Here is a 57,671-nt window from a genome sequence, read left to right as displayed (position 1 = left end):
AGGATTTAGAAAATGTTAAAGGATTAAAGCGTATACGTATTTCTTCCATTGAGGCTAGTCAATTAACGGACGAAGTTATAAGTGTAATTAATAAATCAGAAAAGGTTGTTCGTCATCTTCATATTCCGATTCAATCAGGTTCAAATTCTGTTTTGAAGCGGATGCGACGAAAATATACGATGGAATTTTTTGCAGATAGACTTGAACGTCTAAAGGAAGCGTTGCCTGGGTTAGCTGTGACATCTGACGTAATTGTCGGTTTTCCTGGCGAAACTGCAGATGAGTTTCAAGAGACCTATGACTTTATCGCAAAGCATAAGTTTAGTGAACTACATGTTTTTCCATACTCGAAACGAACAGGTACACCAGCTGCACGAATGGATGACCAAGTTGCAGAAGAGGTGAAAAACGAACGTGTCCATCGATTAATTGAGCTCTCGAATCAATTAGCAAAGGAATATGCATCTAACTTTGAAGGTGAAGTTCTTGAAATGATTCCTGAGGAAAAGGATAAAGAGCAGCCAAAAAACGGTTTATATATCGGATACACAGACAATTATTTAAAAGTAAAGGTCCCTGCATCTGAAGAGATGGTCGGCAAGCTTATCAAAGTAAAAATTATAAAAGCTGGTTATCCTTATAATGAAGGTGAATTTGTTCGAGTGTTAGAAGATGTCGAACAGAAGGAAACTATTCTTGGATAAGTGGAAGGGTCTGAATCGCACTAAAACGAATCAGACCCTATTTTTTTAGCGAATATTACTTTTCATATGTTACAAAGAAAAGATTTGAATGTTGCTTTTCTTTGTAAATAATAAATTGTAAAATATGTATACTAACTTACAGAAGGAAAGGGATGTTGGAATTGAACCAAGCTATTGCATCATATATTGATCATACAGCATTAAAACCTGAAACAACAAAGGAGCAAATTATAACATTATGTAAAGAAGCGAAGGAATATCAATTTGCTTCAGTTTGTGTTAATCCAACCTGGGTGAAGCTAGCAGCGGAACTGTTAAGCGACCAGGAAGCTGTTAAAGTTTGTACTGTTATCGGCTTTCCGCTAGGTGCCTCATCCTCAGAAGTAAAGGCGTTCGAAACAAAGCATGCTATTGATGAAGGGGCAACTGAAGTTGATATGGTTATTAATATCGGGGCTTTAAAGGACCAAAATTTTGAGTTAGTAGAACAAGATATTCGTGCGGTTGTGGAGGCCGCAAAAGGGAAGGCTTTAACGAAGGTCATCATTGAAACAAGTCTTTTAACAGATAATGAAAAGAAACATGCTTGTGAATTGGCTGTAAAAGCCGGTGCTGATTTTGTAAAAACGTCAACAGGCTTCTCAACAGGTGGGGCAACGGTAGAGGATATTAGGTTAATGAGAAAAGTAGTAGGGCCAGAATTGGGTGTGAAAGCATCAGGAGGAGTTCGGGACTTAAAGGGAGCAAAAGAAATGATTGAAGCAGGAGCTACACGAATTGGTGCAAGTGCAGGTGTTTCGATCGTAAAAGGAGAACAATCAAATACAGAGTATTGATTAGGATGTTTTATTTAAGAAAGAAGGTCCTTTAAAATGAAGGCAATATTAATTGGGATTATCGCCTCAATGTTTTTTTCCTTTACCTTTATTCTAAATCGGTCAATGGAACTTGAAGGTGGAAGCTGGTACTGGAGTTCATCGTTGCGTTTTATTTTTATGGTACCATTACTATTTTTTATTGTATGGATGCGTAGAGGGGTATTTACGTTATATATCCATATGAAAGAGAATCCACGTTATTGGGTGAAGTGGAGCTTTGTTGGGTTTGTCTTATTTTATGCTCCAATTACATTTGTAGCATCATTTGGACCAGGCTGGCTTGTGGCTGGTACGTGGCAAATCACCATTGTAGCTGGATTATTGTTGACACCATTTTTTTTCGAGTATCTTAAGACGGACAGTGGAACAATTAAACAAAGACAAACGATTCCTTTAAGGTCTCTTTGGCCTTCTCTTATTATCTTAAGTGGAGTTGCGGTAATTCAATTTCAGCAAAGTGACAATATTAGTCTAATGATGATTATAATCAGTGTTGTGCCAATTATTATTGCGGCATTTGCATACCCACTAGGGAATCGCAAAATGCTCGTAATGTACGGAGGGAAAATCGATACATTCCAACGTGTACTCGGAATGACCTTAGCGAGTTTGCCTTTTTGGTTTGTTATTGCAGCATTTGGCTTGGTCTTTTCAGGTATACCTAGTCCTACCCAAGTTCTCCAATCCTTTTTAGTAGCATTATTTTCAGGTGTCATTGCTACCGTTTTGTTTTTTTGGGCAACAGATATGGTTAGAGAATCACCGCAGAAGCTAGCAGCTGTTGAAGCAACTCAGTCCGGTGCAGTGATGTTTGCATTACTAGGGGAACTCGTTTTACTATCAGGGTCATTACCATCTTCCTGGTCAATATTCGGACTAGTGTGCATTGTGATTGGAATGGTTATCCATAGTTTTCTTTCGCGAAAGAAAAGGTCAAGTTCTTCAATCGCGTTAAAACAAAATCGTTTCATTAACAAGTCCAGCTAATTACTTAGCTGGACTTGTTGTGTGAATCCATTTAACAAACCGCTCAAAGTGGGAAACGAACGGAAGCATGAGTAGTGAACAAGTAATGTTAAATATCATGCTTGCATGTGCCAGTTGCATCATAGGTATCGGTGTTAACGAGATCGCTACGGCACTTAGCCATTGGATAAGCGGTAAGAACAAGACTGCTCCAAGTAAATTTAACCAACCGTGTGCAAAGGCGACAAGCTTCGAGGCTGCTCCAGAGCCAATACTTGCTAAATATGCTGTAATGCAAGTACCAATATTCGCTCCAAGCATAATCGCGATTCCAGCAGAAAGTTCTAACACATGATCATTCATAAACCCCATCGCAATAGCTGTCGTTGCAGTGCTTGATTGGATGATGGCAGTTAATATTGTCCCGATTCCTAATCCAAGGAGTTCATTGTTATTTGTAAGCTCGAAAAAAGAATGAATCGTCGGTAACGATGCAAGTGGGTAAGCGAGTGTTTCTAAACCATCCATCGCAATAAAAATGCATGCTAGCCCAAAAGAAATACATCCGATACAATAACAGACTACTGTTGGTAGAAGGAGCATGATAAGTCCAATGGCTAACATTGGAAAGATAAAAGTTGACAAATCGAATGCAATTAGTTCAGTTGTTACCGTAGTTCCAATGTTTGTCCCTAATATAATTCCAATAGACTGTCTGAAACTTAAGTAGCCTGCAGCAACAAGGCCTACAGTCATAACCATAATTGCGGAGCTGCTTTGCAAAAGTGCCGTTGCTAGAGCACCGACAAGAAGACCTTTCCAAGGTGAACTTGTTAATTTGTAAAGCTTCTCCTTCATTTTTTTTTGTCCTAGCTCTAAAAGCCCTACTCTCATAACGACCATACCAAATAAGAAAAGGGCTATAAACACAACAAATAATGAAAACAATTCTTTAAACATGGCGACCCACCTCTGTACCAATGTATGGACAAGAGTGGGCAAGCATGACAGAAAAAAATAGTGCTTGATAATTTATTTTAAAAAAGCTAAATAATGTCGATTTTCAGTTGATTAATCTAGTGAGATATATTATAATCTAAAAAGACGTGCACGAAACTGATTGTGCGTCGTGAGTTGGTTGTTTCGGAGGGAGGGAAATATAATGGCAGAAACTCGTGTTCGCAAAAACGAATCGATTGATGCTGCACTTCGTCGCTTCAAGAGATCACTCTCTAAAGAAGGAACGTTGGCTGAGGTTAAAAAGCGTAAGCACTACGAAAAGCCTAGTGTAAAGCGTAAGAAGAAATCTGAAGCAGCAAGAAAACGTAAGTTCTAATTGAGAGGGTGGATTCATTGAGTCTTCTTGAACGGTTGAACCAAGATATGAAGAATGCGATGAAGAACAAGGATAAACAAAAGCTCTCTGTCATCCGTATGGTAAAGTCGTCGTTGCAAAACGAGCAGATTAAGCTCGGACGTGATTTAACAGACGATGAAAGCCTTACGGTGCTTAATCGCGAACTGAAACAACGCAAGGATTCCCTCCATGAGTTTGAACAAGCAAACCGTGAAGATTTAGCTTCCAAGCTACGTGATGAAATTACAGTACTTGAAGACTATATGCCAGAGCAGCTTTCTGAAGAAGAGGTTACTGAAATTGTAAAAGAAACGATTTCTGAAGTAGGTGCCTCAACCAAAGCAGACATGGGTAAGGTCATGGGAGCAATCATGCCTAAGGTTAAAGGAAAAGCTGATGGTGGTCTTGTGAATCGTCTCGTGCAACAACACTTATCATAAATGACACAAACGTCTTACTTTCTAAATTATTTAGAAGGTAAGACGTTTTTTAATAGGAGCCTCAGAGTTGGTTTTATCATGTAAAGCTGGCTAAATGGTAGGTACTTATGTTAAGATCCGAAGAAACTCGGTTAAAAAAGTTGAAACCTACTGACTTAATCATCCGTATAGTAAATAAACTATGAAGGAAGGAGGAGAAATCATGAATCGTCGATCGTTCAGTAGGAAGCTTTCTTTTATGTTTATAGTTCTTGCTTTTTTTCTTATACCGATTCAAATGTATGTACATAGTAATGAACAAGCTAAAGGGCCGCTTATTTATTATATCCCTGTTGAACAGACTATTGAGAGGGGTTTAGCTGCCTTTATGGAGCGTTCATTCGATGCAGCGTTAGCTGAAGGTGCTGAGCATATTGTTCTAGAGATTCATACTCCAGGTGGAGCGGTCGATGCAGCTGGTGAGATTGCCAAGCTCATGCAACGTGTTGAAATCCCGATTACAGCATTTATCAATACAGATGCGATTTCTGCAGGTGCTTATATTGCGCTAAATGCAGATCAAATAGTCATGGTGCCTAATGCAAGCATGGGTGCTGCAGGTGTTATTGATGGGGCTGGAAATGCTGCGGAGGAAAAGGCACAATCTTATTGGCTTAGTCGAATGAAAACAGCAGCTGAACTAAACGATCGTGACCCAAAATATGCTTTAGCTATGGCTGACAAAACGATTGAAATCCCGGAATTCGGTTTGACTAGTGATGAGTTTCTTACCCTAACAGCAAGTGAAGCATTAGAGGTTGGCTATGCTGAAGCAATTGCTGGAAATAGGGCAGAGTTAGTGGAATTCCTCGGACTAGAGAATGTGATTGAGCGGGATATGGAGGTAAGCTTTTCTGAACAGGTTGCTCGATTTGTTACGCACCCTGTAGTGATTCCGATTTTATTATCTATAGGAAGCCTTGGTCTTGTTCTTGAACTGTACTCACCGGGCTTTGGAATCCCAGGAATTATGGGGTTATCAGCTTTATTGCTCTTTTTCTTCGGGCACTTATTTGCTGGGTTTGCTGGATGGGAATCCTTGATTCTATTTGTTGTTGGATTTGTTCTTATATTAATTGAAATTTTCATACCTGGATTTGGGATATTTGGATTACTAGGGGTTGGGGCAATTATTGGTGGGATGCTATTAGCTTCATTTTCAACCGCATCAATGCTTATGTCCATCGTAATAGCTGTTATTGTAACTACAATCGTAATGATATATGTCTTTCGCTATTTTGGTCACCGAGGACCATGGAAGAAAATGATTTTAACAGATTCAACTAGTACTGAAAAGGGCTATATTTCAAATGCTACAAGAAATGAGTTAATAGGGCTAGTTGGTGAGACACTTACACCTTTACGTCCTTCGGGCTCAGCTGTTTTTGGTGAGGAGCGTCTTGACGTTGTAACTGAAGGAGGATATATTGAACGAGGAAGGAAAATCCAGATTGTCCATACATCTGGTTCGCGGACGGTTGTGCGTGAAATAAAAGAAGATAAATAAAGGGAGGATTTTTAATATGCCAATAGATCCAGGAAGTCTTAGTTTATTAATTGGCCTTGGGCTCATCATTGTTCTTTTAGCAGTACTTTTCACTTTTGTACCAGTTATGCTGTGGATTTCAGCACTAGCAGCGGGGGTTCGAATCGGAATATTTGAGTTAGTCGGTATGAGACTACGTCGAGTTATTCCTGCTCGTGTTGTAAATCCATTAATTAAAGCAGTTAAAGCTGGTCTAGACCTGAGTACTTCTAAGCTAGAAGGGCATTATCTTGCAGGGGGTAATGTTGATCGTGTTGTAAATGCACTTATTGCAGCGCAACGTGCAAATATCGATTTAAGCTTTGAGCGTGCAGCAGCTATTGATTTAGCTGGTCGTGACGTACTTGAAGCTGTTCAAATGAGTGTAAATCCTAAAGTAATCGAAACCCCTTTTATTGCCGGTGTTGCGATGGACGGGATTGAAGTAAAAGCGAAAGCGAGAATCACGGTTCGTGCAAATATTGACCGACTCGTTGGGGGGGCCGGAGAAGATACGGTTATCGCTCGTGTTGGTGAAGGGATTGTTTCAACAATTGGTTCCGCGAATAATCATAAAAAAGTTCTTGAGAATCCAGATATGATTTCTCAAACCGTTCTTTCCAAAGGATTAGATGCAGGAACAGCATTTGAAATCCTTTCCATTGATATTGCAGATATTGATATCGGTAAAAACATTGGTGCTGAGCTACAAACAGATCAAGCTGAAGCGGATAAGAAGATTGCCCAAGCAAAGGCTGAGGAGCGTCGTGCAATGGCTGTTGCGAAGGAGCAAGAGATGAAAGCTAAAGTTGAGGAAATGCGTGCGAAGGTTGTTGAAGCAGAAGCAGAAGTTCCTATGGCCCTTTCAGATGCATTGCGTAAAGGACATATGGGGGTTATGGATTACATGAACTATCAAAATGTCATGGCCGATACAGATATGCGTGGTTCAATTAGTAAAGCAACAGGCGAAGATCAAGACGAGAAGCATGATTAATAATGAATCCTTCTACAAAGGAAGGAGGAGAAAACAATGTCGTTAGAACAAATTTTTGAGTTTATTATGTCAAATCTCTTTTTGGTTGTTTTAATCGTGGGAGGGTTACTTAGTTTTTTTAAGAGAGCCGCACAAGGTGGAGAAGCACAACAAGGAAAGCAAATGGGCTGGCCTGGTCGTGAAGAACAGCAATCTGAGGTTGATTGGAAAGAAATATTTAAACAAGAAGAACCGATAGAACAAAAGCGTCAAGAACCTGAAATTGTTCGTTTTGAACCCGTTGAAACACCCGAGGTTCAAACGGAAAATGAAAAGTTGTATGAGCAACTTCAGGAAATGCGAAAACGTCGTGAACAGGTTGAAGACAACGTGGAAGGTTCTAAGCCTAGTAAACGAGTAAATGAACAAAAACGTGAGCGACTAGATTTACATTTAAACCGATTATCGAATAAAGAGGCTATGAAAGCAGTGGTTTGGGCTGAAGTTCTTGGAAAGCCTCGTTCAAGACAACCACATCAAAGCTTTAATCAAAGAACAAAAATTCGTTAATGAATGAAGATGGAGTCTGTCTCAAAAGCTAAAAGCGTGCACAGCAATAGCTCCGGTCGTTATATCGTAGGCTTGTAAAAGATGTAGCGACTACACTCATTGTAGGCTGTGTCAAAAGGTTAAAAAACAACCTTTTGGCACAGCCTCTTCTTTTTGAAATCTACATTTCAAAAAGTACAGATATGTCCCTTTTCTAAATCTCCCTACAATAGTTGTGATATGAAAGAGAACTCCTACATAAAAATGAAGTAGAGGGGGTATCACAGCATGAAAAAAATCAGACAACAAATGAAATCATGGATGACAAAGCAGATGCAGCTTCCTGCTGATGTAATGATGGATTTACCCCGGATAACTATGATAGGTCAACTTCACATTTATATAGAAAATCATCGTGGAGTTTTACGTTTTTCTAATCAAGAATTACGTCTTCTTTTAAAACAGGGTCAGCTGCTTATTAAGGGGGACCATTTTGTTATTAAAACGATTCTTCCAGAAGAAATTCTGTTAGAAGGACGAATCGACTATGTTCAATACATCAACGAATAACATACATAAAACAAGTTTTTTCAAAAAGGTGCTTACCTTTTTGAAAAAACTTTATAAGGGACTGAAGTAGGGGGATAGAAAATGAAAAATAATTGGATGCCTGCGATTCGGGGATATGTTCGATTGCGCATCGAAGGGAAGTACCCGGAGCGTTTTCTTAATCGGTGTATTGAAAGTGGAGTTGAGATCTGGAATATAAAGCGTGTGGGTGACGAACGAATTGTTTGTTTTATGGAGCTTGAGGATGTTCATCGTATTCGTCCTTTGCTTAGGGTTACGAACTGTAAAGTGACATTTACTGCTCGGCGGGGATTGCCATTCTTTATGAAGAAAGTGATAAAACGTTCTGGCTTTGTAACAGGTATCACCGGTTTTTTTATTGTTATGTTTATTTTATCAAATATGGTTTGGAATATTGAGATAAAAGGAGCGTCACCTCAGGTAGAACTTGAGCTTCGACAAGTTGTAGAAGAAATGGGAATTAAACGTGGAAGATTTCAGTTTTCTCTTCCAAGTGTTGAATTGATTCAACGGAATGTAACAGAACAGGTATCTGGTGCAACTTGGGTAGGTGTGCGTCAAAAAGGGACGACCTATGAGTTTGAAGTCGTAGAACAAAAACTTCCAGAGGAAGCAGAAAAACATAGTCCAAGGCATCTTATTGCGAAAAAAAAGGCGATTATCCATGATATTTATGTTGAACATGGTCAAGCTCAGGTGAAGCCAAATGACTTTGTACAAAAAGGGGATATGCTTGTATCAGGTTTTATTGGCAAAGAAGGAAAGACAGAAATTGTTCCTGCCGAAGCAAAGGTTCTAGGGGAAATTTGGTACAAGTCAAATGTTACCGTGCCTTTGGAAAGTGTCTTTACTACATTGACTGGTGAAAAGAAAACGAAGCATTATATAACTTTTGGTCATATTGCTATACCAATTTGGGGCTTTGGCAAAAATAAGTTTTCAGAATACGAAGCTTTTGAACAAAAAAAAGCATTTCAACTTTTAAAGTGGTCACTTCCTGTCCATTATAAACGTATAGAGATTCAAGAAACTTCAAACTATAATCGAACGTATAAAAAAGAGGAAGCCATTGAAGCAGCCAAGGAAATGGCTCGTCATGAGTTAAAGGGAAGAGTTCCATTGGATGCAGAGATAATTGGTGAAAAAGTTTTGCATGAAGCTGTGGAGAATGGTAAAGTAAAATTACAGATTCACTACCAAGTAATAGAAGATATTACATCGGAGCAGCCGATTATTCAAGGAGATTGAGTCTATTGTCGGAAATGAAGTTGATTCAGCTAGAAGTCAGAGATTCCAATGAAACACAAGCTTTAATCGGACCTCATGATCGTCATCTGAAGCGAATTGAAGAATTATTAAATGTTTCTCTTGTAACAAGGGGAGGAGCCATATCAGTAAGTGGAGCACAGGAAAGTATTGAACAAGCAGAGCAAGTGATTCATGCCCTAGTTCAATTAATAAGAAAAGGTATTTCAATATCTGAACGTGATGTTGTATATTCCGTTCAATTGGCTGAACGGAATCAGCTAGATGAATTATATGAGCTGTATGATCAAAAAGTTGCAACAAGTGTTAAAGGAAAGCCGATTATTGCAAAAACATTAGGGCAAAGACATTATGTCACTGCTATTCGGAAAAGAGACATGGTGTTTGGAATTGGACCAGCTGGTACGGGTAAAACGTATCTAGCTGTGGTTATGGCCGTTACGGCATTAAAAGAAGGGTATGTTAAACGAATCGTCTTAACACGACCTGCTGTTGAGGCCGGCGAAAGTTTAGGCTTCCTGCCCGGTGATTTAAAAGAAAAGGTAGACCCTTACTTGCGTCCTCTTTACGATGCTCTTCATGACGTGTTAGGGACTGAGCAAACAGCACGTTTAATGGAGCGCGGAACGATAGAGGTTGCTCCTCTCGCCTATATGCGTGGGCGAACACTTGACGATGCTTTCGTGATTTTAGACGAAGCTCAAAATACGACACAAGAGCAAATGAAAATGTTTATTACACGTCTTGGGTTCGGTTCTAAAATGGTGATAAATGGGGATTTAACGCAAATTGATTTACCACGTGGAAAAAAGTCAGGGCTAAAGGTAGCCATTGATATTTTAAAGAATGTGAAAGACATCGGTTTTATTTATCTTCAGCAATCTGATGTCGTTCGTCATACTCTTGTTCAACAAATTTTAAGTGCATATGAATCGTCGGAAAAGGACGAGGAGTAAGCAAATTCTTTACAACCACGGGAAATATGCAGATAAGACCCTCCTAAGATGAGGGTCTTATCTATTCAAATAAGCCTTAAAATGAGGTGACAAGCTTGAGAAAACGCTCACCAATTGATCAAATGAAGTGGTGGAAGAGAATTAGTGACCACCAATATATTCGAGGTGTATTGTTTTTTTGTCTAGGTATTTTTATTTATCTTTTAATGCTAGATAATATTCTTCCTGAAACGTTAGATATACGTTTATCCCAAATCGCCGAACAGGACATTCGCTCACCGATTACAATTGAAAATAAAGTTGCAACGGAAGAAAAAAGAACCGAGGCTGTTAATGCAATTGGTCCTGTGTATGAACAAAAGCAAGAATACTCTCAAGCACAGGTAGCAAAAGTGAATGATATTTTTGAACTAATTGATAGTGTGAACCAGCTTGAGGCGGAAGAACGGGAAGAGCAGAGTAAGGATAAGCTATTAGAAGAACAACTTGCCTATGTTCAAGAAGTTTTATCTTCGGGGACAAGCAATGATCTGTCTGAAGAAACGATTGTAACGTTGCTCGAGGCATCACCAGCACAACTTAAAATTGCAAAAGAAGCAACAACAAATGCAGTTCATGAAGTGATGAGTGAAACAATTACGATTCGAAATTTAACAGAAGCAAAGGATTCCGTAAAGGATCAGTTTGCGATATCAACAGTAAGTAACCGTTTATCAGATGCTATGGTTGAAATTGCTCAATTCGCAATCATTCCTAACTATATATACGATGCTGAATCAACTGAAAGGCTTCGTCAGGAAGCTGCTGAAACAGTTGAACCAGTAATCATACGTGAGGGACAGTTAATTGTGAAGGAAGGCGATATGGTCAATCATGAAATCTATGAGCAACTAAGACTTGTCGGATTGCTTGATGATTCGTTTAACATCTATCCCTACATAGGTTTAGCTATTCTTGTACTATTAATAATTGGAATGCTCGCGTATTTTGTTAATGAATCGAAGACGTCCGTTCAAAAAAACAATAGTCATTTATTAATGTTTACTTTAATTTTTATTGTAACGGTTGTGATTATAAAAATTTCAAGTTTACTTGAAGGCATGGGGATTATCGGTTTAGGTTATGTTGTTCCTGTGTCAATTGGTGCTATGCTTCTTACTTTATTAATTCATACGAGGGTAGCAATTTTAACAAGTATTGTTTTTGCCTTAATTGGAAGTGTCTTTTATAGTAATGATTCTGTAGGGTTTTTTAATTTTTCTTATGGATTCTATCTTCTTTTTAGTTCAGTCTCTGGTGCGTACTTTCTAAGTGAATCAAATCGTATTTCTCGTATTCTTAGAGCTGGAATTTTTGTCTGCGGTGTTAATATCTTAGCTGTGGTATCACTTTTGTTTATTAAATCAGTCCAAAGCACATGGATTGAAATTGGGATGCACGTTGGCTTTGCGGTACTATCTGGTTTTATTGCTGCAGTAATTACGATTGGTCTATTACCTTTTCTAGAAGCGGGATTTGGAATTTTATCAACTTCAAAGCTAATTGAATTGTCAAATCCAAATCATCCTCTGTTACGGAAAATATTAACAGAAGCTCCTGGTACGTATCATCATAGCGTTGTTGTCGGAAACCTAGCGGAGGCTGCTTGTGAGACAGTTGGAGAAAACGGCTTACTAGCTAGGGTTGGTGCATATTATCATGATTTAGGTAAGACAAGAAGACCGCACTTCTTTATTGAAAATCAGATGAAAATGGATAATCCTCATGATAAAATTTCGCCGCAATTAAGTAAAACAATCATTATTGCTCATCCTTATGATGGTGCGGAATTGTTGCGAGAATATAAAATGCCAAAGGAAATTGTTGATATTGCTGAGCAGCACCACGGTACGACCTTGTTAAAATATTTTTATCATAAGGCGAATCAAGAGGCAGAAAAGCCTGTTCCAGAATCACAATTCCGTTATCCGGGTCCGAAGGCGCAAACAAAGGTAGCGGCAATTGTAGGGATAGCTGATAGTGTTGAAGCAGCTGTCAGGTCAATGCAAAAGCCAACACCGGATAAAATTGAGAACCTTATTAGAAAAATTATCAATGATAAGCTAGAAGATGGGCAATTTGATGAATCAGATTTGACGCTCCGTGAGCTTGATCAAATTGCTGTATCGATTTGTGAAACTTTAAAGGGAACATTCCACCAAAGAATCGAGTATCCAGAGGATGAGAAAGGAAAGGAAGAGCAGTAATGATAAATTTAACTGTGGATTTAGTTGATGAAACGGATACTTTAAGTGAAGACCATCAACAACTAGTAAATCAAATCGTTGAAAAAGCGTCGCAAATGGAAGGCTTACGAGGTGAAGTTGAACTTTCCGTAACATTTGTTGATGATAACAGGATCCAAGAAATCAATAAAGAATATCGGGATAAAGATCAACCAACAGATGTCATTTCGTTTGCCCTAAATGAACAAGGTGAAGATGAATTAGATATATTATCAGATGAATTGCCGAATATGCTTGGTGATATTATCATTTCCGTTCCGCGTATCCACGAACAAGCAGAAGAATATGGTCATTCGTTTGAGCGGGAGCTTGCTTTTTTAACAATTCATGGTTTTTTGCACTTGCTAGGCTATGACCATATAACTGAAGATGGAGAAAAGGAGATGTTCGCTAGACAAGAGGACATCTTAACCGAGTATGGGATTACAAGATAGAAATCGGCGGGGGTTTAAGCGCCTCTTGCGGTCGTTTGGATACGCGTATTCTGGGCTAAAATATGTATGTAAGTATGAACAAAATATGCAAGTACATTTGATTACCGCTATTTTGGTTATAGCACTGGCGGCAATTATACAAATTCCGCTTGCACACTGGTTAATATTATTGCTCGTAATTGCAGGAATGTTTTCATTAGAAATAATGAACACTGCTATTGAGCGTACGGTAGACATGGTAACAAGGGAGTATCACCCGCTAGCAAAAAGAGCCAAAGATATAGCGGCGGCGGCGGTTTTCATCTATTGTTTCTTTGCTGTTATTATTGGAAGCATTATTTTTGTCCCACCTCTAATCCGTATGTTTTCTTAGTTTATTGTAGAGGGAGTTTGTATGAGAGGAGAACCTCTTCGTTATGTGGAAAAGAATTCAAAAAAATATCATTGCAGGTATAATCTTTCTACTACCAGCAATTATAACTATTTATGTCATTCAATTTTTATTTACGTTGATTGATGCTTTTCTTGGTTCTTTTATAACGAATGTGTTAAAGGGCATGAATGTCATTACATTTGATGATGGTAGAATGTTCTTTCTTGGTGTCTATACTCCTTTTTCAGAACGTTTATTAGGAATCGGATTTGTGTTAACAATCCTTTTAGTAACTTGGGTAGGTGCCATGAGGATTCAAGGGAAGGGCGAGCGTGTTTTTAATTCTATCGACCGGGCCTTCCGACGTGTTCCTATTGCAAATTCAATTTATACATCAGTTGAACAGGTTATTCATGCGTTTGCACAGGAACGAACTTCATTTAAAAATGTTGTTTTAGTTGAATATCCAAGAAAAGGTTTATATACAGTAGGATTTCAAACAGGTGAATCGAAAGGGGAGGTTCAACGAGTCACCTCCAAAGATTGTATTAATGTTTTTCTTCCTACAACACCTAATCCAACGTCAGGATGGCTTGTGTTAGTTCCGAGAGACGAAGTAATTATTTTAAATATGTCGGTAGAACAAGGATTGAAATTTATTATATCGGGTGGGGTGGTTGTGCCTCCAGACCGGAAAAGTAAACTTGAGCATTCAGAAGTAGAAATTGATGAATCTAATCTAATTGTACATGTCCGTTCAAAAAGAAAGGAAGATCTGGATGAATGACCAAGGATTGATAAAGGAAGCATTATTGGCAAGGGAGAAAGCATATGTACCTTATTCAAAGTTTAAAGTGGGCGCTGCCTTATTAATGGAAGATGGATCAATCTTTCGAGGAGCTAATATTGAAAATGCGTCATATGGATTAACAAATTGCGCAGAACGTACGGCTTTATTTAAAGCCTATTCAGAAGGAAGTCATCAAGTTAAAGCAATTGCGGTCGTGGCTGATACAGACCGTCCAGTTCCACCATGCGGGGCTTGTCGTCAGGTAATGGTAGAGCTTTGTCGACCGGAAACAATGGTTATTTTATCAAATTTAAAAGGCGATATTCAAAGAACGACAGTTGCGGAAATTTTGCCTGGAGCATTTACAGCGGAGGATATGGATGAATAATATTAAGTTTAAATCAGGTTTTGTTTCAATTATTGGAAGACCAAATGTCGGAAAATCAACATTGTTAAATCATGTAATTGGTCAAAAAATTGCGATTATGTCTGACAAACCACAAACGACGAGAAATAAAATTCAAGGTGTTTACACGTCAAATGAAACTCAAATCGTATTTATTGATACACCAGGTATTCATAAGCCTAAGCATAAGCTAGGCGATTTTATGATGAAGGTTGCACAAAATACGTTACGTGAAGTTGATTTAGTTCTTTATGTTGTAGACGCAGGTGAGGCCTTTGGCTCCGGTGAAGAGTTTATTATTGAGCGTTTAAAGGAAACATCGACACCAGTATTCCTTGTTATTAATAAAATTGATAAGGTTCATCCTGATGATTTACTAGGCATTATCGAGACATATCGTACAAAGCATGAATTTAAAGAAGTAATCCCTATTTCTGCATTGAATGGAAACAATGTCCCGACATTAATGGAACAGATTGTAGAGTATTTGGATGAAGGTCCGCAATATTATCCAGCCGATCAAGTAACGGATCACCCTGAACGTTTTGTCGTCGCCGAATTAATACGGGAAAAAGTTTTACATTTAACAAGAGAAGAAATCCCTCATTCGGTAGCAGTGGTCATTGAGCAAATGAAGCATCGTGAACGGAATGATACGGTATATATTGGGGCAACTATTATTGTTGAACGGACATCACAAAAAGGGATTGTTATTGGAAAACAAGGTAGTATGTTAAAGGAAGTAGGTAAGCTAGCGAGGGTAGATATTGAATCCTTACTTGGCTCAAAAGTATTTTTAGAGCTTTGGGTGAAAGTACAGAAGGATTGGCGAAATAAGCCAGCTCATTTACGTGATTATGGCTTTAGGGAAGACGAATATTAATTTGTTATAAAAATGAAAGATACCGTTAACAGAGACTTAACAATGGCTAGGCGTATAGCCATTGTTTTTTATTTATCAAACGTATATGATAATAATAGAACTGTAAACGCTTTTTATATCGAAGTATCCAATAACTAAACCTATTGACTAAAGGTATGTAGTCATTAATTTTCTTTTTTTTAAATGTCAAGCACTGTAAATTAACAATATTTCCTTAACATGAAACGTGCAAACAAGGTCATGATATTAGTATGGAACGTTGAAGTCTTGATAGAAAGGTGGATTCTGATATGCTCGATTTATCCTGGAAAGTCTTTTCAAAAACCGGTAATGTAGATACGTATTTATTAATTAAGGAGCTTGAGCGCGAGTCAGATGAGCAATTCGGACAAGAAGACGTTGAAATGAGTGAAAATCAAGACGCGGCGACTCATTAGCATGTTTGCACCTTGCAAATCGAAGGTGTGGTGAAAAGTATGTTACAAAGAGTAGAAGGGATAGTAATCCGTACAACAGATTATGGAGAGTCGAATAAGATTGTGACGATTTACTCTAAAGAATTAGGAAAAGTAGGCGTCATGGCACGAGGTTCAAAAAAACCGAAAAGTCGACTAACGGCTATCTCTCAGTTGTTTATTTACGGAACATTCCTTTATCAAAAAAGCACTGGACTTGGAACATTAAACCAAGGAGAGATTATTGATTCTTTTCGTGAGGTTCGGAATGATTTATTCCGAGCCTCTTATGCAACATATGTCGTAGAATTAACAGATAAGTTAACAGAAGAGAGGCAAAGACACCCTAAAATATTTGAATGGTTAAAAAACACTTTACACTATTTGAATGAGGGAATGGATCCAGATGTTCTACTTAGAATTTTTGAAATGAAGATGATGTCAGTAGCAGGAATATCGCCTCAATTAGACGCTTGTATTAGCTGTGGAACAACAGACTTACCGGTAGCTTTTTCTATCCGCCATGCGGGGTTTTTATGTAATCATTGTGTTCATAGAGATGAGCGCGCGTTAAAGATTAGCGCACATACTGCTCGATTATTACGATTATTTTATTACATAGATCTCGAAAGACTTGGTCAAATTTCGTTAAAACAGGAAACAAAGCTTGAACTAAAATCGGTGATTTCCTCCTATTATGATGAATATTCTGGCGTGACATTAAAATCAAAACGATTTTTGGAACAGCTAGAACGTATGAACCTTAACTTGGATCCGAATTCAAGTTGACAGCAGATTTAACTATTTAGTATGATGCAAGTAATAAAATATGGTGCAGTGAGAGAGAGGAGTACACACCCCCTCTAAGAAAGCGAGTCTAGGATGGTGGGAGCTAGGTATTAGATGGTGTGGAAGGGCGCTCTTGAGCACGGTCGTGAAAGTGATTCAAGATGTTATGGACTATTATCTTGAATAAATAGGGTGGAACCGCGGGATAACTCTCGTCCCTATGCTAGTAAGCATAGAGACGAGAGTTTTTTCTAGTTTAATGACTGTACCGTAAAAGAATATGAAGGAGGATTATAGAACATGAACGTTCAAACAATGATTTTAACGTTACAAGAGTTTTGGGCAAAACAAAACTGTATGATTATGCAAGCGTACGATACTGAAAAAGGGGCAGGGACGATGAGTCCGTTTACGTTATTACGAACAATTGGTCCTGAGCCTTGGAATGTCGCTTATGTTGAACCATCAAGAAGACCAGCTGACGGACGTTATGGTGAAAACCCAAATCGTTTGTACCAGCATCATCAATTTCAAGTCATTATGAAGCCTTCCCCAACAAATATTCAGGACCTATATCTAGATAGTTTAAGAGCGCTTGGGATTAATCCGCTAGAACATGATATTCGTTTTGTTGAAGATAACTGGGAAAATCCGACTCTAGGTTGTGCAGGTCTTGGATGGGAAGTTTGGTTAGACGGAATGGAGATAACTCAATTTACTTATTTTCAACTAGTCGGTGGAATGGAGGCTAACCCTGTTTCAGCTGAGATTACCTACGGATTGGAACGTTTGGCTTCTTATATCCAAGATAAAGAAAATGTATTTGATCTCGAATGGGTTGAGGGATTTACATATGGAGACATTTTTAAACAACCCGAGTACGAACATTCAAAATATACATTTGAGGTTTCCGACAGTCAAATGCTCTTTTCACTATTTGGAACGTACGAGCAGGAGGCAAAAAGAGCATTAAATGAACAGTTAGTATTCCCAGCTTATGATTACATTCTGAAATGTTCTCATACCTTTAATCTATTGGACGCAAGAGGTGCGATTTCAGTTACGGAGAGAACGGGTTACATTGGACGTGTTCGTAATTTAGCTCGGTCGGCAGCTAAACTATATTTTGAGGAACGAGAACGTTTAGGCTTTCCTATGTTAAAAAAGGAGGATTCAGTCAATGAGTAAGCATGACTTTTTGTTAGAAATAGGTGTAGAGGAGCTTCCTGCACGCTTTGTAACGGACTCAATGAATCAGTTGGAATCAAAAGTACGTGATTGGTTAGAAGTACAACGCCTTACTTATGATGATATCCGCTCTTTCTCAACGCCACGACGTTTAGCCATTTCAATTAAAGGGCTTAGTGAAAAACAACCAGATGTTCGTGATGAAGCAAAGGGACCGGCAAAAAAGATTGCCCAGGATGAAGATGGTAACTGGACGAAAGCTGCACAAGGATTTGCAAAAGGACAAGGTGTCGAGCCAAGTGATTTATTTTTCAAAGAGATAAAAGGTGTTGAATATGTCTTTGCAAATACGTTTACAGCTGGAAAAGAAACAAAGGCACTTTTGCCACAGCTTGAAGATATTATCACATCTCTACACTTCCCGAAAAACATGAGATGGAATGAATATGATTTACGCTTTGCTCGACCGATTCAGTGGTTAGTGGCGCTATATGGTCAAGATGTTATTCCGTTCAAGATTACAGACGTTCATACAGGAAATAAAAGTTACGGACATCGTTTTCTTGGAGATGTAGTTGAGTTTAACGAACCAGCGGAATATGTTAAAAAATTGAAAGAGCAATTTGTAATCGTGGACCCAGTTGAACGAAAGCAAACGATTAAACAACAGCTTAAAGTAATGGCAGATAAAATGAGTTGGGTTATTCCAATTGATGAGGATTTATTAGAGGAAGTAACGAACTTAGTTGAATATCCAACAGCTCTTTACGGCAGTTTTGATCAAGAATTTTTAGAAATTCCACAGGAAGTGCTAATTACATCCATGCGTGAGCACCAGCGTTATTTCCCGGTGCAAAAAGAAGATGGAACGTTATTGCCACATTTTGTTACGGTTCGAAATGGAAATGACGAGCATATCGACAATGTTTCAAGAGGAAATGAAAAGGTTCTTCGTGCACGTTTATCGGATGCTGACTTCTTCTTTGCTGAAGACCAAAAGCTAGAGATTAAATCAGCACTATCGCAACTTGAGAATATTGTTTATCATGAGGAGCTAGGTTCCATTGGAGACAAAGTGAGACGAATTCGTGAAACAGCTTTAACGTTGGGAAGCGTTTTAAACATTGATGATCAGATGAAAAAAGAGGTTGAACGAGTAGCTGAAATTTGTAAATTCGATTTGGTGACACAAATGGTTTATGAGTTTCCAGAATTACAAGGAAGAATGGGTGAGGTTTATGCTCAATTAAAGGGAGAACCTGATACTGTTACAATAGCTATAAAAGAACATTATATGCCACGCTTTGCAGGGGATACAAGTCCCTCGACGTTGACTGGAACGATTGTAAGTATTGCAGATAAAATCGATACGATTGTGACATGCTTTGCTATTGGCCTAATTCCAACAGGATCTCAGGACCCTTATGCATTAAGACGACAAGCGGCTGGTATTGTTCAAATGATTGTTGATCATAAACTAGAGATTAGGTTAGAAGGTTTGTTTGAGACTAGCCTTAATTTAGCAGAAAAGCGTCAACTGTTAAAACGTGACCGTGTAGAAATAGAAAAAGAACTCTATGAATTCTTTACATTACGATTAAAGAATGTATTACAAGAGAAGGGGGTTCGTTATGATGTTGTTGATGCTGTTTTAGCTAGCTCCATTTCTCATGTGCCAACCGTAATTCAGAAGGCTGAACTGTTGATGGAACAGGTTGAGGAACCTGCGTTTAAAAAGGTTGTAGAAGCATTAAGCCGTGTTACGAACATTTCGAAAAAGGTCGAACAAAAAGAGAAAATTAATAGTGCTTTATTTGAGAAAGATGAAGAAAAGCATTTATATCAAACATATGAAGAGCTTGAGAAAACGGTTAAGTTGTCTCTTGAAAATAGTAAAGTAACCCAAGCGTATCAAGCATTGGTTAATATGGAACCTACGATTAATGCGTATTTTGATCAAATTATGGTTATGGCTGATGACGAAAAAGTTAAGAAAAATCGTCTTGCTCAGATGAAGGCGTTAGCGGATGTGATTCATTCCTTTGCTCACTTTCAGTCGATTGTTTTTTCTTAAAAATAGGCAATTACATTTTTCTATAAACGTTAGTAGGATTTGTATATAATAGTGAAGTAAAGAGAGTGTCATTTTGCATTTAAAGGCGGTGAAACCAATCGAACTCACGAAGCGACAGGAGCAAATTGTAGAAATTGTTAAAAGTAATGGACCGATTACAGGTGAACAAATCGCCGAGCGCCTTGATTTGACCAGGGCAACACTCCGCCCTGATTTAGCAATTCTTACGATGGCAGGGTATTTAAATGCTAGACCTCGCGTAGGTTATTTTTATACTGGAAAATCAGGTTCACAAATGCTTGCTGAACAAGTGAAGAACATTACAGTTGACCATTACAAATCTCGTCCAGTTATCGTTCAGGAATCTTCCTCTGTTTACGATGCAATTTGTACAATGTTTTTAGAGGATGTTGGCACATTATTTGTTGTCGACAAAGATGCAACCCTTGTTGGAGTATTGTCACGAAAAGATTTATTACGTGCAAGTTTAGGGAAACAAGAGCTTGAAGCGATTCCTGTAAGTATTATTATGACGAGAATGCCGAATATTACTGTTTGTGAGAAAGATGATTTAATAATCGATGTAGCTAGAAAGCTCATAAATAAACAAATTGATGGGTTGCCTATCGTTCGAAAAGTCGATTTTGGTTCTGGATATGAGGTCATTGGTCGTATTACTAAAACGAATATCACTTCCTTGCTAGTAGATTTAGCAAAGGAAGAGATTATCTAATAAGGGTTTGAGGAGGACGAGAAAAATGGGGGAAATTATGCAACGTCCTGTAGTGTACGTTGTCTCAGACTCTGTTGGAGAAACTGCAGAGCTTGTCGTTAAGGCAGCTGCAAGTCAATTTAGCGGCAGTGGGGTCGAAGTGAGACGTATACCATATGTTGAAGATAAAGAAACCATTAGTGAGGTTGTTTACCTAGCCTCGCAAGCAAAGGCGTTAATTGCTTATACATTAGTCGTTCCTGAAATAAAGGATTATCTTAAGAAAAAAGCGGAAGAGTTAAATGTAGAAACGGTGGATATTATTGGGCCGATGCTATTCCAGATTGGAAATTTAACAGGCAAACAACCTCGCTATGAACCTGGTCTTATTTACAAATTAGATGAAGATTATTTCCGTAAAGTAGAGGCGATAGAATTTGCTGTTAAATACGACGATGGTCGAGACCCACGTGGAATTGTAAGAGCTGACATTGTTTTAATCGGGGTCTCTAGGACGTCTAAGACACCTCTTTCACAATATTTAGCTCATAAACGTCTAAAAGTTGCAAATGTTCCATTATTACCTGAAGTTGAGCCGCCAGAGGAACTATTTAAGGTATCGCCGAAAAAATGTATTGGTTTAAAAATTAGCCCTGAAAAGCTAAATGATATTCGATCGGAGCGCTTAAAGGCCCTTGGGTTAAAGTCCCAAGCAAATTACGCGAATATTGAGCGAATAAAAGAGGAACTCGCTTACTCCGAAAAGATTATGAAGCGAATTGGCTGTCCAATTATTGATGTTTCTAACAAAGCAGTAGAAGAAACAGCCAACCTAATTTCAAGCATGTTCCACCGAAAATAAACCTTATTTGAAGAGGCCACTGAAAAAGGTCGGTTTTTACCTTTTTCAGTGGCCTCTATTCAATGAGCGAGCCGTTGCTTTTTTTTGAAGCCCAGCTATGAGTGGGTTTCTCATAGCTGGGCGTGCAACGAGAGAAGCCATTGAGATAAAAAAAAAGGCTCTATAATAATTGTTGGGGTTTTTCAGTGTAAATGACTGAAGTTTGGTGATAATGCAATATACTAGTCAAAATGAGAAAAATTAAGTATAATAAAGAATTGTGATCTTCAAGGAAAGTTAGTAAAATAGGTATATTTAAAAGAAAGAACAAATAAATTTAAAAAGTCAAGACTTTTTCTGTGTTTTTTGGTAATGATAGTAATGGTAAACATTAGCCATTAAAATTTCAAAGGAACAAAAAAAGCAAGACTTTATCGTTCGACAAAAATCTGCGAATTTCTTTTTATATGAAGCAGGAATTTAGAAGGGGATGTTGAATTCAAATATAATGAACAAAGTGTATATGTACGTAGATGCAGATTCCTGTCCAGTTAAGGAGGAGATAATTCGACTTTGTCAAAAGTATAAGGTTGAAATGATTTTTGTATCTTCTTATGCTCATAAGATGACTCTACCCTCTTCAGTTAAGCAAGTTTCTGTAGATACTGACAAAGAAGCTGTTGATTTGTATATTTTAAATCATATTCAACATAACGATATATGTGTAACGCAAGATCATGCACTAGCCTCTCTCTTGCTCCCGAAAGGTGCGGAAATTTTGTCACCTCGTGGGAAAGAATATAAAGAAGAAAATATCCAACAAATGTTGGATATGAGGTATCTTTCTCAAAAACAACGTCGGATGGGAGAGAGAACAAAGGGACCAAAGGCGTTTACAAATGAGGATCGTCAGCAGTTTTCAATGCAGTTAGAAAAAATTCTTGCAAAAAAAGAAGGAATTTGAGAAAAAAACTCGAATTATAGAGACTGGTCACGAATTACAGAGAATGGTGATGCAAATGAACAACCGCATACCTGAAGAAAAAGTCGAGCAAGTTCGACAATCATCAGATATTGTAGAGGTTATTAGTGACTACGTTCAGTTAAAAAAGCAAGGTAGACAATATCTTGGTCTTTGCCCATTTCATGGTGAAAAAACGCCTTCTTTTTCTGTATCTCCTGAAAAACAGCTTTATCATTGTTTTGGCTGTGGCGCAGGAGGGAATGTGTTTTCATTTCTTATTGAGCATGAAGGGTACTCATTTATTGATTCGGTAAAGCACTTAGCAGAGCGAGCAAACATTGAATTGCCTGAGTTTAATAAGGTGGAGCGTTCGCGGTCCGATGAGCCGAGTGAGTTAATGAAAGAAGGGCACGAGCTTGCAGCAAAATTATATCATCATGTCCTTATGTTAACAGAACAAGGAGCAGGCGGACGTGAATATATTAAAGAACGTCAATTTACGAAGGAACAGATTGAGCATTTTCAAATTGGGTTTGCGCCGAATCGCTGGGATGCCTTAACGACGATTTTTGAAAAAAGAAACATATCGTTAGAACATATGGCCAAATCTGGTTTGCTTGGACAAAGGGATTCAGATGGTGGACATTATGACCGTTTTCGAAACCGCCTTATGTTCCCGATTTGGGATGGGCAAGGAAAAGTCATTGCTTTTGGCGGCAGGACCATAGAGGATGAAAATCCAAAGTATTTAAACAGTCCTGAGTCCCCGATTTTTCATAAGAGTCGTACGTTATATGGAATTCATTTGGCTAGACCATCGATTAGAAAAGAAAATGTTGCCGTTCTTTTCGAAGGATATATTGATGTTATTGCTGCGTGGGGCGCCGGAGTGAAGAATGGCGTTGCTACACTTGGTACGGCGCTAACGCCTGAGCATGCAAAACTGCTTAGACGTAATGCTGAAACAGTTATCATCTGTTTTGATTCCGATCGCGCAGGAATAGAAGCTGCTTTTCGCTCAGCAAAAACATTAGAAGAAGCAGGCTGTCATGTAAAGGTTGCCTTAATGCCTGAAGGACTAGATCCCGATGACTTCATTCGGAAATTTGGAGCAGAACGCTTTAAAACGGATGTATTAGGGGTAAGCTTAACATTAATGGCATTTAAAATGCGTTTTTTACGCAAAGGCAAGAATTTGCAAAATGAAGCAGAGCGAATGCAGTATATAAAAGAAGTTCTTACTGAAATTGCCTCACTTTCTCGTGCAGTGGAGCGGGATCATTATTTAAGGCAAATAGCTGAAGAGTTTTCTTTATCACTTGAGGCGCTTAAACAAGAACAATTTCAAATATATCGTTCGCTACGGCAGCGACAGCCTGGACACACCAAAGAAATAAAGGCAGTGAATCAGCCGCAACGAAATCTTGGTTCAAAGCGATTACTACCAGCATATCAGAATGCTGAGCGGTTACTACTCGCTCATATGATGAAGGATGTTGAAATAGCAGAACGTGTTCAAGAGCGTATTGGTGGAAACTTTAATATAGATGAACACCATGCTCTTGCAGCTCATTTATTTGCTTTTTATGGTGAAGGGAATCAACCTAATCCAAGCCAATTTATTCAACGATTACATGATGAGCCTTTGATCAAACTTGCTTCGGAACTTGCAATGTTACCTGTAAATGAAAATTGCAGCGAACAAGAATTAATTGATTATATGAGGCAGATTGAAAAACATCCAAAATTGGTATCGATTCAACAAAAAGAATTAGAAATGAAACAACAGCGTGATCCTGTCCTTGCAGCAAAACTTCAGATGGAAATTATCCAAATGAAAAGGGAGCTTCAAGAACAGTAGTGATGGCAGTAGGGTTGTGAACAATGGAAGGAGGGGATCGAATGGCAGAAAAACCATTACGTCCATTAGCGGAAGGTGAATTGTCGATCGATCAAGTAAAAGAACAATTAGTTGAGGTTGGAAAAAAACGAGGGGTTTTAACGTATGCAGAAATTACAGAAAAACTTGCAGCGTTTGACCAGGATTCTGACCAAATGGATGAGTTTTTCGAATACCTTGGAGAGCAAGGGGTAGAAATATTAAATGAGTCAGATGAAGTCGTAAATCTTCAACAAGCTGTAAAAGAAGAAGAAGAATTCGATTTAAATGATTTAAGTGTTCCGCCTGGGATAAAAATTAATGATCCGGTTCGTATGTATCTAAAGGAGATAGGCCGAGTTCCCCTTCTTTCAGCTGAAGAAGAAATTGAATTGGCAAAGCGGATTGAACAAGGAGATGAAGAGGCGAAGCGTAGACTTGCTGAAGCGAACTTACGTCTTGTTGTTTCAATTGCGAAGCGTTATGTTGGTCGTGGGATGCTCTTTTTAGACCTTATTCAAGAAGGAAACATGGGACTAATCAAAGCCGTTGAGAAATTTGATTATGAAAAGGGATATAAATTTAGTACGTATGCAACATGGTGGATTAGGCAGGCGATTACACGCGCGATTGCAGATCAGGCAAGAACGATTCGGATTCCAGTTCATATGGTTGAAACGATTAATAAACTTATTCGTGTTCAACGTCAGCTTCTACAGGATTTCGGGCGTGAACCAACTCCTGAAGAAGTGGCAGAAGAAATGGAATTGTCACCCGATAAGGTAAGAGAAATCTTAAAAATCGCTCAGGAGCCGGTTTCACTTGAAACTCCTATTGGTGAAGAGGATGATTCGCACTTGGGTGATTTTATTGAAGACCAAGAAGCGCTTGCTCCTTCTGATGCGGCTGCATATGAACTATTAAAGGAACAACTAGAAGATGTATTAGATACATTAACAGATCGCGAAGAAAATGTCTTAAGACTCCGTTTTGGTCTTGATGATGGACGCACTCGAACACTTGAAGAGGTAGGTAAAGTATTTGGTGTTACGCGTGAACGGATTCGTCAAATTGAAGCAAAGGCATTACGTAAGCTTCGTCATCCGAGTCGAAGCAAGCGTCTAAAAGATTTCTTAGAATAAAGTAAGGGTTATTCTTTGTAGAGGATGAGTTGATGGTTTACTTCTTTTGAGGTAAACCATTTTTCCATACCTAAACAACTTGGGGGAAAAGGATGGATCCGAAACGTAAAAATATTATTATTCATGAAATTCATTATTGGAAAAAGTCGAAATTATTACCAGAACATTACTGTGATTTTTTGTTATCCCTTTATACAGAAGGAGAAGTTGAAGAAGGAAATAAATCGTCAACAAAATCTCTAGTTCAACGTAGTAAAGCAATCTTCTTATTTATTGCTGTCCAGCTTTTACTAGTAATGTCTGTTCTTGTGATTTATTTTACTGATTTCTCTTTCATAATGCAAATGATCCTAGGTTTTATTTTCTCAGTTCTTGTTTTTTATATTGCGACAAAAACACTTCAAAGTATGAGGAAATTAGCCGTATTCTATATGTTAACGGGTGCACTCATTTTATTTTTATTAACGGTCCATGGAGTCGTCACCTATACAAATAACAATCAGAATGCTCTGGCAATGGCTGTTATGATCCATTGTGGCATTTGGATCATCGTTGGGCTAAAATGGAGAATGAGTTACTTTTCAATTGGAGGAGGATTAGGGATACTGGTTTTAGCGTGGTTTTGGTGGAATTAAAAGAGTGACAAAAAAAGCAAAACTATATTAATCCCTTTTCACTTTGATTGAAATCAAGTAAAATAGGTAAGGAATGTTTAAACCGTCTACATAATTGACGAGACTTGAATAACATAACCGTAAAGGAGGACATCAACGTGAAAGGAAGACCGCTTGTACCATTCGCTATTACAGCCATTATCGGTATCCTTCTTATGATTTCACTTTCATTTGTTGGTTTGGACCAGCGTGCAGAAATGAACGCAGATGAGACGGAAGAAGTACCAGAAGAGCATGAAGATCCAATCGCTGCTGGTGAAGAAATTGCTGGGAAATCATGTATTGGTTGTCATGGTGGTGACCTAGGAGGCGCTAGTGGCCCTGCATTAACTGCCCTTGAAGGAAAATATGACCATGATGAGATCGTTGGAATTATTCAAAATGGACAAGGAGCAATGCCAGCTACAGGCCTTAATGATGTAGATGCCGATGCAGTTGCTCAATATTTACTATCAATTTCAGAATAAAAAAAGGCGGGAGTTTTTAAGGACTCTCGCTTTTTTTTATTAATATGGACGATTGAGCAAGCTTGCATGTCTATTAGAGAGTCGCTAAGATGGAATTATCATGAATACATAGGTGAGTAAAATGAACGAACGACAGCTATCAGAAAGACTAGTACGTGTAGCAAATTATGTACCTAATAAGGCAAAGGTGGCGGATATAGGCTCTGATCATGCTTATTTACCATGCTATCTTTGTTTGCAATCCGATATGCGTGAGGCTATTGCAGGAGAAGTGAATGAGGGGCCATATCAGTCCGCATTGGCACAAGTAAAAAAAGTAGGGTTAGCTGACCGAATATCAGTACGAAAAGGAAATGGACTTGAAGTTATAGAGGCACATGAGGTTGACGTAATTACAATTGCGGGCATGGGTGGCTCATTAATAGCGAGTATTCTTGAAGACGGAAAAGAAAAACTAACAGGCGTTTCAAGACTAATCTTACAGCCGAATGTTTCAGCACAAGATATTAGGAAATGGCTATATAAGCATGAATGGACTTTGCTATTTGAAGAGATTCTTGAGGAAGATGAGAAGATATATGAAATTCTTGTTGCAGAAAAAGGTAACGATGAAGAACTCTATAACGAGGACAAGGATCGAAAACTTTTACTCGGGCCGTATTTAATGAAAGAACGAAATCAGGCATTTCGCAAAAAGTGGAAGTACGAACTTGATAATTGGAAGCGGATTTTAAAACAGTTGGAGCAGGCACAGAAAAATCAAGAAAGAGACAATAAACAAAAAGAAATAGAGTCTAATATTCAAATGGTTGAGGAGGTCCTATCATGGGAAAAACTTTAAATGCACAAACACTCATTCAACATTTTGAAACATGGTCACCTAAAGCCTATGCAGTCGAAGGTGATAAAAATGGGTTAATGATTGGAACACTAAATAAACCAATAAAAAAAGTCATGATTGCACTCGATGTTCTTGAAGAAGTCATGGATGAAGCGATTCGGGAGAAGGTTGATCTCATTCTTGCCCACCATCCTTTATTATTTCGACCATTAAAGAAAATTGATGTTCATACTGCACATGGTCGAATTGTTGAAAAGGCGATAAAGCACAATATTACTATTTATGCTGCTCATACAAATTTAGATGTTGCTATCGGCGGCGTAAATGATATGATGGCTCATGCACTCGGTTTGACCGACTTGGAAGTTCTTGCACCGACTCAGTCCATATCTTTAAAAAAGCTAGTTGTATTTGTACCAGAGTCTCATGAAACACAAGTCAGAGAGGCATTAGGTCAAGCAGGAGCAGGTCATATAGGCGCGTATCGTGATTGTGCGTTTACGAGTAATGGAGTCGGTGTTTTTCGACCTGAGGACGAGGCTTCGCCTTTTATTGGTGAAGCAGGGAAGCTTGAATATGTAGAGGAAAAGAAAATTGAAACGATTATCCCGGCTCATTTACAAGGTCGAATTATTGCGGCACTTATGAAAGCACACCCTTATGAGGAACCTGCTTACGATATTTATCCTCTTGATAATAGAGGTGAGGTTCTTGGGCTTGGTCGAGTAGGATATTTGAAAGAAGAGATGAGTCTAGCGGCTTTTGCTGAACATGTTAAACAAACATTTGATGTGAAAGGTGCACGTGTTGTTGGAAATTTAGCTACTATTGTTCGTAAAGTTGGCGTTTTAGGAGGAGACGGGAATAAATACATGTCTCAAGCCATATTTAAAGGAGTGGATGTGTTTGTAACTGGCGATGTGTATTATCACGTTGCTCATGATGCAATGATGGAGGGGCTGAATATTGTTGATCCTGGTCATAATGTTGAAAAGGTAATGAAGGTCGGAGTTCAACAGTATTTACAAAACTTTGTGAATGAAAAGGGGTATGATACTGAAATTATGATTTCAACTATTCATACTGACCCGTTTCAATTTGTATAAGAAGGTAACCAAAGAGGCTGTGCCCAAAGGTTGTTATTTAACCTTTGGGCACAGCCTTCAATGAGCGTAACGAACGGAGCCATTGCTGTGCACGCTTTACGCTTTTTAGACAGCCCCTTTGGTACAAATATATATAGGGCATGCCGACTTATTTAACCTTAACTTTAGGTAATATCTTTTCTATCGTTACGTTTCGTTTACGTGTCCATGTCGATTCGTCTTGAGGATTATATGCTTCTAGAAATGATACAACTTCTTTTGTTATTGGTGTTGGAGTAGAAGCTCCAGACGTTACACCAACAACATCTACGCCTTGAAGCCAGTCAAGGTTTAATTCAGAAACGTCACCAATTCTGTAGGCCTTTGTTCCCGCAATTTGTTCAGAAACTTGTGCTAATCTGTTCGAATTATTACTTTTCGGATCACCAACAACAATAACGAGGTCACATTCCTTTGCTTGTTCAGCAACTGCTTCCTGGCGAACCTGAGTTGCGAGACAAATCTCGTTGTGGACCTCAGCGTTTGGATAACGTTGCATCGCTTTTTTCATAATATCTGCAACATCCCATTGGCTCATCGTTGTTTGGTTTGTAATAATAATTTTGTCGGTATTGATAGCTAATTCATCGACATCCTCAACGGACTCAACAAGGTGGACGGATTCAGGAGCGACACCGATTGCACCTTCAGGCTCTGGATGTCCCTTTTTCCCTACATAAATAAATTGGTATCCCTCAGCCTGTTTATCGCGGATCAGGTCATGAGTCCTTGTCACATCAGGGCAGGTAGCATCAACAACTGTTAGCCCTTTTTCACGAGCAAGTTTTCGTACCTCTGGAGAAACTCCGTGAGCAGTAAAAATAACAGTCCCTTTGTCTACTTGTTTTAAGATTTCTAAACGATTTGGTCCATCTAGTGAAATAATACCATCATTTTCAAAGGCATCCGTAACATGCTGATTATGAACAATCATCCCAAGAATATAAATAGGCCTAGGTAAATCTAAATTATGGGCAGCTTGTCTTGCAAGTACCATTGCATCTACAACCCCATAACAATACCCACGTGGCGAGATTTTGACTACTTTCATGGAAGACCTCCTATAAGTGAGCGCTCCTATTTCGACCATTGCGAAACAGGAGCGCTAATATCCATCCTATATTATAAAGGAGATAAGAAGGAGTGACAATTAAAACCTGTTAATTGACATTGGCTTCGAGTAAAGTGTTATCGATGAACTCATAAGCCTGTTCCTCCGTCATGTCATTCATTAAAACGAGTTCACTTGCAATCATTTGTCTAGCTTTTTGCAAATGATTACGATCCTGGATGTGGAGACCATTTGCTCGTTCCGACTGTTTTTTCGAAAGAGAACAAATTAAATGAGCTGCGTCAATAATACTACCGCTTTTCAAAAGGTTTTCAGTCTCACGAGAGAAATGACTCGTTGATGGCGGAATCTCGGGTCCATTTTTAAGTGCTTCCACGAGTTCAGCGAGTTCGGCTTGCTCGATTACTTTTCGTAATCCCGAATCATTAATTCGATTTTCTGGTAGCATTAGTTTTACATCTACGAGTGGAAAATGAAGGATAAAATAGGAATGAGTTTCACCTAACACATCCTTTTCTTCAATATCCTGAATCGTTCCAGCACCGTGGTAGGGGTAGACTACGTGGTCTCCAACTTTAAACATGGGCATTCCTCCAATCGAGTAATACCAATAGTATATCATAAATTTAATCAAAAATAAAATTGTACTATCCAGGATTGAAGGTTGTCAATTAAAAAATACTAAAAATTAATATTTTTATACATAAAGTTTAGGTCCGGGAATACCATTTATAGTTTTCGATTTCTCTGGAACAATTGTTTGTTGTAATTGAGACTGTTTTTCATCGAACTCTTCTGATTCTATCGCGATTGTAGATTCTTTGTTTAATACGTTATTTTCTTCTTCATCTAGGTTAGATGAAAAATTATCCTGATTGTTTTCCGTCAGATCATCAACAGGAGAAGCTTCAGTTTGTTGCTCAGTTGATGTTGAAGCACTACTTCTCATAATTCTCCAGATAGTTGGCATATTACGTATGAGAGGCCCGTATTGTTGAATCATTGGTACTACTTGTTGTGTAATGCCTAGGACACGTTGAGTATTGGTCAAAAGAGAAGATAAATTCAGACCGGAAAATGCAGAGTTAGCCGTTTGACCAAATCCTTGTGCCATGGGGGCTGCTGAACCAGCTGCCTGACCAAATCCTCTGCCGAACAATCTTGCAAGAAGACCACCGCCTCTTGCAAGGCCTGATTGACCAATGGTTGGATTAAACCCGCCCATTGAACCAATAGGAGCATTAGAGTACAGCGATTGCTGCATTGCTGCTTGCATTGGTTGTATTGGAAGTGGGCCCATAGGTGGCCCCATAAATTGTTGCATGAGAGAATCTCCTTTCCTCTATTTCAAATTCCCTTATGATAGCTATATGCACACTTAATTAAATGGTGTCGTAAGAAAGTAGATCTTGAAAAACCATCTAGCTAATAGCAAATAAGTAAATGTTAAAATAGAATGTTTAGGGAATTAGCCAATATGTAACAATATATGATAAAATGAACCATTGCATAGAAAAGTTACGGATGAAAGTAGGAAGATATATGATCGCAAATAATTTTAAACGTTTTGAATTAAAACCATTCCTTATTGAAGCTCTATCAGCACAAGGTTTCTCTCTTCCAACAGAGATTCAGGAACGTCTTATTCCAGCAATACGAAATGGGAAGGACGTCATTGGTCAGTCTCAAACAGGAACTGGGAAAACGTTGTCGTTTCTACTGCCTATCCTTGATCGGATCGATCATAAGATAGATGAAGTTCAAGCAGTAATTACAGCGCCAACTCGTGAACTAGCGTCACAAATATTTGATGAGCTTAAAAAATTGCTTGAGCATTGCCCAGAGGATAAAATGATTCAGGCAAAGCTATTAGTCGGAGGAACTGATCGAGTTCGTTCAGCAGACAAGTTAAAAGTCCAACCTCACATTGTTGTCGGGACTGCAGGGAGAATTGGCGATTTAATGGAAGATCAAGCTTTAAAAGTGTATACAGCTGCGATGCTTGTTGTTGATGAGGCAGATCAGATGCTTGATATGGGGTTTATTGCCGATGTAGATAAGGTTGCTTCAAGAATGGCTGAAAATCTTCAAATGATGGTGTTTTCAGCTACAATTCCTGAAAAGCTCCAGCCATTTTTAAGAAAATATATGAATGACCCCCGACATGTTCATGTAGAACCAAAACATGTCACAGCAACTAAAATTGAACATCGAATTGTCCCACTGCGTCATAGGGATAAACTCTCATTTGTCGTAGAGCTTGCTCAATCTATCAACCCTTATTTAGCAATTGTCTTCACAAACACAAAGGAGCAAGCAGATGAGGTAGCAGATGCTATGCTTGAAGCTGGATTAAATGTGGACAGGCTTCATGGTGGTCTACAGCCACGTCAACGGAAACAAGTGATGAAACAAGTAAAAGAGGTTAAAGTCCAATTCTTAGTAGCAACTGATCTTGCGGCGCGTGGCATTGATGTGAAAGGTGTCACACATATAATTAATTATGGAATACCAAAGGACTTAGACTTTTATATTCATCGTGTTGGACGAACTGCACGCGCAGGAGCTGAAGGAATCGCTTATACGCTTTATGAGCTAAGTGATCAACAAGCTATTGAAAAGTTGACAAAACGGGGAATTACCTTCACATTTTATGACTTTAAAAAAGGGGAATGGCAAAAGCTTGATAAACCTCCTTTAGGCGTACCAGGCAAAAGACGACCTAAAGGGACGACAATAAAAACAGCTATGACTCCAAGCACCTCCACAGGTAGTGGAAAAGCAAAAGCGAAGCCTAAAAGAGTCAAGCCAGGATATAAGAAAAAGGAACGCTTTAAACAGGCAAAAGAGGCACAGAGACAACGCCGAATCGCTTCACGTACAAAGAAAAAAGATTCGTAACAGGGAGAGGAGTTTAATTATGAAGTTAGGGTCGCATGTATCAATGAGTGGTAAAAAAATGCTTTTAGGTGCTAGCGAAGAGGCTGCAAGTTATGGGGCAACAACCTTTATGATTTATACAGGGGCACCGCAAAATACAAGACGAAAAGCAATTGAGGACTTGAATATTGAAGCGGGACTTGTACATATGAAGGAACATGGAATGGCGGATGTTGTCGTTCATGCTCCGTACATTATTAATATTGCAAATACAACAAAACCAGAAACATTTGAGTTAGGAGTAAACTTTCTTCGTTCCGAGATTGAACGGACAGAAGCGTTAGGAGCAAAACAAATTGTATTGCATCCTGGTGCACATGTCGGAGCAGGTGCGGACGCTGGACTTGCAAAAATTATAGAGGGATTAAATGAAGTATTACAAACAAAAAATGATGTTCAAATTGCTTTAGAAACGATGGCGGGGAAAGGCTCAGAGTGCGGACGTACCTTTGAAGAGCTTGCAACAATTATTAACGGAGTAACCCATAATGAGAGACTAAGTATTTGCTTTGATACTTGCCATACTCATGATGCAGGCTATAATATTGTTGAGGACTTCGACCAAGTTTTAGATGAATTCGATCGAATTATCGGAATTGAACGTTTAAAAGTATTGCATATTAACGACAGTAAAAATGAGCGTGGAGCAGCCAAAGATCGTCATGAAAATATCGGATTTGGTCATATCGGCTTCAAAGCTTTGCACTATATCGTTCATCACCCACAACTTAAGGATGTACCTAAAATACTCGAGACCCCTTTTGTAGGTGAAGACAAGAAGGATAAACGACCTCCTTATAAGCATGAAATATTGATGCTACGTGAAGGCGAATTCGATGAGAAGCTAAGGGAACAGATTTTAGCATAATCGAAGGAGACCAGATCTATTGTTTTATAGACTGGTCTCTTTCTAATCAAATGATTTAAGAAAGATAATGACTGAATTGTTGAAGTAATTGATTAATAACATTTGAGACATGCTCATCAATTTCATTTTGGAGTCGATTTAGAACATGATGAATTTGGTCTTGATTTGCGACATCAATTTTTTCTGATTTAATAATGGAAACAACTTTCTCAGCTTGTTGTTGATTTAATTGAATTTGGTGCTGTGAGGCGAGGTCTAATAAATCTTGAGGTGTGAGCGAGTTTACTTTTTGATTAATTAATTGTTGCATAATTGCATTCATCTCATGCACTCCTTTTCACTAGAGAAGATGCTAGCAGTATATGAGTCAATTGAAGAATTTGTGCAGAAAAAAAGGAAAACTAGCAACAACCCTCGAATAACAGTAGAAAGTGAGAATTTGTTAAGTTATTATTTGGAAATGTTAATGGCCGGGGTGAATAGATAAGGATTAAATGGCTAGACAAGATGGGAGGGGCTTTATGAAAAAGCGTCAATCACTCGAGCAATTAGCCCCTAAAGGGAGAAATGGTATGTCAGTAGATTCAGTTTTACCAGCAAGTGGGGAAGAATTTCATCAAACCTTTTGGGCTAGAAAAGATTGCTCGTTAACTGACGAAATTACGTATTATATTGAGCAATTAGGTATCCCATTTTTAAAAGTAAATCAGAAAATGATGATTGAACGATGGACTGATTCGTTGCCAGAGATTATGGATGTAAGTGAGGAACAATTGAATGAATGTACAATTGAACAATTGGTTGATTGCTCCCCAATGTTTAAAACAATCAGTGACCTAGTTCATCAAGGATTTGATGATCATTCTGTTCAAGAAGGCGTTTACGAAGAAGAGGATGCTCTCATTCGAATTCGTTCGCTCCCTACAATAGATGGAAAGTCTGTTTATGTCATGTTAGAAGATCGTTCTCTCCAAAAACAGTTTGAAAACCTACTAACATTTCACCATCAAATGGAAGCTGTTTCTCATATTGCAGCGGGTGTTGCTCACGAATTAAGGAACCCACTATCCGTGATTAAAGGTTTTCTACAATTAGCCCAATTGACTAATGATTTTCAAAAGTATTACGACACAATCTTGTCTGAATTAAATAGAATGAATGGCATAATAGAAGATTTTCTATCCGTTTCTAGAAAAAAAATAGATCGAAAGCCACAATCGCCAATACAAATTATGGAGTCTCTTGAAGAGATTATGAAGGCAGAATGTTTATTACATAATGTTGAGTTTAAAATAAAACTTGAAAGAACGACTTCGCTGGTTCATGTAAATGAATCAATGGTCAAGCAAGTTATGTTGAATTTGCTTCGGAATTCAGTTGAAGCTTTTGAAGATACCGCTAAAAAGCGTTTGTTTTGGATTGAAACAAAGGTAATCGGTAACAAATATTGCGTGTATGTTCAGGATAACGGTAAAGGAATACCGGAGGATGTTTTAAAGCAGCTTGGTAAACCATTTTTCACTACAAAGGATAAAGGAACTGGAATTGGAATTCCCCTTTGTAAAAAAATTATTGAAGATCACGGTGGAACATTTGAAATTAAAAGTCAATTTAATACGGGAACGACTGTAATTCTAACATTACCACTTTCAGATTGACGGCCTTTGCATAGACGCAGAGGCTTTTTTATATTTGTGGACATTATTTACAAAATTGAATCGAACCTATATAATTGTATTCAAGAACAAAAGTTTACCTCAGGAAACTTTTGTTCTTGAATACACATTTTGTGCATTGCTGCCATATTGTAAAGCGAAGAACGATTATTTAAGTTTATAAATAAGGGGAATTAAAGCCACATAGGGGGGAATAAAATGAATAAGGTTATCGATGTTAAGGAGCTGTCAGTTTATTATGAAAATCAACAAGCGATTAAAGATGTTAGTTTTACTTTTGACAAGGGGCATTTAATCGGCATCATCGGACCGAATGGAGCAGGAAAGTCTACATTAATAAAAGCTATTTTAGGTTTAGAAAAGGCTAGAGGAACCGTACGGATTTTTGGAAAACGAGTAAAGGATGTTCGAAAAAGAATATCTTATGTCCCACAGCGAAACCAAATTGATTGGGATTTTCCAGTTCTCGTTGAAGATGTTGTAATTATGGGTAGGTTTAAGCATATACCATGGTTTATGCGAGCGAGTAAAAGCGATAAAGAAATTGTTAAAGCATCCTTAGAAAAAGTAGGAATGCTTGAATATCGTAAGCGACAAATTGGTGAATTATCAGGAGGTCAACAACAAAGAGTATTTATTGCAAGGGCACTGGCGCAACAAGCAGACATCTTTTTTTTAGATGAACCTTTTGTTGGAATCGATGCGACATCGGAAGAGATTATTATTCAATTATTGCGTCAATTAAAGGAAGATAATAAAACAGTGTTTGTCGTTCATCACGATTTAAGTAAGGTTGAAAAATACTTCGATCGCCTACTATTAATGAACAAGGAGTTAGTAGAGTATGGCTTAGTAGAGCATGTCTATAAGCCAGAAACGCTATCACGGACCTACAAAGGAAGCGCCTTATTTGGTAACAAGGACGATATAATGGTGGTGAATAACTAATGGAAAATATAATTTTCTTTTTTGACCAAGTATCACGTTATTCTTACTTACAGCAAGGTTTAATCGCTGCAATATTGGTGGGGATTATTTGTGGGGTAATTGGCTGTTTTATTATCTTAAGAGGAATGGCTCTTATGGGAGATGCAATTTCCCATGCTGTTTTACCAGGTGTAGTTATTGCTTATATGCTTGGAGCGAGTTTTTTTATTGGAGCAGTTGTGACTGGGGTATTAACAGCCTTGGCTATTGGCTTTGTTTCACAAAACAGTCGGATTAAGGATGATTCTGCCATTGGTATTATGTTTACCGCTGCATTTGCCTTAGGGATTGTTCTGATTACAGGTTTGCGTGGGACGGGAGTCGACCTTTGGCATATTCTTTTCGGTAATGTCCTTGCAGTTTCACGAAATGATTTATGGGTGACTGTTGGAATAGGGATTTTTGTAATAGGGATGATTGTCTTATTTTATCGACCTCTCTTAATTAGTACTTTCGATCCAATTATGGCACAGGCAACAGGAGTACGTGTAAAGCTAGTTCATTATTTATTAATGTTACTTTTATCTTTAGTTACAGTCGCATCTTTAAAGACGGTAGGAATTGTTCTTGTTGTAGCAATGTTGATTACACCAGGAGCAACGGCGTATCTATTAACAGATCGGCTTCCGAGAATGCTAATGCTATCATCATTATTCGGGGTGCTTTCAGCAATTATTGGGATTTACTTTTCAGTTATTTATGATGTTGCCTCGGGTGCATCAATTGTGTTAGTTGCGTCATTTCTATTTGGTTTAGCTTTTCTTTTCTCACCAAAACAAGGCTTGGTGATACGAATGTTGCGGACTCGCAAAATTCAAAGAGCGTCAGCATAATTAGTAAAGAGAAGAGGCTGTGCCAAAAGGTTGTTTTTTAACCATTTGGCACAGCCTTGCACGCTTTAAGCTTTTAAGGCAACCCCTATGGTTCCTCTGATTCAGATAAGCTACAAGCCATTTCAAAAAAATAAAGCTGACTTTGAACTGGTTGCTCACAAGGTTCACGTTTTACATAGTGATACTTGCCATCTGGGCCCTGCTCTCGTGCCTTCATATTATCCTGTAAACTAATATCTAAAATGTGTTTAATACGATTTTTAATGTTTATATCATATATAGGGAAGAGTATTTCTATTCGTTTTTCCATATTACGTGTCATCCAATCAGCGGAGGAAAGAAATATTTTCTCGTGACCAGCATGATGAAAATAAAAGATTCGGCTATGTTCTAGAAAACGGTCAACTATGCTTCTAACACGAATGTTTTCACTAACTCCTTCTAGACCTGGGCGTAAACAACAAATCCCTCTAATAATTAAATCAATTTTTACTCCTGCCTGAGAAGCTTCATAAAGCTTTAAAATAATCGGTTTATCTGTAAGAGAATTCATCTTAGCGATAATTCTCCCATTGCCATACTGTATATGACTTTCAATTTCTTCATCAATCAAATCTAAAAAACGTTCACGAATATCAAAGGGCGCAGTTGATAAGTGATTCCATTGTGGTTTTTCACTGTAACCACTGAGATGATTAAAGAAATTTGTTGCATCAATTCCAAACTTATCATCCGCAGTTAGGAGACCCATGTCTGTGTATAGCTTCGCAGTAGAATCATTATAGTTGCCTGTCCCTAAATGAACAAAGCGTTGGATTTGGTCGCGTTCATGGCGAACGACGAGAGTAATCTTGCTATGTGTTTTAAGTGAGGTTATACCATAAATAACATGGACACCTGATTTTTCAAGTTTTTTTGCCCATTGAATATTATTCTCCTCATCAAACCGTGCTTTTAACTCAACTAACACCGTCACCTGTTTCCCATTTTCGGCAGCCCGAGCTAAGGAATGTATAATTGGTGAATCACCACTAACGCGATAAAGTGTTTGTTTAATCGCAAGGACGCTTGGATCATCCGCTGCCTTCGAGATAAAATCGACTACAGGTTGAAAGGATTCATATGGATGATGAAAAAACAGATCGCGCTTCAAAATGGCTTGAAAGATGTTTTCTTCCCCAATTAAATCACCAGGTGGTTGAGGGATTAACGTTTCGTTTGCAAGATGTTCATACTCTACGGAAAGCTGGCCATACAATTTAAAAAGGAAGGTTAAATCCAATGGTCCATTAAACGAATATACGTCGTTTTTATGAATTTCGAGAACGTCTAAAAGTAAATTTAAAACATTCGGATCCATCATTCCTTCTTGCATTTCTAGGCGGACCGCAGCCCCCCATCTTCGTTTTTTTAATTCCTTTTCAATTTCGCGTAATAAGTCACGAGCACCTTCTTCGTGAAGAGTCATGTCAGCATTTCGAGTAATTCGAAAAGGTGAGACCGATTTGACTTTAAAACCAGGAAATAACTCATGAATAAAATGACTAATAACATTTTCAAGTAAGATATATTGTATACTACCATTGCTCGAAGGAAGCTTGATAAATCGAGTAAGTACAGCAGGTACTTGGACGATAGCTAGTCGATCTTTTTCCTTCATAGTGCCCATTTTTTTTAGAACGACTGCTAAGTTCAGACTCTTATTTAAAAGCATTGGAAATGGCCGATAAGCATCAATGGCCATGGGCGTTAGAACAGGAAAAATATAATGACTAAACCTTTCTTTTAGAAATTCAAGCTGTTCTTTGTTTAATTCATCCATAGATAAGAATTGAAAGCCTTCATGGTAAAGCATAGGAACGAGTGTTTCGGTATAGACATTATCCTGAAGACGAACAAGTCGGTGATTCATTTCGCTTATTTTTGATAATTGTTGTTTCGGAGTTAATCCGGCTTTATTTTCTGGACGGTTAAAGCCAGCTTTCACCTGATCTTTTAACCCAGCTACTCTCACCATAAAAAATTCATCTAAATTTGAACTGAAAATCGCTAAAAATTTCAATCGCTCTAATAGTGGATTGCGTTCATCGATCGCTTCCTCGAGAACGCGCTCATTGAAAGCAAGCCAACTTAGTTCACGGTTGTTGTAAAAGGTTGGATTATTTAGATCAATTGTTTCGTTGGATTTAGAGTCGATATGCATAAAACCTCAACCTTTCTATCCACTAAATTAATGTCCTCTTTTACATTCTATCAGCTAATTGTAAATTTTATGTTAAGATTACGTAGTAAAAGTAGCATTAGATTGATAGGTAACTTCAATTGGATGTCGAATCGCTCGTTCTAAATGTTTTTTATGTTTATTTACTTGCATTGCTTCAAAGTGATATTCTTCTTGAAAAGAAAGAGGAATAACCCATTGCTCCTCAGTTTGCTCTACTTTCCCAATTTCAGTCACTGCTTTTCTGCGAGTATAGTCAAGGCAATAAGCAAACTTCATAATTGCTCCTAAAAATTCATAAAGCTTAAGCTGTTTTTTCTTAAGGATTCGTTTAAATGGACCAGCGTATTGATTGAGCTGTTTCTTTGATTTAAATGAAGAAATTAAGGCAATTGCGAGTCGTTCTTGATGAGTTAAGCCTTCGATTGTCATATTTGTCAGTAAGTAAAACGTAGTTTGACTGCTTGCTTCATTATTAATGTATTCTCCAATGTATAGAACACGAGCACTTGATTTAAGTAAGTGTAAAGCTTCCTCTTCAGAATGCTCAACACGACAGGCTGATTTTAATTCACTATATAATTGTGATGCGAGTAAAGACAGGTGATTAACGTCAGCAAGTTGAACGTCATAGTTATGAGAAAGTTGATAAAAGCTTTCTTCAATCACATTAGGAAAGCGATCGGTTTCCATCGGTTTTAAAACGCTCTCATAAAATAACCCATCCCTTAAACCTTTTCGACTAAGAATGAATGTGTTTGTGCCGACAAAGTTAAGGAGTGATGTTATAACCTGAGAAGCAGGAATAATAATATCAGCTCGATCCTTTGAGAGACCATCAACATTTTGACGTTGTTCAAGCGTTAATTTTTGTAACTCATCATTTACAAGCTGTAGTTGTTCAGTTGGAATTTCATATTGATGTAACCCTGCTAAAGGGTAATCGATTTTTCTTTGATGAATAAGTGAAAGGTTTCTCGCACTACCACCAATACCAACAACAGGATAAGTATAATCCATTTTTAACCAAGGTAATGTACTAAATTGCGTCAATATATATTGCTTTAGGTTGTCTAATTCGGTATTTGTTGGTTGCTCGCCTTCAATAAACTCATTCTGGAGGGTAATAGCTCCGAATGGAAAACTGTGAAAATGCTTTAACTCCCTATCTTCAAAAAGGGTTATCTCCGTACTTCCACCTCCGATATCGATCGTAATTCCATGTTCAAGGGTAGTTGAATTAATTACAGCTAGGTAACCATAATAGGCTTCCTCGTATTCAGACAGGACACGAATATTAAATCCGATTTCTCGATAAACATGTTCGATAACGTCTTTTTGATTTGAAGCCTTTCTTATTGCCGCGGTGGCTACAGCTAATACCTCTTGTACTCGGTGATATAAAATTACTTTTTTAAAGCGCTGTAAAGTTTCTGTAATTACGAATATGCCTTCCTCTGTTAAACGTCCCGTAGTATCAATATGAGCACTAAGTCTGGCTACTGTTTTAAAATTATACAACTCTTTATAACAGCCATTTTTAGAAATGGCATTAATTACAAGTCTAACGGAGTTTGAGCCAATATCAATAATTGCAAACCGCTGCGATTTCATGTTTGCCACTTCCTTTTCTAAGCAATATAGTATTTTCTATAGTACAGGTTCTTAGTCGAAAATGCACGAATTCGTAAGGGTAGACATTCAAGAAAAAACATTTATAATAGGAAGGTAAAAGGTAAATCGGAATGATTCTTAGAAAATATTTAGATAGATACGGAAAGAAGGGGAATGTGTGGATAATAAAGAAACACAACTTGCCGTTGAAATAAAGGATGTTTCGTTTCAATATGGGACACGCCGAGTGTTAGAGGAGATTACATTTTCGATAAATAAAGGCTCGTTTCTTGGTTTAGTTGGTCCGAACGGCTCAGGAAAATCAACGCTAATTAAGATCATGTTAGGCTTATTGCAGCCACAGACAGGAAGTATAAAGCTTTTTGGAGAAAGGATTGATAAATTTCAACGCTGGGATAAAATTGGTTTTGTCTCACAGAAGGCAAATAGCTTTAATTCAGGCTTTCCAGCGACTGTTTTCGAAGTAGTATCTATGGGGTTATTTGGGAAAGTGGGGCTATTTCGTTTTTTGAACCGCAGTCATAAAGAAAAAGTGAAAGAGGTCATTGAAAGTGTTGGAATGACTGAATACATTCATCAGAACATTGGTGAATTGTCTGGCGGGCAGCAACAAAGAGTATTTATTGCCAGGGCGTTAGTTAGTGAACCAGAGTTATTGATTTTGGATGAACCGACGGTAGGAGTCGATGCTTCAAGTGTTCGGAATTTTTACGACATGCTCAGTGAACTTAACAAGGAAAAAAAGATAACCCTCGTACTTGTTACACATGACATTGGGGCAATGACGGATCATGTTACTGACGTAGCTTGTTTAAACAAGCATTTGCATTTCCACGGTAATTCTAAAGAATTTGGGGAAAATCAAAATTTATCTGATTTTTACGGTCATGATGTTCATTTGTTAACGCACAATCATAGCCATGGAGGCCATTAAACATGTTAGATGCTTTTTTTCGTTATGAGTTTTTACAAAATGCTTTGTTTACCGGATTAATGATCGGTTTCTTAGCTCCTATGCTCGGAGTGTTTTTAGTCGTAAGAAGACTTTCTCTTATAGCCGATGCATTGTCGCATATCACTTTAGCTGGAATTGCTGCTAGTTTGCTATTGGCTAAGAAATTTGCTTTTTTTCAAGGATTAAATCCATTGTATATCGGGATGCTATTTTCGGTTGGAGGGTCATTAATCATTGAGAAGCTTCGTGCTGTCTACAAGCATTATAAAGAAATAGCTATTCCGATTATTCTTTCCGCTGGAATTGGAGTTGGTGTTATTTTCATTTCATTGGCGGATGGTTTTAATAATGACCTATTTAATTATTTATTTGGCAGCGTCATTGCTGTTAGTCGTTCAGATTTATGGACAATTATGAGCATTACAGTGATCGTCTTAATCGTATTGCTATTATTTTATAAAGAATTATTTTTTCTATCGTTTGATGAGGAGCAAGCAGTAGTATCAGGAATTAATCGCCGTCTCGTCCATTTTATTTTTATTATTATGGTTGCTCTAGTTATAGCTGCTTCAATGAGAATCGTTGGAATTCTACTTGTTTCCTCACTTATGACATTGCCAGTTGCGGCAGCCATGCGGCTGTCAAGAGGATTTAAGCAGATGTTTGTTTATTCAATTGTATTTGGAGAAATTTCAGTTTTTGGAGGGCTAATTTCTGCTTATCACCTTAATTTAGCACCTGGTGGTACAATTGTGATAATAGCTGTTATTATTTTGTTATGTTCAATCTATATTGGAAAGATACGTGAAGGCTTCCAAAAAATTCGTATGAAGAAAACAAAAAAAGAGGCTGTTTAATAGAGGGTACTAAAAAAGGGTGCTTTTTTATTGTGGAATACCTTAAAGAGCCGTGTTTCAAGGTATGTTAAGGAGGAATGGGAATGAATGTTGTAGAAGCATTAGCACGAATGAAAGAAAAAGGTTATAAATACACAGGAAAACGTGAAGATATGCTACGGCTTTTTGCTGAAGAGAAACGTTATATTTCAGCAAAAGATGTCCTTGAGTCTATGCAGGATGATTATCCTGGTTTAAGCTTTGACACAATATATCGGAACTTATCTCTGTTTACGGAACTCGATATTCTTGAGACAACTGAATTAGAGGGTGAAAAACGCTTTCGATTTAGATGCTCAACTTCAGAGCATCATCATCATCTTATCTGTTTAGATTGTGGAAAAACGAAACATATTCATAATTGTCCAATGGAAACACTACATGAGCAGTTTCCCGATTTTGAAGTAATTGGACATAAATTCGAAATATACGGTAAGTGCGAAGAGTGTAGTGTTAAATAATTTATTAAAGTAAGTAAACCAAAATTTATCATGTTTGCCCCTACTGATTTCTCACACACTAATATTCAGGAGGGGATGACAAATGGCAAAGCCAATCGTAAAATGTAATGTAGCAAATTGTACGTATTGGGGAGAAGGGAACCAATGTCAGGCAGAATCCATTCTTGTAGAAATTGATGCGCATTCAAATATGGACTTTTCCATGGAGGCTGGAGAAGAGCCTTACGAAAAAGCTGAGCATGAGGATAAAGCGGAGAGACGTTCCCAAACCTGCTGTCATACGTTCCGCGAAAGGAAATAGAAAAATGAGAGTGCTGTAACGGCACTCTCATTTTTTTATGTGGTTTCCATAATCCATTCGTCTACCCACTCTTTCGCTTCTTTCCAATTATAGATTCTAATGACATTTTCCGGTATTGGAAGACGATTGTATGGAGTGTCAATTAATATAACGGGTATTTGAAATTCCTCTGCAATCGCAACTGCATTGTCATGCTTGTCTTCAAAGAAAATGTCAATGTCATGAGCGCGTACCGCTTCAAGTTTATCATGTTTGCCGACAAGTTCAATATGGTCAAAAGGGAGTTTTTTTGTCTCAAACCATTCTCTCGTTCGTTTAGCATGATGTTCGCGACGAGCCGTAATATAAATTAAATCATGATATTTAGTCCATTCGTGAAGAATAGTTTCAGCATACGGTGCGAGATTTGCTTGTTCATAAATTAAACCTTCATGTTTCCCCATCCACTCCCAAAACTCTTGCTCAGAAATGTCCAAAATTGACGTTAAATCATATTCCGTCAAGTCATCCAAAGTTAAATTGCGATTAAAATGTTTATTCAGATGAGGAACAAATGTATTTGGATCTGTTACTGTACCATCAATATCTAAACCAAAACGTTTTCTTGCTGACATACTTTCCACCCCAAATAAATTGATCATACATTCTAGAATACACGAAATAAGCTGATTGGTCTAGGACATTCCTAAAGAAGAAATCTTTAACTCCAATAAAAACAAACAGTGGAGTCATACTATAACTACTCCCCCGAAACAAAAGAAAGTGAGGGATTCGTATGGCAGAAAATCGAGATCCGAAACAAGAACCGATACGGTTAGTGGATGAAGACGACCGTTCCTTAACATTTTTAAATACAGAAGCTGATAATGGTGATGTTAATACAAAAATGAACACAAATGAAGGAGACCTTGACAATCCTGCCACCTTTGAGGAAGAGACAGCTGCTGAGTATCCAGCGGTAAATGGCATGGGTGGAGCGCGTCCTTTTGCAGCAGAGGAGCGCGAAACAACGGATGCTATGAATGAGGATGATGTTGCAGCTGGCCGCGGTGTCGGTACATTTGCAATTGTTCTCTCCATTTTGTCATTGTTTTTCTTACCAGTATTGCTAGGGGCAGCTGGGATAGTAGTTGGTTTCGTTTCACGTCGTTATGGCTCCACATCGCTAGGTAATTGGGCGATCGGGATTGGTGCTATTTCGATTCTCATGACCGTCTTTTTCTCACCATTCTTTTAGATAATGGTGAGACAGGGGGAGAGAAAGAAGAAAAGCATGAGCCTAAGCGGCTTATGCTTTTTCCAATTCGCGTTGCTTTTGATAATGCTCTTCAGCGATTTTATCTACTTCCTTTTTCAATTCCTCTACCATGACTTCTTCTGGTACTTTTCTTACAATTTCACCTTTACGGAAAAGTAAACCTTCGCCACGAGCACCTGCAATACCAATATCAGCTTCACGTGCTTCCCCAGGCCCGTTCACGGCACAACCAAGAACGGCGACCTTAATCGGAGCTTTGATTGTGGAAATATAATCTTCAATTTCATTTGCGATGCTAATTAAATCAATTTCAATTCGACCACAAGTAGGGCAAGAAATTAGCGTTGCTGCATTAGCGGCAAGTCCAAAAGACTTTAACAATTCACGAGCAACTTTAACTTCCTCAACAGGGTCGGCACTTAGCGATATTCGAACGGTATTTCCAATTCCCATATTAAGTATCGCACCAAGTCCCGCTGCACTTTTTATTGTACCAGCAAATAGGGTACCAGACTCAGTAATACCGAGGTGAAGTGGATAATCAAATGCTTTTGCTGCTTTTTCATAAGCTTCAATAGCTAAATTAACATCAGATGCTTTCATCGAGACAATAATGTCATAAAAATCCAAATCTTCTAGAATTTTTATATGATGAAGGGCACTTTCAACCATTCCATCTGCCGTTGGGTAACCATATTTCTCTAGAATTCTTTTTTCAAGGGAACCTGCGTTTACACCGATTCGAATCGGAATACCTTTTTCTTTTGCAGCCTTAACAACTGCTTCGACTTTGTGTCGTTTTCCAATATTACCTGGATTAATACGGATTTTATCGGCACCGCCTTCAATTGCTTTTAAGGCAAGCTTGTAATCAAAATGAATATCAACTACTAATGGGATTGAAATTTGCGCTTTAATGTCTGCGATGGCTTCAGCAGCACGCATATCAGGGCAAGCGACACGTACTACTTGACAACCCGCTTCCTCAAGACGCTTTATTTCGGCTACTGTCGCTGCAACGTCATGCGTTTTTGTTGTTGTCATACTTTGCACTACTACTTCGTTGTTTCCACCAATCGTCAAATTTCCAACCTTTACTGGTCGAGTCTTTGTACGATGTGTAATTTCGGTCATTGACCACTCGCTCCTTTATAGAAACCGATTGGGCTTCGTTAGACTCTTTACAGATACGTCTTCATTTTATCAACCAGACCTTTCATTTGGCAAGAACAAACTCAATCGTTTAGATAAAGAGGAAATAAATAGATCTCACCAACCTGGATAGCATCAGCTTTTACTCCTGGATTCAGTTGCTCAAAATCATAAATAATTTCTGGTATCGAAGCAGATAAAGGTCCGTCATGTAAATGTTCAACAATCGATAATACAGTATATCCAGGTTCGACTTCAACTTCTTGGAAAGGTTCGATAGTGTTTTCTGTTGGTTTTAAGTCTTCAATACTTTCCGTTTCATCATGCCCTTTAGTGGCTTGGGCTGTATTATTCAATCCATTGGGTAAGGTCCCGATTGTTAGGTCATAATAAGTGCTGTATAAAATAATGAGAATGATTAAAAATAGTCCAGCTCGCTTCATGTAAAACCCCTCCTTTAAAGTTCCTTCCAAATAAAGTATATGCTTACGCTGGACAATTATGACAAGCTTATTCATTTTTTGGGGAATAGTCTATTTTTTAAAGAAGGTGAATACAATTGGAGAGCCAAGCAAGGCCGAGTATCATCATTTTTATCATAGGTATGCTACCGCTACTTATGGTGTTAGGTAATTCCATGTTCATTCCAATTCTTCCTGATATCCAAGTAGCAATGAATCTTTCACCAGTTCAAGGAGGACTGATTTTATCTGCATTTTCCATTCCGGCAGCAGTTATGATTCCGATAAGTGGATTTATATCAGCAAGATACGGGAATAAGCAAGTAACCTTAGTTTCGCTTACTCTAATTATGATTGGATGTTTTGCGGCTGCTATTGCAGGGGTACAGGGTGCTTTTGAATGGATGATAATTTCTCGGTTGCTTCAAGGTATTGGTGCAGGAGGAATAACTCCTATTGCCATGATTCTAATTACAGATTTATTTTCTGGGCAAAAAAGAAATCGAGCACTTGGATCGTTGGAGGTATTTAATGGAGTAGGAAAAGTGATAAGTCCGGTTATTGGTGGTATAGTTCTTTCCTTTTCTTGGTATTACAGTTTTGTTGTTTATTTCGCTTTTGCCTTGTTCGCCTTCTTTGGGATGTATATTTTTATTAAACTAAAACCTCAAACGAGACGTAAGTTACGGTTTAAAACAACAATTTCTCAAGTGAAATTAGTTTTTTCATTAAGCTGGAAATGGCTAGTGCCGATTTATTTAGCTGGCGGTATCGGGATGTTTATATTATTTGGTTTGCTATTTTACTTGTCCTATGATTTGGATAGGACTTATTTATTGGGAGGATTGGAGAAAGGACTTATTTTAGCTATCCCATTAAGCTGTTTAACGTTGGTCTCTTATTTAACTGCTCGAAAATTATTGGACAGCGAGGATAGTTATAAAAGAGGAATTATTTATGGAGTTATCTATAAATTCATTGGAGTTTGTTTGTTGATATTTACAGAGAGTACATTCATCTTAATAATTGGTACAACCCTTGTGAGTATTGGTTTAGGTATGTTACTTCCTGCTGCTAGTGGAGCGATAGCTGCCGTTGTACCTTCTAACGAAAAAGGTTCAATTTTTTCTTTTTATGCGATGATCCGTTTTTTAGGAGTCGCCCTCGGACCAGCAGTTTTCGGACTTTGGATGAACAATCGTGATCAAATGATGTTTTCAGTTTTTTTTCTTCTTAACCTTATCGTGTTAACGCTTTTATATAGTTGGTCATGTTTTCCGGTTGGTAAAACATGTTCAACGAGATGAGTCAGCTTTTTATTTTAATTTAAGACAAAAGTCAGTTTCTTTTTTTAGTAAATTATGTTTCTTATTAGGTATAACAATCGTTTCATTTAAGAATGTTTGAAAAAAGGAGTCGATGAAGTTGAATAATGTAATAAGAAAGTGCTTATGGCTATTACTCGTTTTTACAATGATTGTGCCGACGCTAGCATTAGCCGATGCAGCACCAGGAGATGTAATCGTTACTTTAGGTGAAGATTTATCTGAGGAACAAAAGCAACAGCTTCTTAATGAAATGGGAGTAACAGAAGACGTTGAAATAATTACAGTCTCAAATGAAGAAGAGCATAAATATTTAGGGAATTATGTTAATAAGAATCAAATTGGAACAAGAGCACTCTCTTCGTCAAAAATTACATTGACAGAAGCCGGGTCTGGTATAAATGTTAAAACAAATAACATTAAACTGGTATCTGAAGGGATGTATGCGAATGCACTTGTTACTGCAGGCGTTGAAGATGCGGATGTGTATGTGACAGCTCCTATGGCTGTATCCGGAACTGCAGGGTTAACAGGCTTAATTAAAGCATATGAAATCGCAACTGAAATTGAAATACCTGAAGAGCAAAAGCAAATTGCAAACGAGGAAATGGTTCGAACTGGAGAGTTGGCTGAATCAATTGGTGTTGAAGAAGCTACGGAATTAATGAATCGAATCAAAGAGGAGCTTGCAGCTAATCCTGTTGAAACGGAAGAAGATTTACGAGCTCTTATTGAACGAATTGCCCAGGAGCTTGGAATTACTTTAACAGAAGAAGAATTAAATGGCCTTGTCTCATTATTTATGAGAATGAAGGACTTGAATATTGACTGGAATCAAGTTCAAGAACAAATTTCTTATGTTCGTGACAATCTTGATGAGTTTTTAAATAGGGAAGACACACAATCGTTTATAAGAACGTTGCTGGATGTTCTTAATCGTTTTATTGAATCAATTAGTAATTTATTCAAATCATAATGTGAAGCAGCACCCCTCTATTTTGTTATAAGTGAATGTTATTTCTTATGAATTCTGAAACAAAGAATCAGTTTATTACGTATAAAATATGAGGGGGTGAAACTAAATGGATTGGCTTGATTCAGCAACAATTGGTTTTTTAGTTGTCTTTTTAGGTACGTTATTTTTATTTGGGGAACTATTAGTACGGGCAAAAGGGCTGTTTGCAGTTTTAGGTGTGCTTATTATGGCGCTGTACTTCTCCTACCATTTATCCGCAGATGTCGGACTTTGGGTTATAATTCTTTATCTTGTAGGCTTAGCTTTGATTATTTTAGATGGAAAGGTCATAACAGATGGAACAGTTTCTTTATTAGGAATTGTTTTAATGATTGCAGGGTTGGCAGTGCCTGCGCCTGATCTCATTTACGGAGTACTTGTTTCAATGGGCTTTTTAGTTGGTGGCATTAGTTCAAGTTTGTTCCTTAAAGTTTTTCCTTCTAGGAAAATGTGGGATAAAATGACCTTAAAGGACAGAATGACAAGTGAATTAGGTTATAATTCGTTAAATGACACGTATCGGAAGCTTATCGGCAAACAAGGGCGGACTTTAAGTGCATTTCGACCAACCGGAACGATCGTTATTGATGGTGAACAGTATAGTGCTACAAGCGGTGGGCAATGGCTTGAAGCCGACGTTGAGATTGAAGTGGTTTCCGTAGACGGAACTAGAATTGTAGTAAAAAGGAAAGAGAGCGAGTTGTCGTAAACTCGCTCTCTTTTTGATCGAAATGCTAATTGACTTCTCAAAGTTTAGGTTTACCCTTTGGCGTTCTCATGATAATAAGCCAAAGGAGAAATAAAGTTACCAGTATTAAAAAAACGGGATGGATTGATACGGGTGCTATTATATCAAGCCATGCAAAGACAATTACTGGCGATGCTGTCGAATATGCTGACATTAACCATAAATGTCGATAATGTAGCTTATGCCTTCTCCCCCGTAAAAGGAGTCCAATAGCTGCTAGCAGGGTTATTCCTAAAAAAGCCACTCCAGCAACAGCACTATAACTTAGTAACGAAATGATGATAATTAAAAGCGGAAGAAACCCTTCCAAGTTATTTAACCATGTTAATAATGCTTCTTTATCTAGGTCTCCAATAATCGTATAAGGTATTGTTTGAGAAACACTATAATTAAATAGAACTGCCTCTTGTTCTTGAAAGGCAATTCCTTCTCCTAGTTCAAACAGCGCATTCTTACTGTAATGGTTGGCTGGATCAAGGATAAACACACCTTCAATGACTTCAAAATTAAGGTAAGGCTCTGCACTGTTAGTCCTAAGTTTTCCATTTTCTAGATGAAAAGGAGGTAAATCGCTAATTAAGATTGATTGCAATTGTTTCACACCATTTGTTAAGGTCATACTTAGAACGATAACAAAAGGAAGACATGCAATCATAAGATAAAAGAGGACATGAACAATTGACTTCGTAATAGGTTGGAATCGACTTAAGGCTAGGAATTGTAGGTTATATAAACTATTGAAAAATGAGTGAAAGAACTTCATGATACACCTCTTTTATGATAAGTAAGCTCTTATATTGTAACGAAAGCTTAAAAAATGAACAAGATTAACAAATGTCTCGTAAATTGACGAATTTATGACCTAAGGCAGAAATTTCGAAAAATTTATTTACAAATAAGCTAGGAATGAATAATAATAGACAGGGCGTTATTGTTGAGGTTTGTCGAAGAAATACCGAACGACTAACTTTTAAAATTGAAGGGATGAGAAATGGTGGATTTGGATTTACAGACTTTACTATTTATGTTTTTTGGGGGCTTAGGGATTTTCCTATTTGGGATTAAATTTATGGGGGATGGCCTTCAAAAGGTTGCAGGTGAACGCTTACGTGACATTTTAGACAAATTTACGACAAACCCGGTAATGGGAGTATTCGCTGGTTTGCTCGTAACAATTCTACTTCAAACCAGTACAGGCACAACTGTATTAACCATTGGCCTTGTAAATGCAGGATTTATGACCTTAAAGCAAGCCATTGGTGTTATAATGGGTGCCAATATTGGAACAACAGTAACTGCATTCATTATCGGGATCAAAATATCAAAATACGCATTACCGATAATCGCAGTAGGTGCTGGTTTTATTTTCTTCTTGAAGAGTAAGAAGATGAATAATTTCGGTCAGGTTATTTTCGGCTTTGGTGCTCTATTTTACGGATTAGAGCTTATGGGTGATGGAATGAAGCCTCTACGTGACTTGCAGGCCTTTAAAGATTTAACCTTAAGCATGAGTGAAACGCCATTACTAGGGGTATTAATCGGGACTATTTTTACGGTCATTGTTCAAAGTTCTAGTGCTTCCATTGGTATGCTTCAGCAGTTATATGACCAGGGGGCAATGACACTTGATTCTGCACTTCCTGTTTTATTTGGTGATAACATTGGGACAACCATTACTGCTGTTCTAGCAGCAATTGGTGCTTCAGTTGCTGCAAAGCGTGCGGCTTTAACACATGTTATTTTTAACTTAATCGGAACAATCATTGTTTTAATTATTTATCCATTCTTCTTAAACTTTATTGCTTACTTAGCAGTAGAATTGAGCTTAAATCGTCCGATGACAATTGCGTTTGCGCATGGAATTTTTAACGTCTCAAATACGTTAATTCAGCTTCCTTTTGTTGCACTGCTTGCACTAATTGTAACGAAAATTGTTCCAGGTGAGGAATTTAATATTGAATATAAGACGAAGCATCTTGATCCAAGGTTTATTGGAAGCTCACCAGCAGTCGCTTTAGGACAAGCAAAACAAGAAGTGTTAAGAATGGCAGAGTTTTCAGAAAAAGGTTTAATAGAAGTTAGTCAATATTTGGTAAATGGTCAAAAGGTGCACTCTGAAAAGGCTATTCAATTCGAAGATGCAATTAATAATTTAGACCGCAAAATTACCGAATATTTAATCCAAATTTCATCTAGTTCGTTATCGGGACAAGATTCTAAATTACATTCAATATTACTTGATACGGTTCGCGATATTGAACGAATTGGTGACCATATCGAGAATATTGTCGAATTAAAAGATTATCAAAAAGCAAACAAAGTAGCGATATCCGATAGAGCGGTCGCTGACTTGAGTGAAATGTTTGATTTAACTATTGAGACACTTCAGGAAGCGATTTTCTGTTTGGAGAATGGCGATTTAGAAAAAGCTCGCTCTGTTATCCAAAAGGAAGAGCTTATCGATAAAATGGAAAGAAAACTTCGTAAGCAGCACATTCTACGAATTAATGAGGGGAAATGCTCTGGTTCGGCAGGAATTGTGTTTGTTGATATCGTAAGTAATCTTGAGAGAATTGGTGACCACTCGGTTAATATTGCTGAGGCGGTCCTTGGTGAAGAACATCATTAAAAGAAGCGGGGGCTTTTATTCGTGCTATGACCGAATAAAAGCCCCTGCTTTCCTATTAACAAAATAAAAAAAACTGCTTGTTTCTTAATTAGATCTTATGTTAAAGTATGTATGCAGTAATGATTTACTTTTTTTATTTTTTGTTGACAAGTTCTTCTTGAAGTGTTATTATTGTTCTTGTCTTTATTGTTCCACAGTAGCTCAGTGGTAGAGCTATCGGCTGTTAACCGATCGGTCGTAGGTTCGAGTCCTACCTGTGGAGCCATATCATGGCGGCGTAGCTCAGCTGGCTAGAGCGTACGGTTCATACCCGTGAGGTCGTGGGTTCGATTCCCTCCGCCGCTATATTAGTAATTTAAAGTTTTTGGCGGTTGTGGCGAAGTGGTTAACGCACCGGATTGTGGTTCCGGCATTCGTGGGTTCGATTCCCATCAGCCGCCCCATTTTAGGACCCTTAGCTCAGTTGGTCAGAGCAGTCGGCTCATAACCGATCGGTCGTAGGTTCGAGTCCTACAGGGTCCACCATACTTGAAGTTAGAAGGAAAAGAAAATTCTGACTCTCACTTCTAAAACACGGAGGAATACCCAAGTCCGGCTGAAGGGATCGGTCTTGAAAACCGACAGGCGGGTTAAACCGCGCGGGGGTTCGAATCCCTCTTCCTCCGCCACTATGAATTTAAAAATGTTAAGGCTCACAAAAGATATATAAGCTTTTGTGAGCCTTTTTTGTTTTACATGAATGTCCAGGTGATAACGCCTAGAGCGATGCAGTAGCAAGCGAAATAGCTTAGTTTTGTGTTTTGCACCATAGATATTAACCACTTTATCCCGACAATGGCGAAAATAAATGCAGAAATAAAGGAAAGGATTAAAGGGATAATCGCTTCAGATTGAAAAAAGTTAGTGGAAATTTCCGGTAGTTTTAATAGAGTGAGCCCACCGATAATTGGAATTGAAAGAAGAAATGAATAACGTAATGCAACCTCTTTTTTTAAACCGCACCATAATGCTGCAACAAGCGTGCTTCCAGAACGGGAGATTCCTGGGATAACTGCAAGTGCTTGACCTAGTCCAATTAGAATACCGTCTTTCCATGTGAGCTCGGATAACCCTCGTTTACCCGTATTCATTCCATGTTCGACTAGTACGAGAAAAATCCCTGTAATAATTAATGATGCTCCAATCGTTGCTGTACTAGTAAGACCTTCACCAAATCCTTCTTCAATTGTTTTTCCGACAATCATTGTAACAAGGGTTGATACTAGCATAAGTACTGCAAAACGAAAATTCTGTCTTGAACGCTGTTTCCTTTTAAAGGTAAATAATAAGAAGTCTAGCAGGATTTGTTTAAGTTCGTCACGAAAATAATAAAAAACAGCTAATAATGATGCAAAATGTAAGAAGACCTCAAAAGTAAGACTGTTTTCTCCTATTTGAATCGATAGGAGCTTCTCGACAATGAGCAAATGTGCTGTACTTGAAATCGGGAGAAATTCTGAAATACCTTGAATAAAACCAATGAGTATAGCTTCAAACCAATTCATGGGGCTAACCTCCAATCCTTATTGTTTTATCTGTCCATTTTATGGGACGATGTTAGAGGTTATGACAGTTTAAAAAGCTAAATCTAAGGATATGATAAGATGTCTATGTTAATTAGAGAAAAGCAAGATGTAATCGTTGCAAGAACGTGAAGAATTTGGTATCTTATTAACGAACCACTATTTAAACATTTCTGTTTCAAAAGTCTGTTAGGATTTGGAGAATCTCTCCAATTTCTTTATAAAATTATTATTATTCATTTAGGAGGAGATTTAAATGGCATATCAACTACCGCAATTACCTTATGCAGCTAACGCACTTGAGCCTCACATTGATGAACAAACAATGAATATTCACCACGGGAAGCACCATGCTACATACGTGTCTAAGCTAAATGACGCATTAGAGGGTCATGATGAACTAGCAAGTAAAAGTATTGAGGAACTTGTAAGTAACCTTGATGCAGTACCTGAAAACATTCGTGGTGCTGTACGTAACAACGGTGGTGGGCATGCTAACCACTCGTTATTCTGGGAAATTTTGAGTCCAAACGGTGGCGGAGCTCCAACTGGAGAACTTGCTTCTGCAATTGATGAAGCGTTTGGTAGCTTTGATGCATTTAAAGAGCAGTTTACTAATGCAGCTATTACTCGTTTTGGTTCAGGTTGGGCTTGGTTAATTGTTGATGGTGGTAAACTTGCTGTTACTAGCACACCAAACCAAGATACACCTTTAATGGAAGGAAAAACACCTATCCTTGGTTTAGATGTTTGGGAGCATGCGTACTACCTAAATTATCAAAACCGTCGTCCTGATTATATTGGTGCATTCTGGAATGTAGTAAATTGGGATGAGGTTTCAAAACGTTTCAACGCAGCAAAATAATTTTTTGAAATCACTTTTTTGAAAGAGCTAAGCACTTTTTGCTTAGCTCTTTTTCTTTTTTGTATAACGAATTTTCATGGAGACACACTACTCATGAGGGTGGTGGAGTCGGTGAAAAAAACAGTGCTAAAGAAAGTGATTGGTGATATAGAAGTTACAAGAGATTTAAAATTATTACTTATAATAGGTGGGCTTTATGCCCTAAGTATTGCGCTTTCCAATACATTTGTAAATGTGTACTTGTGGAAGCAGTCAGGGGAATTTGTAGACCTAGCCTTATACAACTTGGCATCTGTCGTTCTGCAGCCATTTGCCTTTCTTCTTGCGGGTAAATGGGCAAAGAAAATTGACAGGGTTATTGTTTTAAGAGCAGGGGTTATATCATTAGCTGTGTTCTTTTCGACAGTTCTTTTACTTGGTGACCTAGCAAATGATTACCTCATTATATTAGGAGCTGTTATAGGTACAGGCTTTGGTTTTTATTGGCTTGCTTTTAATGTATTAACATTTGAGATAACAGAACCAGACACAAGAGACTTCTTTAATGGGTTTCTTGGTTTGTTGACTTCTTTTGCAGGGATGATAGGCCCGATTGTATCAGGTTTTATCATTACTAGAATGGAGAAGTTTACTGGGTATACCGTTATTTTTACAATATCCCTTGGATTATTTGTTGCTGCGGTTTTAACAAGTTTTATGTTAAAACGTCGATCGGCAGAGGGCCAATTTTATTTTAAAAAGGTTTTTCAACAACGTAAAAAAGATAAAAATTGGCAAAGAATATTACATGCTCATTTCTTTCAAGGGCTTCGTGAAGGGACATTTGTTTTTGTTATTGTTGTCTGGGTCTATATTGCTACGGGAAGTGAACTAGCAATCGGTACCTTTGGACTGGTTGCTTCGGCGGTGCAATTTGTCACCTATTACTGTGTTACGCGATTAATAAAGCCAGGTTTTCGAAAAAAGATGATTCTTATTGGTGGGATCATTGTTTATGCTGCAATCTTTATAATCGTCTTTGAGTTAAATTTTACTCGTTTAATTATGTATGGTGTCGCTACATCCATTGCTTATCCAATGTTACTTGTTCCTTATGTCTCCCTTACATATGACGTAATTGGTAAGGGATGGAAGGCTGCTGAAATGAGAATCGAATATATTGTCGTCCGTGAACTCTTCTTAAACGGTGGGCGGATTGTTTCGGTATTAACGTTTCTTTTTACGATTCTGATTTTTCCAGAGGATAAAGCAATACCGATTTTACTTCTCATTTTAGGAGCTGGACATACAATGATTTATTTCTTCGTTCGGCATGTACAATTTAAAGATGATCATGGTGGAGAGAGCCATATGTTTGCCAGACAAAAGAAGGGTGAAGGAGATTCAGGTGGTACCTCTGTTTAAGAAGGTTTTAAACTGGATTTCCTTTGACAATTCACTTTGTTGTGCTATAATAATTTTAAACAAAATGCCTGCCGTGTTAGTGAGCTTCTACTTGTTTCGAACCTTGAATTTTTAAAGGGAGCTTTATATTGAGAATCTGCCAGCAAGCCAGTATATGCTGGAAGCTGAATGATTTTCTGCGAGCACCCACCTACGAGAGTAGGTTCATGAAACAATTGAAGTAACGGCATACGCGGGTTACAACGTACTTAAGTTCATAGGCACCCAACTGGGTGTCTATTGTCATGTTTGCATATTAAAGAGGAGACGATTGGGATGGGGAAAAACAAACAAAGAAAAAAACGTCACATTCCACTAAGATTAAACGTACTATTTTTTGCTGTTTTCATTTTGTTTTCTGCATTGATTCTCCGTTTAGGAATCGTTCAAATTGTTCAAGGGGAAGAGTTTGTCAGAGACTTAGAAAGAACAAGTAATACGACAGCTAGAATTGATGCTCCACGTGGATTGATGTACGATGCGTACAATCATGTAATTGTAGATAATGAACTTGAGCTCTCAGTCACTTATACGAATCCTTCACAACAAACGAAACCAGAAGAGATATTGAAAATAGCGGAAAAATTAGAAAAGCTAATAGATGTTGACACTAGTCAAATTACCGAACGAGATAAAAAGGACTTTTGGCTAATAAAGCAACCAACAGAAGTAAAATATGAGCTAGTTTCAAAGAAAGAAAGAAGTGATTTAGAGCCTAGCGAAGAATATCAGCTCGAGCTTAATCGAATAACAGAGGAACATTTGGCGCAATTATCCGATCAAGACTTAAGAGTATTAGCAATCTTTCGTGAAATGTCTAGGGGATATGCTAACGTGCCTCAACGAATTAAACGTGGAATTACCGATGAAGAGGCTCATATTTTGAGTGAGTACTTAGATCAATTGCCAGGTGTTGATATTTTAAGAGATTCGAGAAGAAGCTATGTTTACGGTAACTCATTAAGAAGTATTTTTGGATCGACAGGATCGATTCCTCGCGAACGGTTAAATTACTATCTATCTCGTGGATACGATCGATCAGATATAGTAGGAACTAGCTTTCTAGAATATCAATATGAGGATGTTCTCCGTGGTCAAAAAGCTATTGTTGAAAGCATTACAACTTCGACTGGAGGTAAATCCATTGAGCGTTCAATTAATGAGCAGCTTGGACAAAGAGGAAATGACCTTGTGTTGACCGTTGATATGGAGCTTCAACAAAAGGTAGAAGCTGCGATTGAAGAAGAAATGAAAAAATCTCCAAATGCATTTATAAAAGACCGTCAAGCTTATGCGATTATGATGGACCCTCGAACAGGCGATATTTTAGCGATGGTCGGCTATTGGGACCCTGCTGATCGAGAGCGGAGTCAATATGACGATCATATCGGGAATATTAATAAAGCATTTGAAATGGGGTCTTCGGTTAAGGCGGCTTCCGTTTTAACTGGTTTTCAAACTGGTGTTACAAGTCCGTATACGCGCTTCCATGATCGTCCGATAAAATTACCAGGAACACAAGAAAAGAAATCAGTTCGTAACTTTGGGTGGATTGATGATAAACGGGCGCTAGAAGTTTCTTCAAACGTGTATATGTTCGAAATTGCAATGAAAATGGCGAATTATAATTCAAAGAGTCAATGTTGTTGGAACTCGGCAACGATCGAAAAAGCTTATAATGACGCTCGTTATTATTTTAGTCAATTTGGGTTAGGCTCTGAAACAGGGATCGATCTTCCCTCTGCATCATCTGGTTTAAGTGGTGGAATTCAACGTGCT

General features: G+C 38.0%; 59 protein-coding genes, 5 tRNA genes and 1 other RNA gene (2 of these 65 running past the window's edge). 53 read left to right on the top strand and 12 right to left on the bottom strand.

Features of this window, described 5'->3' with window-relative positions:
- From mtaB to B1R93_RS03210, 3 genes are all read left to right on the top strand, one after another.
- Positions 1-704 carry the 3' portion of a tRNA (N(6)-L-threonylcarbamoyladenosine(37)-C(2))-methylthiotransferase MtaB gene (gene mtaB, locus B1R93_RS03220; RefSeq protein ID WP_088102524.1) on the top strand. 646 nt of this gene lie to the left of the window's left edge, so the window shows 704 of its 1,350 coding nt (coding positions 647-1,350); the start codon falls outside the window, past its left edge; it ends in the stop codon at positions 702-704.
- A 152-nt stretch (positions 705-856) separates the two neighbouring features.
- Positions 857-1,540, top strand: a complete 684-nt coding sequence (gene deoC, locus B1R93_RS03215; protein ID WP_425348918.1) for a deoxyribose-phosphate aldolase — start codon at positions 857-859, stop codon at positions 1,538-1,540.
- A gap of 36 nt (positions 1,541-1,576) precedes the next feature.
- Positions 1,577-2,569: a DMT family transporter gene (locus B1R93_RS03210; protein WP_088102523.1), complete on the top strand. Its 993-nt coding sequence runs from the start codon at positions 1,577-1,579 to the stop codon at positions 2,567-2,569.
- Here the strand turns inward: B1R93_RS03210 and B1R93_RS03205 are convergent, their stop codons facing one another.
- Complete coding sequence (locus B1R93_RS03205; RefSeq protein WP_088102522.1) at positions 2,570-3,508, bottom strand: Na/Pi symporter; 939 nt, start codon at positions 3,506-3,508, stop codon at positions 2,570-2,572.
- 202 nt (positions 3,509-3,710) lie between these two features.
- Here B1R93_RS03205 and rpsU point away from each other — a divergent pair, with 202 nt between their 5' ends.
- The 27 genes from rpsU (at position 3,711) to B1R93_RS03070 (ending at position 28,550) form a co-directional block, all read left to right on the top strand.
- The gene (rpsU, locus tag B1R93_RS03200; RefSeq protein ID WP_003323311.1) at positions 3,711-3,884 is read left to right on the top strand and encodes a 30S ribosomal protein S21; all 174 of its coding nucleotides are present in this window, start codon (positions 3,711-3,713) and stop codon (positions 3,882-3,884) included.
- 17 nt (positions 3,885-3,901) lie between these two features.
- Positions 3,902-4,345 carry a GatB/YqeY domain-containing protein gene (locus B1R93_RS03195; RefSeq protein WP_088102521.1) on the top strand — a complete coding sequence of 148 codons (444 nt, stop codon included), beginning with the start codon at positions 3,902-3,904 and terminating at the stop codon, positions 4,343-4,345.
- Positions 4,346-4,547: 202 nt separating this feature from the next.
- Positions 4,548-5,891: an NfeD family protein gene (locus B1R93_RS03190; protein WP_088102520.1), complete on the top strand. Its 1,344-nt coding sequence runs from the start codon at positions 4,548-4,550 to the stop codon at positions 5,889-5,891.
- Positions 5,892-5,907: 16 nt separating this feature from the next.
- Positions 5,908-6,906: a flotillin-like protein FloA gene (gene floA, locus B1R93_RS03185; protein ID WP_088102519.1), complete on the top strand. Its 999-nt coding sequence runs from the start codon at positions 5,908-5,910 to the stop codon at positions 6,904-6,906.
- A gap of 36 nt (positions 6,907-6,942) precedes the next feature.
- Complete coding sequence (locus B1R93_RS03180) at positions 6,943-7,455, top strand: hypothetical protein (RefSeq protein ID WP_088102518.1); 513 nt, start codon at positions 6,943-6,945, stop codon at positions 7,453-7,455.
- Between the two features lie 267 nt (positions 7,456-7,722).
- Positions 7,723-8,004, top strand: coding sequence for a sporulation protein YqfC (gene yqfC, locus B1R93_RS03175; protein ID WP_088102517.1), 282 nt, complete (start codon positions 7,723-7,725; stop codon positions 8,002-8,004).
- An 81-nt stretch (positions 8,005-8,085) separates the two neighbouring features.
- Complete coding sequence (gene yqfD / locus B1R93_RS03170) at positions 8,086-9,273, top strand: sporulation protein YqfD (protein WP_088102516.1); 1,188 nt, start codon at positions 8,086-8,088, stop codon at positions 9,271-9,273.
- A 5-nt stretch (positions 9,274-9,278) separates the two neighbouring features.
- Positions 9,279-10,247, top strand: a complete 969-nt coding sequence (locus tag B1R93_RS03165) for a PhoH family protein (RefSeq protein ID WP_088102515.1) — start codon at positions 9,279-9,281, stop codon at positions 10,245-10,247.
- Positions 10,248-10,342: 95 nt separating this feature from the next.
- A complete protein-coding gene (locus tag B1R93_RS03160) occupies positions 10,343-12,493 on the top strand; it encodes an HD family phosphohydrolase (RefSeq protein ID WP_088102514.1) in 2,151 nt (716 codons plus the stop codon).
- A 2-nt stretch (positions 12,494-12,495) separates the two neighbouring features.
- The gene (ybeY, locus tag B1R93_RS03155; RefSeq protein ID WP_088103388.1) at positions 12,496-12,966 is read left to right on the top strand and encodes an rRNA maturation RNase YbeY; all 471 of its coding nucleotides are present in this window, start codon (positions 12,496-12,498) and stop codon (positions 12,964-12,966) included.
- On the top strand, positions 12,950-13,339 hold the full coding sequence (locus B1R93_RS03150) for a diacylglycerol kinase family protein (protein WP_088102513.1): 390 nt from the start codon (positions 12,950-12,952) through the stop codon (positions 13,337-13,339). Before ybeY ends, B1R93_RS03150 begins: the two co-directional genes overlap by 17 nt.
- A 43-nt stretch (positions 13,340-13,382) precedes the next feature.
- Entirely contained in the window at positions 13,383-14,126 is a 744-nt protein-coding gene (locus B1R93_RS03145) for a DUF502 domain-containing protein (RefSeq protein ID WP_088102512.1), read from the top strand.
- Positions 14,119-14,517 (top strand): cytidine deaminase, encoded by a 399-nt coding sequence (locus B1R93_RS03140; RefSeq protein WP_088102511.1) that lies wholly within the window; start codon positions 14,119-14,121, stop codon positions 14,515-14,517. The genes B1R93_RS03145 and B1R93_RS03140 overlap by 8 nt, the downstream gene beginning before the upstream one ends.
- Positions 14,510-15,418 (top strand): GTPase Era, encoded by a 909-nt coding sequence (gene era, locus B1R93_RS03135; protein ID WP_088102510.1) that lies wholly within the window; start codon positions 14,510-14,512, stop codon positions 15,416-15,418. The genes B1R93_RS03140 and era overlap by 8 nt, the downstream gene beginning before the upstream one ends.
- A gap of 290 nt (positions 15,419-15,708) precedes the next feature.
- Positions 15,709-15,855 (top strand): YqzL family protein, encoded by a 147-nt coding sequence (locus tag B1R93_RS03130; protein ID WP_088102509.1) that lies wholly within the window; start codon positions 15,709-15,711, stop codon positions 15,853-15,855.
- A gap of 39 nt (positions 15,856-15,894) precedes the next feature.
- On the top strand, positions 15,895-16,662 hold the full coding sequence (gene recO, locus B1R93_RS03125; protein ID WP_088102508.1) for a DNA repair protein RecO: 768 nt from the start codon (positions 15,895-15,897) through the stop codon (positions 16,660-16,662).
- Between the two features lie 300 nt (positions 16,663-16,962).
- Positions 16,963-17,850, top strand: a complete 888-nt coding sequence (gene glyQ / locus B1R93_RS03120; RefSeq protein ID WP_088102507.1) for a glycine--tRNA ligase subunit alpha — start codon at positions 16,963-16,965, stop codon at positions 17,848-17,850.
- Positions 17,843-19,924 (top strand): glycine--tRNA ligase subunit beta, encoded by a 2,082-nt coding sequence (glyS, locus tag B1R93_RS03115; RefSeq protein ID WP_088102506.1) that lies wholly within the window; start codon positions 17,843-17,845, stop codon positions 19,922-19,924. Before glyQ ends, glyS begins: the two co-directional genes overlap by 8 nt.
- 88 nt (positions 19,925-20,012) lie before the next feature.
- Positions 20,013-20,657 (top strand): transcriptional regulator CcpN, encoded by a 645-nt coding sequence (gene ccpN / locus B1R93_RS03110; protein ID WP_088103387.1) that lies wholly within the window; start codon positions 20,013-20,015, stop codon positions 20,655-20,657.
- 25 nt (positions 20,658-20,682) lie between these two features.
- Positions 20,683-21,498, top strand: a complete 816-nt coding sequence (locus B1R93_RS03105; protein ID WP_088102505.1) for a pyruvate, water dikinase regulatory protein — start codon at positions 20,683-20,685, stop codon at positions 21,496-21,498.
- 469 nt (positions 21,499-21,967) lie between these two features.
- The gene (locus B1R93_RS03100; protein WP_088102504.1) at positions 21,968-22,441 is read left to right on the top strand and encodes a YaiI/YqxD family protein; all 474 of its coding nucleotides are present in this window, start codon (positions 21,968-21,970) and stop codon (positions 22,439-22,441) included.
- Positions 22,442-22,496: 55 nt separating this feature from the next.
- Positions 22,497-24,302 (top strand): DNA primase, encoded by a 1,806-nt coding sequence (dnaG, locus tag B1R93_RS03095; protein WP_088103386.1) that lies wholly within the window; start codon positions 22,497-22,499, stop codon positions 24,300-24,302.
- 41 nt (positions 24,303-24,343) lie between these two features.
- Positions 24,344-25,462 (top strand): RNA polymerase sigma factor RpoD, encoded by a 1,119-nt coding sequence (gene rpoD, locus B1R93_RS03090; RefSeq protein WP_088102503.1) that lies wholly within the window; start codon positions 24,344-24,346, stop codon positions 25,460-25,462.
- A gap of 92 nt (positions 25,463-25,554) precedes the next feature.
- Entirely contained in the window at positions 25,555-26,097 is a 543-nt protein-coding gene (locus tag B1R93_RS03085; RefSeq protein ID WP_088102502.1) for a hypothetical protein, read from the top strand.
- A gap of 137 nt (positions 26,098-26,234) precedes the next feature.
- Complete coding sequence (cccA, locus tag B1R93_RS03080) at positions 26,235-26,603, top strand: cytochrome c550 (RefSeq protein WP_088102501.1); 369 nt, start codon at positions 26,235-26,237, stop codon at positions 26,601-26,603.
- Between the two features lie 121 nt (positions 26,604-26,724).
- Positions 26,725-27,444, top strand: coding sequence for a tRNA (adenine(22)-N(1))-methyltransferase (locus B1R93_RS03075; protein ID WP_088102500.1), 720 nt, complete (start codon positions 26,725-26,727; stop codon positions 27,442-27,444).
- Positions 27,429-28,550 carry a Nif3-like dinuclear metal center hexameric protein gene (locus B1R93_RS03070; protein WP_088102499.1) on the top strand — a complete coding sequence of 374 codons (1,122 nt, stop codon included), beginning with the start codon at positions 27,429-27,431 and terminating at the stop codon, positions 28,548-28,550. Before B1R93_RS03075 ends, B1R93_RS03070 begins: the two co-directional genes overlap by 16 nt.
- Positions 28,551-28,698: 148 nt before the next feature.
- Here the strand turns inward: B1R93_RS03070 and B1R93_RS03065 are convergent, their stop codons facing one another.
- The 3 genes from B1R93_RS03065 to vrrA all read right to left on the bottom strand — a co-directional run bounded on the left by B1R93_RS03065 (position 28,699) and on the right by vrrA (position 30,985).
- On the bottom strand, positions 28,699-29,640 hold the full coding sequence (locus tag B1R93_RS03065) for a 4-hydroxy-3-methylbut-2-enyl diphosphate reductase (RefSeq protein WP_088102498.1): 942 nt from the start codon (positions 29,638-29,640) through the stop codon (positions 28,699-28,701).
- A gap of 109 nt (positions 29,641-29,749) precedes the next feature.
- Positions 29,750-30,244, bottom strand: coding sequence for a CarD family transcriptional regulator (locus B1R93_RS03060; RefSeq protein WP_088102497.1), 495 nt, complete (start codon positions 30,242-30,244; stop codon positions 29,750-29,752).
- A gap of 114 nt (positions 30,245-30,358) precedes the next feature.
- Complete coding sequence (vrrA, locus tag B1R93_RS03055; protein WP_088102496.1) at positions 30,359-30,985, bottom strand: VrrA/YqfQ family protein; 627 nt, start codon at positions 30,983-30,985, stop codon at positions 30,359-30,361.
- Positions 30,986-31,203: 218 nt separating this feature from the next.
- On the opposite strand from vrrA, the gene B1R93_RS03050 reads away from it, so the two are divergent.
- Positions 31,204-32,562 carry a DEAD/DEAH box helicase gene (locus B1R93_RS03050; protein ID WP_088102495.1) on the top strand — a complete coding sequence of 453 codons (1,359 nt, stop codon included), beginning with the start codon at positions 31,204-31,206 and terminating at the stop codon, positions 32,560-32,562.
- 16 nt (positions 32,563-32,578) lie between these two features.
- Positions 32,579-33,469, top strand: a complete 891-nt coding sequence (locus B1R93_RS03045) for a deoxyribonuclease IV (RefSeq protein WP_165763757.1) — start codon at positions 32,579-32,581, stop codon at positions 33,467-33,469.
- A gap of 55 nt (positions 33,470-33,524) precedes the next feature.
- Here the strand turns inward: B1R93_RS03045 and B1R93_RS03040 are convergent, their stop codons facing one another.
- A complete protein-coding gene (locus B1R93_RS03040) occupies positions 33,525-33,791 on the bottom strand; it encodes a DUF2624 family protein (RefSeq protein ID WP_088102493.1) in 267 nt (88 codons plus the stop codon).
- A gap of 199 nt (positions 33,792-33,990) precedes the next feature.
- Between B1R93_RS03040 and B1R93_RS03035 the strand changes: the two genes are divergently transcribed.
- From B1R93_RS03035 to B1R93_RS03025, 3 genes are all read left to right on the top strand, one after another.
- Positions 33,991-35,127 carry a two-component system sensor histidine kinase NtrB gene (locus B1R93_RS03035; protein WP_088102492.1) on the top strand — a complete coding sequence of 379 codons (1,137 nt, stop codon included), beginning with the start codon at positions 33,991-33,993 and terminating at the stop codon, positions 35,125-35,127.
- A gap of 216 nt (positions 35,128-35,343) precedes the next feature.
- On the top strand, positions 35,344-36,093 hold the full coding sequence (locus B1R93_RS03030; protein WP_088102491.1) for a metal ABC transporter ATP-binding protein: 750 nt from the start codon (positions 35,344-35,346) through the stop codon (positions 36,091-36,093).
- Positions 36,093-36,965, top strand: a complete 873-nt coding sequence (locus B1R93_RS03025; protein WP_088102490.1) for a metal ABC transporter permease — start codon at positions 36,093-36,095, stop codon at positions 36,963-36,965. The genes B1R93_RS03030 and B1R93_RS03025 overlap by 1 nt, the downstream gene beginning before the upstream one ends.
- An 85-nt stretch (positions 36,966-37,050) precedes the next feature.
- Here B1R93_RS03025 and B1R93_RS03020 read toward each other — a convergent pair whose 3' ends face one another.
- Both B1R93_RS03020 and ppx read right to left on the bottom strand, forming a co-directional pair.
- Positions 37,051-39,168 (bottom strand): RNA degradosome polyphosphate kinase, encoded by a 2,118-nt coding sequence (locus B1R93_RS03020; protein WP_088102489.1) that lies wholly within the window; start codon positions 39,166-39,168, stop codon positions 37,051-37,053.
- Positions 39,169-39,246: 78 nt separating this feature from the next.
- On the bottom strand, positions 39,247-40,800 hold the full coding sequence (gene ppx / locus B1R93_RS03015; RefSeq protein WP_088102488.1) for an exopolyphosphatase: 1,554 nt from the start codon (positions 40,798-40,800) through the stop codon (positions 39,247-39,249).
- A 178-nt stretch (positions 40,801-40,978) separates the two neighbouring features.
- Here ppx and B1R93_RS03010 point away from each other — a divergent pair, with 178 nt between their 5' ends.
- From B1R93_RS03010 to B1R93_RS02995, 4 genes are all read left to right on the top strand, one after another.
- Positions 40,979-41,755, top strand: a complete 777-nt coding sequence (locus tag B1R93_RS03010) for a metal ABC transporter ATP-binding protein (RefSeq protein ID WP_088102487.1) — start codon at positions 40,979-40,981, stop codon at positions 41,753-41,755.
- 2 nt (positions 41,756-41,757) lie between these two features.
- Positions 41,758-42,633, top strand: coding sequence for a metal ABC transporter permease (locus B1R93_RS03005; RefSeq protein ID WP_088102486.1), 876 nt, complete (start codon positions 41,758-41,760; stop codon positions 42,631-42,633).
- A gap of 83 nt (positions 42,634-42,716) precedes the next feature.
- Entirely contained in the window at positions 42,717-43,133 is a 417-nt protein-coding gene (locus tag B1R93_RS03000) for a Fur family transcriptional regulator (RefSeq protein ID WP_088102485.1), read from the top strand.
- Between the two features lie 82 nt (positions 43,134-43,215).
- Positions 43,216-43,434, top strand: a complete 219-nt coding sequence (locus B1R93_RS02995; protein ID WP_088102484.1) for a DUF1540 domain-containing protein — start codon at positions 43,216-43,218, stop codon at positions 43,432-43,434.
- A gap of 35 nt (positions 43,435-43,469) precedes the next feature.
- Here B1R93_RS02995 and B1R93_RS02990 read toward each other — a convergent pair whose 3' ends face one another.
- On the bottom strand, positions 43,470-44,048 hold the full coding sequence (locus tag B1R93_RS02990; protein ID WP_088102483.1) for a hypothetical protein: 579 nt from the start codon (positions 44,046-44,048) through the stop codon (positions 43,470-43,472).
- A gap of 161 nt (positions 44,049-44,209) precedes the next feature.
- Here B1R93_RS02990 and B1R93_RS02985 point away from each other — a divergent pair, with 161 nt between their 5' ends.
- Complete coding sequence (locus tag B1R93_RS02985) at positions 44,210-44,671, top strand: DUF4190 domain-containing protein (protein ID WP_088102482.1); 462 nt, start codon at positions 44,210-44,212, stop codon at positions 44,669-44,671.
- A gap of 51 nt (positions 44,672-44,722) precedes the next feature.
- Here the strand turns inward: B1R93_RS02985 and ispG are convergent, their stop codons facing one another.
- Positions 44,723-45,826 carry a flavodoxin-dependent (E)-4-hydroxy-3-methylbut-2-enyl-diphosphate synthase gene (gene ispG / locus B1R93_RS02980; protein WP_088102481.1) on the bottom strand — a complete coding sequence of 368 codons (1,104 nt, stop codon included), beginning with the start codon at positions 45,824-45,826 and terminating at the stop codon, positions 44,723-44,725.
- A gap of 101 nt (positions 45,827-45,927) precedes the next feature.
- Positions 45,928-46,287, bottom strand: coding sequence for a hypothetical protein (locus tag B1R93_RS02975; protein WP_088102480.1), 360 nt, complete (start codon positions 46,285-46,287; stop codon positions 45,928-45,930).
- 116 nt (positions 46,288-46,403) lie between these two features.
- On the opposite strand from B1R93_RS02975, the gene B1R93_RS02970 reads away from it, so the two are divergent.
- The 3 genes from B1R93_RS02970 to B1R93_RS02960 all read left to right on the top strand — a co-directional run bounded on the left by B1R93_RS02970 (position 46,404) and on the right by B1R93_RS02960 (position 49,354).
- The gene (locus B1R93_RS02970; RefSeq protein ID WP_088102479.1) at positions 46,404-47,612 is read left to right on the top strand and encodes an MFS transporter; all 1,209 of its coding nucleotides are present in this window, start codon (positions 46,404-46,406) and stop codon (positions 47,610-47,612) included.
- A 112-nt stretch (positions 47,613-47,724) separates the two neighbouring features.
- Positions 47,725-48,606, top strand: coding sequence for a DUF1002 domain-containing protein (locus tag B1R93_RS02965; RefSeq protein WP_088102478.1), 882 nt, complete (start codon positions 47,725-47,727; stop codon positions 48,604-48,606).
- Between the two features lie 106 nt (positions 48,607-48,712).
- Entirely contained in the window at positions 48,713-49,354 is a 642-nt protein-coding gene (locus tag B1R93_RS02960; RefSeq protein WP_088102477.1) for an NfeD family protein, read from the top strand.
- 37 nt (positions 49,355-49,391) lie between these two features.
- On the opposite strand, the gene B1R93_RS02955 is transcribed toward B1R93_RS02960, so the two are convergent.
- Positions 49,392-50,156: a DUF1189 domain-containing protein gene (locus tag B1R93_RS02955; protein WP_088102476.1), complete on the bottom strand. Its 765-nt coding sequence runs from the start codon at positions 50,154-50,156 to the stop codon at positions 49,392-49,394.
- 228 nt (positions 50,157-50,384) lie between these two features.
- On the opposite strand from B1R93_RS02955, the gene B1R93_RS02950 reads away from it, so the two are divergent.
- From B1R93_RS02950 to B1R93_RS02925, 6 genes are all read left to right on the top strand, one after another.
- Complete coding sequence (locus B1R93_RS02950; RefSeq protein WP_088102475.1) at positions 50,385-52,022, top strand: Na/Pi cotransporter family protein; 1,638 nt, start codon at positions 50,385-50,387, stop codon at positions 52,020-52,022.
- A 190-nt stretch (positions 52,023-52,212) separates the two neighbouring features.
- Positions 52,213-52,287: transfer RNA gene (locus B1R93_RS02945), tRNA-Asn, on the top strand.
- Between the two features lie 6 nt (positions 52,288-52,293).
- A tRNA-Met gene (locus B1R93_RS02940) sits at positions 52,294-52,367 on the top strand.
- A 22-nt stretch (positions 52,368-52,389) separates the two neighbouring features.
- Positions 52,390-52,465: transfer RNA gene (locus B1R93_RS02935), tRNA-His, on the top strand.
- Positions 52,466-52,470: 5 nt separating this feature from the next.
- Positions 52,471-52,547, top strand: a tRNA-Ile gene (locus B1R93_RS02930).
- Positions 52,548-52,597: 50 nt separating this feature from the next.
- Positions 52,598-52,690, top strand: a tRNA-Ser gene (locus B1R93_RS02925).
- Positions 52,691-52,753: 63 nt separating this feature from the next.
- Here B1R93_RS02925 and B1R93_RS02920 read toward each other — a convergent pair.
- Complete coding sequence (locus B1R93_RS02920) at positions 52,754-53,566, bottom strand: undecaprenyl-diphosphate phosphatase (RefSeq protein WP_088102474.1); 813 nt, start codon at positions 53,564-53,566, stop codon at positions 52,754-52,756.
- Positions 53,567-53,840: 274 nt separating this feature from the next.
- On the opposite strand from B1R93_RS02920, the gene B1R93_RS02915 reads away from it, so the two are divergent.
- From B1R93_RS02915 to B1R93_RS02900, 4 genes are all read left to right on the top strand, one after another.
- Positions 53,841-54,449 (top strand): superoxide dismutase, encoded by a 609-nt coding sequence (locus B1R93_RS02915; RefSeq protein ID WP_088102473.1) that lies wholly within the window; start codon positions 53,841-53,843, stop codon positions 54,447-54,449.
- 93 nt (positions 54,450-54,542) lie between these two features.
- Entirely contained in the window at positions 54,543-55,853 is a 1,311-nt protein-coding gene (locus B1R93_RS02910; RefSeq protein WP_088102472.1) for an MFS transporter, read from the top strand.
- A gap of 62 nt (positions 55,854-55,915) precedes the next feature.
- Positions 55,916-56,096, top strand: a non-coding RNA gene (gene ssrS / locus B1R93_RS02905) — 6S RNA.
- Between the two features lie 72 nt (positions 56,097-56,168).
- A protein-coding gene (locus tag B1R93_RS02900; RefSeq protein ID WP_088102471.1) for a peptidoglycan D,D-transpeptidase FtsI family protein crosses the window boundary here: on the top strand, positions 56,169-57,671 show its 5' portion. The gene runs 591 nt beyond the window's last position; only the first 1,503 of its 2,094 coding nucleotides appear in the window; its start codon is at positions 56,169-56,171; its stop codon lies off the right edge, out of view.

This window comes from Halalkalibacter urbisdiaboli, from assembly GCF_002156385.1.
In the GTDB taxonomy this organism is placed as follows: Bacteria; Bacillota; Bacilli; order Bacillales; family Bacillaceae_D; genus Halalkalibacter_A; species Halalkalibacter_A urbisdiaboli.
This window is presented reverse-complemented; position numbering and strand designations above follow the sequence as displayed.

Bases quoted from the DNA above. Each gene is read 5' to 3' on its own strand.
- B1R93_RS03050 (WP_088102495.1), top strand. From the start codon at position 31,204: ATGATCGCAAATAATTTTAAACGTTTTGAATTAAAACCATTCCTTATT.
- B1R93_RS03150 (WP_088102513.1), top strand. From the start codon at position 12,950: ATGGGATTACAAGATAGAAATCGGCGGGGGTTTAAGCGCCTCTTGCGG.
- B1R93_RS03130 (WP_088102509.1), top strand. From the start codon at position 15,709: ATGCTCGATTTATCCTGGAAAGTCTTTTCAAAAACCGGTAATGTAGAT.
- rpsU (WP_003323311.1), top strand. From the start codon at position 3,711: ATGGCAGAAACTCGTGTTCGCAAAAACGAATCGATTGATGCTGCACTT.
- recO (WP_088102508.1), top strand. From the start codon at position 15,895: ATGTTACAAAGAGTAGAAGGGATAGTAATCCGTACAACAGATTATGGA.
- rpoD (WP_088102503.1), top strand. From the start codon at position 24,344: ATGGCAGAAAAACCATTACGTCCATTAGCGGAAGGTGAATTGTCGATC.
- B1R93_RS03005 (WP_088102486.1), top strand. From the start codon at position 41,758: ATGTTAGATGCTTTTTTTCGTTATGAGTTTTTACAAAATGCTTTGTTT.
- B1R93_RS02920 (WP_088102474.1), bottom strand. From the start codon at position 53,566: ATGAATTGGTTTGAAGCTATACTCATTGGTTTTATTCAAGGTATTTCA.
- deoC (WP_425348918.1), top strand. From the start codon at position 857: ATGTTGGAATTGAACCAAGCTATTGCATCATATATTGATCATACAGCA.
- era (WP_088102510.1), top strand. From the start codon at position 14,510: ATGAATAATATTAAGTTTAAATCAGGTTTTGTTTCAATTATTGGAAGA.
- B1R93_RS03100 (WP_088102504.1), top strand. From the start codon at position 21,968: ATGTTGAATTCAAATATAATGAACAAAGTGTATATGTACGTAGATGCA.
- floA (WP_088102519.1), top strand. From the start codon at position 5,908: ATGCCAATAGATCCAGGAAGTCTTAGTTTATTAATTGGCCTTGGGCTC.
- B1R93_RS02915 (WP_088102473.1), top strand. From the start codon at position 53,841: ATGGCATATCAACTACCGCAATTACCTTATGCAGCTAACGCACTTGAG.
- B1R93_RS03030 (WP_088102491.1), top strand. From the start codon at position 35,344: ATGAATAAGGTTATCGATGTTAAGGAGCTGTCAGTTTATTATGAAAAT.
- B1R93_RS02995 (WP_088102484.1), top strand. From the start codon at position 43,216: ATGGCAAAGCCAATCGTAAAATGTAATGTAGCAAATTGTACGTATTGG.
- B1R93_RS03105 (WP_088102505.1), top strand. From the start codon at position 20,683: ATGGGGGAAATTATGCAACGTCCTGTAGTGTACGTTGTCTCAGACTCT.
- B1R93_RS03190 (WP_088102520.1), top strand. From the start codon at position 4,548: ATGAATCGTCGATCGTTCAGTAGGAAGCTTTCTTTTATGTTTATAGTT.
- glyS (WP_088102506.1), top strand. From the start codon at position 17,843: ATGAGTAAGCATGACTTTTTGTTAGAAATAGGTGTAGAGGAGCTTCCT.
- B1R93_RS03060 (WP_088102497.1), bottom strand. From the start codon at position 30,244: ATGTTTAAAGTTGGAGACCACGTAGTCTACCCCTACCACGGTGCTGGA.
- vrrA (WP_088102496.1), bottom strand. From the start codon at position 30,985: ATGCAACAATTTATGGGGCCACCTATGGGCCCACTTCCAATACAACCA.
- glyQ (WP_088102507.1), top strand. From the start codon at position 16,963: ATGAACGTTCAAACAATGATTTTAACGTTACAAGAGTTTTGGGCAAAA.
- B1R93_RS03025 (WP_088102490.1), top strand. From the start codon at position 36,093: ATGGAAAATATAATTTTCTTTTTTGACCAAGTATCACGTTATTCTTAC.
- B1R93_RS02985 (WP_088102482.1), top strand. From the start codon at position 44,210: ATGGCAGAAAATCGAGATCCGAAACAAGAACCGATACGGTTAGTGGAT.
- B1R93_RS03020 (WP_088102489.1), bottom strand. From the start codon at position 39,168: ATGCATATCGACTCTAAATCCAACGAAACAATTGATCTAAATAATCCA.
- B1R93_RS03040 (WP_088102493.1), bottom strand. From the start codon at position 33,791: ATGAATGCAATTATGCAACAATTAATTAATCAAAAAGTAAACTCGCTC.
- B1R93_RS03205 (WP_088102522.1), bottom strand. From the start codon at position 3,508: ATGTTTAAAGAATTGTTTTCATTATTTGTTGTGTTTATAGCCCTTTTC.
- yqfD (WP_088102516.1), top strand. From the start codon at position 8,086: ATGAAAAATAATTGGATGCCTGCGATTCGGGGATATGTTCGATTGCGC.
- yqfC (WP_088102517.1), top strand. From the start codon at position 7,723: ATGAAAAAAATCAGACAACAAATGAAATCATGGATGACAAAGCAGATG.
- B1R93_RS02910 (WP_088102472.1), top strand. From the start codon at position 54,543: ATGAGGGTGGTGGAGTCGGTGAAAAAAACAGTGCTAAAGAAAGTGATT.
- B1R93_RS03210 (WP_088102523.1), top strand. From the start codon at position 1,577: ATGAAGGCAATATTAATTGGGATTATCGCCTCAATGTTTTTTTCCTTT.
- ppx (WP_088102488.1), bottom strand. From the start codon at position 40,800: ATGAAATCGCAGCGGTTTGCAATTATTGATATTGGCTCAAACTCCGTT.
- B1R93_RS03035 (WP_088102492.1), top strand. From the start codon at position 33,991: ATGAAAAAGCGTCAATCACTCGAGCAATTAGCCCCTAAAGGGAGAAAT.
- B1R93_RS03180 (WP_088102518.1), top strand. From the start codon at position 6,943: ATGTCGTTAGAACAAATTTTTGAGTTTATTATGTCAAATCTCTTTTTG.
- B1R93_RS02950 (WP_088102475.1), top strand. From the start codon at position 50,385: ATGGTGGATTTGGATTTACAGACTTTACTATTTATGTTTTTTGGGGGC.
- B1R93_RS03070 (WP_088102499.1), top strand. From the start codon at position 27,429: ATGGGAAAAACTTTAAATGCACAAACACTCATTCAACATTTTGAAACA.
- B1R93_RS03145 (WP_088102512.1), top strand. From the start codon at position 13,383: ATGTGGAAAAGAATTCAAAAAAATATCATTGCAGGTATAATCTTTCTA.
- B1R93_RS03000 (WP_088102485.1), top strand. From the start codon at position 42,717: ATGAATGTTGTAGAAGCATTAGCACGAATGAAAGAAAAAGGTTATAAA.
- B1R93_RS02990 (WP_088102483.1), bottom strand. From the start codon at position 44,048: ATGTCAGCAAGAAAACGTTTTGGTTTAGATATTGATGGTACAGTAACA.
- dnaG (WP_088103386.1), top strand. From the start codon at position 22,497: ATGAACAACCGCATACCTGAAGAAAAAGTCGAGCAAGTTCGACAATCA.
- B1R93_RS02960 (WP_088102477.1), top strand. From the start codon at position 48,713: ATGGATTGGCTTGATTCAGCAACAATTGGTTTTTTAGTTGTCTTTTTA.
- B1R93_RS03140 (WP_088102511.1), top strand. From the start codon at position 14,119: ATGAATGACCAAGGATTGATAAAGGAAGCATTATTGGCAAGGGAGAAA.
- B1R93_RS02965 (WP_088102478.1), top strand. From the start codon at position 47,725: ATGAAGTTGAATAATGTAATAAGAAAGTGCTTATGGCTATTACTCGTT.
- B1R93_RS02975 (WP_088102480.1), bottom strand. From the start codon at position 46,287: ATGAAGCGAGCTGGACTATTTTTAATCATTCTCATTATTTTATACAGC.
- B1R93_RS03085 (WP_088102502.1), top strand. From the start codon at position 25,555: ATGGATCCGAAACGTAAAAATATTATTATTCATGAAATTCATTATTGG.
- B1R93_RS03075 (WP_088102500.1), top strand. From the start codon at position 26,725: ATGAACGAACGACAGCTATCAGAAAGACTAGTACGTGTAGCAAATTAT.
- B1R93_RS02955 (WP_088102476.1), bottom strand. From the start codon at position 50,156: ATGAAGTTCTTTCACTCATTTTTCAATAGTTTATATAACCTACAATTC.
- ispG (WP_088102481.1), bottom strand. From the start codon at position 45,826: ATGACCGAAATTACACATCGTACAAAGACTCGACCAGTAAAGGTTGGA.
- B1R93_RS03065 (WP_088102498.1), bottom strand. From the start codon at position 29,640: ATGAAAGTAGTCAAAATCTCGCCACGTGGGTATTGTTATGGGGTTGTA.